Origin of the sequence: Arthrobacter sp., assembly GCF_031179985.1 — a bacterium.
Lineage (GTDB): Bacteria > Actinomycetota > Actinomycetes > Actinomycetales > Micrococcaceae > Arthrobacter.
In genome coordinates this window covers 1-43,070 of sequence record NZ_JAPSHJ010000032.1, presented here as the reverse complement: position 1 = coordinate 43,070, position 43,070 = coordinate 1, and the positions used below count along the sequence as shown (strand labels likewise).

42 protein-coding genes are annotated in these 43,070 nt (G+C 61.7%); 15 read left to right on the top strand and 27 right to left on the bottom strand.

Annotation, left to right across the window (positions count from 1 at the left end; translation table 11 throughout):
* Positions 1–79 precede the first annotated feature (79 nt).
* Positions 80–349, bottom strand: a complete 270-nt coding sequence (locus RIN13_RS14305; protein WP_309108008.1) for a hypothetical protein — start codon at positions 347–349, stop codon at positions 80–82.
* A gap of 307 nt (positions 350–656) precedes the next feature.
* Here RIN13_RS14305 and RIN13_RS14300 point away from each other — a divergent pair, with 307 nt between their 5' ends.
* Together RIN13_RS14300 and RIN13_RS14295 are read left to right on the top strand one after the other, a co-directional pair.
* Entirely contained in the window at positions 657–836 is a 180-nt protein-coding gene (locus tag RIN13_RS14300; protein WP_309108007.1) for a hypothetical protein, read from the top strand.
* Between the two features lie 53 nt (positions 837–889).
* Positions 890–2,062 (top strand): pyridoxal phosphate-dependent aminotransferase, encoded by a 1,173-nt coding sequence (locus tag RIN13_RS14295; protein WP_309108006.1) that lies wholly within the window; start codon positions 890–892, stop codon positions 2,060–2,062.
* Positions 2,063–2,071: 9 nt separating this feature from the next.
* Here RIN13_RS14295 and RIN13_RS14290 read toward each other — a convergent pair whose 3' ends face one another.
* The 5 genes from RIN13_RS14290 to RIN13_RS14270 form a co-directional block, all read right to left on the bottom strand.
* On the bottom strand, positions 2,072–2,815 hold the full coding sequence (locus RIN13_RS14290) for a cupin domain-containing protein (RefSeq protein WP_309108005.1): 744 nt from the start codon (positions 2,813–2,815) through the stop codon (positions 2,072–2,074).
* Positions 2,812–3,747, bottom strand: coding sequence for a PmoA family protein (locus RIN13_RS14285; RefSeq protein WP_309108004.1), 936 nt, complete (start codon positions 3,745–3,747; stop codon positions 2,812–2,814). The genes RIN13_RS14290 and RIN13_RS14285 overlap by 4 nt, the downstream gene beginning before the upstream one ends.
* A complete protein-coding gene (locus tag RIN13_RS14280; RefSeq protein WP_309108003.1) occupies positions 3,744–4,889 on the bottom strand; it encodes a Gfo/Idh/MocA family oxidoreductase in 1,146 nt (381 codons plus the stop codon). Before RIN13_RS14280 ends, RIN13_RS14285 begins: the two co-directional genes overlap by 4 nt.
* Before the next feature lie 176 nt (positions 4,890–5,065).
* On the bottom strand, positions 5,066–6,151 hold the full coding sequence (locus RIN13_RS14275) for a LacI family DNA-binding transcriptional regulator (protein ID WP_309108002.1): 1,086 nt from the start codon (positions 6,149–6,151) through the stop codon (positions 5,066–5,068).
* A gap of 159 nt (positions 6,152–6,310) precedes the next feature.
* On the bottom strand, positions 6,311–9,871 hold the full coding sequence (locus RIN13_RS14270) for a discoidin domain-containing protein (RefSeq protein ID WP_309108001.1): 3,561 nt from the start codon (positions 9,869–9,871) through the stop codon (positions 6,311–6,313).
* Positions 9,872–10,113: 242 nt separating this feature from the next.
* Between RIN13_RS14270 and RIN13_RS14265 the strand changes: the two genes are divergently transcribed.
* From RIN13_RS14265 to RIN13_RS14255, 3 genes are all read left to right on the top strand, one after another.
* Positions 10,114–10,905 (top strand): zinc permease, encoded by a 792-nt coding sequence (locus tag RIN13_RS14265; RefSeq protein ID WP_309108000.1) that lies wholly within the window; start codon positions 10,114–10,116, stop codon positions 10,903–10,905.
* Positions 10,906–11,055: 150 nt separating this feature from the next.
* On the top strand, positions 11,056–11,802 hold the full coding sequence (locus tag RIN13_RS14260) for a GAF and ANTAR domain-containing protein (RefSeq protein ID WP_309107999.1): 747 nt from the start codon (positions 11,056–11,058) through the stop codon (positions 11,800–11,802).
* Positions 11,803–11,931: 129 nt separating this feature from the next.
* Positions 11,932–12,366: a hypothetical protein gene (locus tag RIN13_RS14255; protein ID WP_309107998.1), complete on the top strand. Its 435-nt coding sequence runs from the start codon at positions 11,932–11,934 to the stop codon at positions 12,364–12,366.
* A gap of 16 nt (positions 12,367–12,382) precedes the next feature.
* Here RIN13_RS14255 and RIN13_RS14250 read toward each other — a convergent pair whose 3' ends face one another.
* The 4 genes from RIN13_RS14250 to RIN13_RS14235 all read right to left on the bottom strand — a co-directional run bounded on the left by RIN13_RS14250 (position 12,383) and on the right by RIN13_RS14235 (position 14,663).
* The gene (locus RIN13_RS14250) at positions 12,383–12,694 is read right to left on the bottom strand and encodes a hypothetical protein (RefSeq protein ID WP_309107997.1); all 312 of its coding nucleotides are present in this window, start codon (positions 12,692–12,694) and stop codon (positions 12,383–12,385) included.
* Between the two features lie 11 nt (positions 12,695–12,705).
* Positions 12,706–13,425, bottom strand: a complete 720-nt coding sequence (locus RIN13_RS14245) for a GAF and ANTAR domain-containing protein (protein WP_309107996.1) — start codon at positions 13,423–13,425, stop codon at positions 12,706–12,708.
* Positions 13,426–13,746: 321 nt separating this feature from the next.
* The gene (locus RIN13_RS14240; protein WP_309107995.1) at positions 13,747–13,941 is read right to left on the bottom strand and encodes a hypothetical protein; all 195 of its coding nucleotides are present in this window, start codon (positions 13,939–13,941) and stop codon (positions 13,747–13,749) included.
* Complete coding sequence (locus RIN13_RS14235; protein WP_309107994.1) at positions 13,938–14,663, bottom strand: phosphatase PAP2 family protein; 726 nt, start codon at positions 14,661–14,663, stop codon at positions 13,938–13,940. Before RIN13_RS14235 ends, RIN13_RS14240 begins: the two co-directional genes overlap by 4 nt.
* 186 nt (positions 14,664–14,849) lie before the next feature.
* Between RIN13_RS14235 and RIN13_RS14230 the strand changes: the two genes are divergently transcribed.
* Positions 14,850–17,003 (top strand): transglycosylase domain-containing protein, encoded by a 2,154-nt coding sequence (locus RIN13_RS14230; protein WP_309107993.1) that lies wholly within the window; start codon positions 14,850–14,852, stop codon positions 17,001–17,003.
* Positions 17,004–17,049: 46 nt separating this feature from the next.
* On the opposite strand, the gene RIN13_RS14225 is transcribed toward RIN13_RS14230, so the two are convergent.
* The 8 genes from RIN13_RS14225 to RIN13_RS14190 form a co-directional block, all read right to left on the bottom strand.
* Positions 17,050–17,448, bottom strand: coding sequence for a hypothetical protein (locus RIN13_RS14225; protein ID WP_309107992.1), 399 nt, complete (start codon positions 17,446–17,448; stop codon positions 17,050–17,052).
* A 199-nt stretch (positions 17,449–17,647) separates the two neighbouring features.
* Positions 17,648–18,793, bottom strand: a complete 1,146-nt coding sequence (locus RIN13_RS14220; RefSeq protein WP_309107991.1) for a Gfo/Idh/MocA family oxidoreductase — start codon at positions 18,791–18,793, stop codon at positions 17,648–17,650.
* On the bottom strand, positions 18,790–19,581 hold the full coding sequence (locus tag RIN13_RS14215) for a ThuA domain-containing protein (protein WP_309107990.1): 792 nt from the start codon (positions 19,579–19,581) through the stop codon (positions 18,790–18,792). The genes RIN13_RS14220 and RIN13_RS14215 overlap by 4 nt, the downstream gene beginning before the upstream one ends.
* A 42-nt stretch (positions 19,582–19,623) precedes the next feature.
* Complete coding sequence (locus RIN13_RS14210) at positions 19,624–20,469, bottom strand: carbohydrate ABC transporter permease (protein WP_309107989.1); 846 nt, start codon at positions 20,467–20,469, stop codon at positions 19,624–19,626.
* Entirely contained in the window at positions 20,462–21,442 is a 981-nt protein-coding gene (locus RIN13_RS14205; RefSeq protein WP_309107988.1) for a sugar ABC transporter permease, read from the bottom strand. Before RIN13_RS14205 ends, RIN13_RS14210 begins: the two co-directional genes overlap by 8 nt.
* 9 nt (positions 21,443–21,451) lie before the next feature.
* Positions 21,452–22,687 carry an ABC transporter substrate-binding protein gene (locus tag RIN13_RS14200; protein WP_309107987.1) on the bottom strand — a complete coding sequence of 412 codons (1,236 nt, stop codon included), beginning with the start codon at positions 22,685–22,687 and terminating at the stop codon, positions 21,452–21,454.
* Positions 22,688–22,809: 122 nt separating this feature from the next.
* Positions 22,810–23,838, bottom strand: a complete 1,029-nt coding sequence (locus tag RIN13_RS14195; RefSeq protein WP_309107986.1) for a LacI family DNA-binding transcriptional regulator — start codon at positions 23,836–23,838, stop codon at positions 22,810–22,812.
* A 115-nt stretch (positions 23,839–23,953) separates the two neighbouring features.
* Positions 23,954–25,609, bottom strand: a complete 1,656-nt coding sequence (locus RIN13_RS14190; protein WP_309107985.1) for a glycoside hydrolase family 13 protein — start codon at positions 25,607–25,609, stop codon at positions 23,954–23,956.
* Positions 25,610–25,799: 190 nt separating this feature from the next.
* Here RIN13_RS14190 and RIN13_RS14185 point away from each other — a divergent pair, with 190 nt between their 5' ends.
* The 5 genes from RIN13_RS14185 to RIN13_RS14165 all read left to right on the top strand — a co-directional run bounded on the left by RIN13_RS14185 (position 25,800) and on the right by RIN13_RS14165 (position 31,286).
* Positions 25,800–27,749: a S8 family serine peptidase gene (locus RIN13_RS14185; protein WP_309107984.1), complete on the top strand. Its 1,950-nt coding sequence runs from the start codon at positions 25,800–25,802 to the stop codon at positions 27,747–27,749.
* Positions 27,750–27,870: 121 nt separating this feature from the next.
* Positions 27,871–29,292 (top strand): histidine kinase, encoded by a 1,422-nt coding sequence (locus RIN13_RS14180; protein ID WP_309107983.1) that lies wholly within the window; start codon positions 27,871–27,873, stop codon positions 29,290–29,292.
* A complete protein-coding gene (locus tag RIN13_RS14175; RefSeq protein WP_309107982.1) occupies positions 29,285–29,965 on the top strand; it encodes a response regulator transcription factor in 681 nt (226 codons plus the stop codon). The genes RIN13_RS14180 and RIN13_RS14175 overlap by 8 nt, the downstream gene beginning before the upstream one ends.
* A gap of 92 nt (positions 29,966–30,057) precedes the next feature.
* Complete coding sequence (locus RIN13_RS14170; RefSeq protein ID WP_309107981.1) at positions 30,058–30,276, top strand: hypothetical protein; 219 nt, start codon at positions 30,058–30,060, stop codon at positions 30,274–30,276.
* A gap of 212 nt (positions 30,277–30,488) precedes the next feature.
* The gene (locus tag RIN13_RS14165; RefSeq protein ID WP_309107980.1) at positions 30,489–31,286 is read left to right on the top strand and encodes a response regulator transcription factor; all 798 of its coding nucleotides are present in this window, start codon (positions 30,489–30,491) and stop codon (positions 31,284–31,286) included.
* A gap of 8 nt (positions 31,287–31,294) precedes the next feature.
* Here the strand turns inward: RIN13_RS14165 and RIN13_RS14160 are convergent, their stop codons facing one another.
* Complete coding sequence (locus tag RIN13_RS14160; RefSeq protein WP_309107979.1) at positions 31,295–32,401, bottom strand: trypsin-like peptidase domain-containing protein; 1,107 nt, start codon at positions 32,399–32,401, stop codon at positions 31,295–31,297.
* Between the two features lie 150 nt (positions 32,402–32,551).
* On the opposite strand from RIN13_RS14160, the gene RIN13_RS14155 reads away from it, so the two are divergent.
* Complete coding sequence (locus RIN13_RS14155) at positions 32,552–33,778, top strand: serine/threonine-protein kinase (RefSeq protein ID WP_309107978.1); 1,227 nt, start codon at positions 32,552–32,554, stop codon at positions 33,776–33,778.
* The gene (locus tag RIN13_RS14150; protein WP_309107977.1) at positions 33,775–34,326 is read left to right on the top strand and encodes a hypothetical protein; all 552 of its coding nucleotides are present in this window, start codon (positions 33,775–33,777) and stop codon (positions 34,324–34,326) included. The genes RIN13_RS14155 and RIN13_RS14150 overlap by 4 nt, the downstream gene beginning before the upstream one ends.
* 21 nt (positions 34,327–34,347) lie before the next feature.
* Here the strand turns inward: RIN13_RS14150 and RIN13_RS14145 are convergent, their stop codons facing one another.
* The 3 genes from RIN13_RS14145 to RIN13_RS14135 all read right to left on the bottom strand — a co-directional run bounded on the left by RIN13_RS14145 (position 34,348) and on the right by RIN13_RS14135 (position 37,261).
* The gene (locus RIN13_RS14145) at positions 34,348–35,091 is read right to left on the bottom strand and encodes a GAF and ANTAR domain-containing protein (protein ID WP_309107976.1); all 744 of its coding nucleotides are present in this window, start codon (positions 35,089–35,091) and stop codon (positions 34,348–34,350) included.
* A gap of 209 nt (positions 35,092–35,300) precedes the next feature.
* Positions 35,301–36,398: a nitronate monooxygenase gene (locus tag RIN13_RS14140; protein WP_309107975.1), complete on the bottom strand. Its 1,098-nt coding sequence runs from the start codon at positions 36,396–36,398 to the stop codon at positions 35,301–35,303.
* Between the two features lie 47 nt (positions 36,399–36,445).
* Positions 36,446–37,261, bottom strand: coding sequence for a carbonic anhydrase family protein (locus RIN13_RS14135; RefSeq protein WP_309107974.1), 816 nt, complete (start codon positions 37,259–37,261; stop codon positions 36,446–36,448).
* A gap of 176 nt (positions 37,262–37,437) precedes the next feature.
* Here RIN13_RS14135 and RIN13_RS14130 point away from each other — a divergent pair, with 176 nt between their 5' ends.
* Positions 37,438–38,310 (top strand): NAD(P)-dependent oxidoreductase, encoded by an 873-nt coding sequence (locus RIN13_RS14130; protein WP_309107973.1) that lies wholly within the window; start codon positions 37,438–37,440, stop codon positions 38,308–38,310.
* 49 nt (positions 38,311–38,359) lie between these two features.
* Here RIN13_RS14130 and RIN13_RS14125 read toward each other — a convergent pair whose 3' ends face one another.
* Positions 38,360–39,028, bottom strand: a complete 669-nt coding sequence (locus tag RIN13_RS14125; RefSeq protein WP_309107972.1) for a transcriptional regulator — start codon at positions 39,026–39,028, stop codon at positions 38,360–38,362.
* A gap of 90 nt (positions 39,029–39,118) precedes the next feature.
* Here RIN13_RS14125 and RIN13_RS14120 point away from each other — a divergent pair, with 90 nt between their 5' ends.
* Positions 39,119–39,562 (top strand): hypothetical protein, encoded by a 444-nt coding sequence (locus RIN13_RS14120; protein WP_309107971.1) that lies wholly within the window; start codon positions 39,119–39,121, stop codon positions 39,560–39,562.
* Here RIN13_RS14120 and RIN13_RS14115 read toward each other — a convergent pair.
* The 4 genes from RIN13_RS14115 to mmsA all read right to left on the bottom strand — a co-directional run bounded on the left by RIN13_RS14115 (position 39,525) and on the right by mmsA (position 42,892).
* Positions 39,525–39,719 carry a hypothetical protein gene (locus tag RIN13_RS14115; RefSeq protein ID WP_309107970.1) on the bottom strand — a complete coding sequence of 65 codons (195 nt, stop codon included), beginning with the start codon at positions 39,717–39,719 and terminating at the stop codon, positions 39,525–39,527. The genes RIN13_RS14120 and RIN13_RS14115 overlap by 38 nt on opposite strands.
* A gap of 78 nt (positions 39,720–39,797) precedes the next feature.
* Complete coding sequence (locus tag RIN13_RS14110) at positions 39,798–40,007, bottom strand: hypothetical protein (RefSeq protein ID WP_309107969.1); 210 nt, start codon at positions 40,005–40,007, stop codon at positions 39,798–39,800.
* Between the two features lie 39 nt (positions 40,008–40,046).
* Positions 40,047–41,357 carry a multiple monosaccharide ABC transporter permease gene (mmsB, locus tag RIN13_RS14105; protein WP_309107968.1) on the bottom strand — a complete coding sequence of 437 codons (1,311 nt, stop codon included), beginning with the start codon at positions 41,355–41,357 and terminating at the stop codon, positions 40,047–40,049.
* 5 nt (positions 41,358–41,362) lie between these two features.
* On the bottom strand, positions 41,363–42,892 hold the full coding sequence (mmsA, locus tag RIN13_RS14100) for a multiple monosaccharide ABC transporter ATP-binding protein (protein ID WP_309107967.1): 1,530 nt from the start codon (positions 42,890–42,892) through the stop codon (positions 41,363–41,365).
* Positions 42,893–43,070 lie beyond the last annotated feature (178 nt).

Below are 43,070 nucleotides of genomic sequence, written 5' to 3'. Positions count from 1 at the left end.
GGCTGGTCGCCGCCGCCCGGCCGGAACCCGGACATCCGGCCCGGGCCGTGCTGAATCCTCCGCTCATGCGGCCGGTGTCTTAGGCGCCAGTACCTTCAGGGCCGTGCTCCCGACCCCGTCGGGACCCGTTATTGCTGCTCCGCTGCCATCGGCGAACAAGGTCAGCTGCTGCCAGCCCTCCAACAATGGGCGTGATGGCGACTGCCGAATAAACGAAGATCAGCCAGGCAAGGGTGGCCAGGGGTGGTTTGGGTGCACTGAGGAACGACAAGTTCCCCAGTACTGCTGCCGCCCAGAAAAGCAGGACACCGCCCAGAACGGCAGCGCCCGGAATGAATTCCTTCCGCATGTCAGCCCCTTGGTCTCATGCCAGGCCGTGGCCAAGGAAGGGCATGGAGCGGACAGAGGCGGTGGATTTTGCGGCGGTGAATCCGGCAGCGGCGGTTGAATTCGCTGGCGGCCGATCCGGCGCGGTGCAGTGTGCAGGTCATGGCAATCCTCAGAGGAAACGGAGGCCACTGCTCAACCGAGACCATAGTAGGCAGACAGCGGTCAACGGCCCTCAACTGCCGCGCCTGACACGCCGGAAGTGCTGCGGAAGCCCTCGACCGGGCCGAAAGCACAGCCGTAATATTGAAGCCACGAGGTGCATGAAAATGTCTGTGGCAATGGCCGTGGTGCTCATCCTCCTCGGCCTGGTTTCCTTGGCGGCCATGATCGGCACGGTCGTCCTGGTGATCCGCGACGGCCGGGGGCACACTCCCGTGGAGCCTTCCGTGCGTCCATGGATGGCGGGGAACCTTCCCAGCCGGCCGTATTCCACCGTCCGCTTGTAGCCCTGCTGGCCGCAACTGCGGCCGGGCAGCTGTTTTCGAAACGAGGCAATCCGATGAGATCCCGGCCCCGCCGGCTGCACCATGTAGCCGGATTCAGTATCGACACAGTAGCCGCGGCGGCAGGGGACGACCCCGCCATCCTCAGGCTGGAAAATCTTGACACTGACCTCCTGCCGCCCTTGGCTGCAATAGAGGCAACCCGTGCGGCAGTCGGAATGGATTCCGCGAACTCATACCTTCCTTTTACCGGGCAGCTTGCTGCCAAACAGGCGGTAGCCGCGCAAATAGCCGAGCGGACGGGCATCGCTTATGACCCGTCGTCCGAAGTGATCCTGACATCCAGCGACGGTGATTGCCTGCTTAATGCACTCCTGGCAGTGACGGATCCAGAGGACGAAATCCTGATGACGGACCCGACCTACGCCGGCATGCTGAATCGCGTATATCTGGCCGGAGGAGTGCCCGTGCTCGTGCCGATGAGGGTGTCCGACAACGCATGGCGGCTGGATCTTGAGGCGTTGGAAGCCGCCGTCTCGCCACGGACACGAGCTGTTTTCCTCCAAAATCCATCCTTCCCTTCGGGCTACCGGCTCAACGAAGAGGAGTGGAGGGCCCTTACTCACTTATGTGTTGATCAGGACCTTTGGCTGATCTACTGGTCATTCATGGAAGGGGTTATCTATGATGGGCAGCCGATCCTGAGCCCGGTAACGTACCCCGGAATGCGGGAGCGGACAGTAATTATTGGCGCAGCCTCCATCGAGCAGCGGATGATCGGTTGGCGCATCGGCTGGATCGTGGCGCCGGCTGAAGTCATGTCGGATCTCGCCGTCGTCCACATCTATAACGGCATCACGCCGGGCGGCATAGCCCAAGCCGGCCTGATCGCCGCATTGAACGACGGCGACGGCGGTCTTGCGCAGTGCGTCGAGGAGTGGCAGCGGCGCCGCGATGCCCTCACTGCTGCCCTCGACGGTTTTGCCATGATCCCGGCAGCCGGCGGCTGGTCCCAGATCCTGGATACCGTGGAACACGGCGTCGACCCTGGCGATCTTTCCCGCGTCCTTTTACGCCACGGCGTGGCTGCCACGGCCATGACAGGCTGGGGCGGAGAAGTTGCAAACCGTCACCTCCGGCTCGTGTTCAGCAACGAGCCCGTGGAACGGCTGCAACTGCTCGGTGACCGCTTCAGGGCGGCAATGCGCGAAGCCGGTGGTGACGTTTAGGCTACGCAATCAGGCAGGTATCCCCGGGGCCCAGGTCTGCAGCCTTCCGCACATTCCGAACAGCCGCTCTGCGCTCCGGGGGTTGGCCCGCGCCACCGATGCCTTGGCAAGGTGTGAGCCCTCACCTTGCTCCAGGTCAGTAAGCCAGGTGTCTGTTTCTTGGGCCTCAGCCAGGACCTTATCGGCCCACAGCTTCCGCCACTCCGGAACCCGCCTCCGCACCACGTTCACTGCCGCCTTGTGGAATTCCTCCAACGCCGCATAGCCACGGTGTTCGACGTCGGCCCTTAGCTCCGCATAGCCGGCCAAAGCGGCGTCCCGCCGGGCCAGGGCAGCTGCGGCAACCACCTCTTCGCCGGCGTCCGGCGACGGCAAGGTGGCCAGCCGCCGGTACCGTTCGGGGTCTGCGAGGACCTCCGGCCCGAAGGTGAGGACGGCGTCTCCGGCTTCGGGGAGCCCTGCGTTTTGCATCACCACCAGAAGGTCAAGGTCTCCGCCGTTGATGAGCCGGTGAACAGTTCCGGGGCTGAACCACAACAGGTTTCCGGCGGTCAGATCGTGGGCTGCATAACCGTGGCTGCTGAGGGTCTCCACCTGTCCTGTCCCGCCGATGACCAGGTAGGCCTCGGTGGATGCGGTGTGCAGATGCGGCGAACCGCCGCAGACCCCATCTTCAGCAGCCCAATCGTAAACGGCGAGCCGCGTCACTGCGGTCCCACCAGGGAAAAACGGCAGTTCCTGCACAATGCTCATCGCGTGCTGCCCACTTTCAGGTTTTCGAGTGCCTGCCGTCCGGCTTCCGCGAGGTCGGCAAGCCTTTCTTCGGTGGACTCACCGTTGGCCGCGACGAAGGAGTAGCGGCTGGTCAGGGTGGCTCCGCTGCTAAAGAGGACCTCTTCGCTGAAGAACGGTGCCGGCCCCATGCAGGCAAAGGGCTCGCTGCGCGTGAACCATTCGGGTGGATGCTGCGCGTTGCGGTGATCGTCCACCATCATCACAGTGGAGTGGTTGCCCGTGCCGTCATGCTGCCCTACGAAGGCGAGCCATTCTCCACGGCCGCCGCGCAGTTCTTCTCCGGAGCGCCCGTCCGGCCCCAGAATCCGGCCGCCGGTGAAATCCCGCGGTCCCCGCCAGAAGAGACCCCCGTAACCCGCATTCTCGCGTCCCTCCGTGGTGGGTGAACCGATCCTGATGTCATGGCCGGACACGTTCTGCATGGACGTTTCGAAGGCGATGGCCCAGGAACCGTCATCCGGGGACTTCGAGATTTCCAACGTGCGAAGCTCATCAACCACGTGTTCCCGGGACTGGCTCCACCATGCGAGCGAATGGCTGAAACGGAAGCGATCCTCAACCATGCCTGCATCAATAAGGTCCTGGTGTTCCATGGAACCGTTGTTTGGCAACCACCGATAATCCTTGCCCCGGCGATAACTGGGGCCGCCCCAGAAGTTGTCTTCGCCCAGGTGCGGCAGCGACCAAGCGAGGCCCTTGTGCCAGGTGTGGTCGTGAGGGCGGAAAACACTCAGTGCGTCTCCGGCAAGCGTCCGCAGTGTTTGGAAACCTGGCCGCGGTGATTCGCGCTGCGCGTCGTCCGGAATGTAGGTATAGCCGGCAATTTCGACGCCGCCGACGCGCACCGATATTGCCCTGCCGCTGTCCTCCCATTCAATCCCGGCGCTCATACGTTTGCGCTCTCTTTTTCGGGAACTTCCCCGGACAATTCGGCGGGCTGCTGCTTCCACGGTTCCCTGTGGCCGTCCATCCGGGTGAAAAACGCGTGCCCTTTATTAATTTCACCTTTGCGGATTGTTTTTTCTGTGATGCTGGAGGCATAGATCGCGGCGGCCAGTTCCATGGTGGGGTACGCTCCGGCCAGCGAGACTGGCGGTACTTCTCCACCTTTAAGCTGGTCCAGAATCACGCTGTACTGCGCGCTGTGACCGCTGGGGATGTTGGTTTCAGCAGCCGCCCACAATTCTGCGAGTTCCTCCGATCCGGGTGCCGGCGTCAGCGTCCAGTGATCGTTGTCGTAGCCGTAGAGATGCTCCAGCTCCAGGGTGGCGTGCTCAAAGTCCAGCCGAAGCTGGGAGGTTTCGCGCGGGGAAATTACCGAGTTCATGATGGTGGCGATTGCTCCCGACTGGAACCGGACCACACCGGCTGACACATCCTCGGTGTCCGTTTTCCTTGCAAGCTTGGAGGCGAAGGCTGTGACTTCCTGCCAGGGGCCGAAAAGGTGCACCAACAGATCGAACTGGTGGATTCCGTGCCCCATGGTGGGGCCGCCGCCTTCCACATCCCAGAGTCCCCGCCAAGGCACATCAAAGTACGCCTGGTTCCTGAACCACAATGTGTTGCACGTTCCCACGAGCGGCCGGCCCAGCCGGCCTGCGCCGTGCAGGGCCAGAACGCGCTGGGCACCGGAGCCGAACCGGTGCTGGAAGACGCAGCTGACAGATCCGCGGGATGCAGCCTCCGCCTTTATCAGGGTGCTCATTTGTTCCAGCGAAAGAGCAGGAGGTTTTTCGATGACCACATGCAGGTCCATGGCGAGGGCCTCCAGGGCAAGGCCCATGTGGCTTGCCGGGGGAGTGCAGATGACTACGAGGTCCAGCTCTCCATTGGCAGCAGCTGTGCGGAGATCGGGCGCCGTCCTCTGCATGCCCCATTTAGCGGCGAATTCCCTGCACCGGCCAGGATCAAGATCAACTGCCACGGCTAGCTCAACGTTCTCCTGCGTGGAAAGGGCGTCGGCATGCGCGTGGGCAATGCCTCCCGTCCCTATGATTCCTATGCGCAGCGGGCCAGCGTGCGGATTCCACATAATTTGCTCCTTGGGTTTGTCCTTTGGCGGCCCTGCTGGTTCCGTACCCCTGCACCGAAAGTGATCGATAACAAACGATTATGTTATCGATCACTTTAGCTGTCAATGGAACGGGGCAAGTTACGGCAGTGCCAGGAAATGACCCCTCAACTCAGGGCTTCGCAGGCAGCCCCAACCTAGTGGTCGAAGGCTGCCAGTCGTGTGGGGTTGGGAGCTGCCGTGGACTCGCGGATCACCAGTTCGATCAGGCCTGGCCTGGTGTCATCAGGCGACGACTGGACCGGAGTCTTGCTGGCCGTGTTCCCTTGGATGATGCCCACGAGCTCGCTCATTGCCTGCCGGCCCTGGGCTTCAAGGTCCATGCTCACCGTGGTGAGTGAGGGAACCAGATAGCGGGATTCGGGAAGGTCGTCCCAGCCACAGACGCTGATGTCTCCAGGCACCTTGAGGCCACGTTCATGAAGGGCCCTCATCAGGCCGCTTGCCATCTGGTCGTTGGCTGCGAACACGGCCGTCACCCCGGCGTCCATCGGGAGTTTTAGTCCGGCCTGGTAGCCCGAGGCGGCGGACCAGTCGCCTTGGGATTCACCAACAGAGGTCAGGCCCAGCCGGGCAATCGCCTCCCGGTAGACGGCCCGCCTGTTCCTGGCGGAAGGCCATTGCTCCGGTCCCGCCACATGAAAAAACCGGCGGTGACCCAGTGTTGCGAGATGTTCCACGATCTGCGCTGCCGCGGAGCCGTCGGCAAGGGTACCGCGGGCCCGCATCTTGTCGTCATATTCTCCGGCCACCACAATGGGAACGCCGGAGTGCGCGGCATCGAGGTGCTGCTGCATGCCGCCCAATGGGACAAATGACAGGACTCCCGCCGGTTGCTCGCTCCCGAGAAGTCCCAGGAGGCGGCTTGAGCGGGTGTCTCCCATGCCTTCAAGCGCGATCACATCCACCAGGTAGCCAGCCTCATGGGCAGCCGCCGAAGCCCCATTGAGCATCCTCACCGGGACAAATTGAGTGGCTTCCGGAACGATGATGACTATCCGGTAGACCTGCCTGGTCCTCAGGGAACGCGCAGCCATGTTCGGGCTGTAATTCAGCTCCACGATGGCCTGCTGGACTTTGGAAACCGTGGCGGGTCTGAGTCCTCCGCTGCCCCGTAAATGCCTGGACACCGTCTGATGTGAAACGCCGGCCAGCCGCGCCACCTCATAGATCGTGGCAGGTTTGGCCGCAGCCTCGCCACCCGCGGTCTTGTCAGTTTCCACAGCAATGCCTCCGCAGCAGGACGTCTGAGTTTGTCTGATTTTCGGTTGGTGTCAGGATAGCCCGGGACCAGGGACGCGAGTGGCCAACCATGCCCAATACGACGGGAACCCCGCCTGAACCGGACGGTCCTGACGGGGCTCCCGCTATTGCTGCCGGCCCTACTTTTCAGTGGCGAAGTAGCTGACGCATTCTCCTTCACCCTTGAAACCAGGTTCCACGTTGGTGGCCCAGCCTCCGTTCAGGCATTCCTGCTTGCCAGTAACGAAGGCCACCCGGTACTCCTTGAACGCGCCGTTCGGTGCTTTTACCGTGACTATAGCAAGGGGATTCTGCACTGTAGCCTGAGCGACTGAGACGTTTGCGTTCGTGTCCAGGGCATAGCCCGCGACGGTGGGAACCTCCGTCGACGCCGTCAGCACCTTGTATTCAGTGGTTCCGGAGTCGAAGCCGACGACGGATCTTTGATCCACGAGCAGGCGGCCAAGTTCCGCAGCTCCCGCATCAGCCAGCCGTGTTCCCGAAATCGCAACCTCGGCAACCTTGGTGTAAGAACCGGGAGTGGCCAGCGAGACGCGGATGCCGCGGGTGGTCACGGGGTTGAAGGTCACCTTCACGGGGGACGTCGTGGTGAGGCCGGTAATCACACCTGCCGAGGTTTCCTGCCAGCCTCCCTGTCTGTCCTGGAACTGGACGCTCAGGCTTTGGGCTGCGTGTTCGGCAAGGGTCACAGTGACCGAATCCACCGTGTAGTTGCGGGTGAAGGCGTAGCTCAGGCTGTCAGCATTCCGGCCGCCGCCCACCCAGTTGGACCACCGCGTGGTGGTGTTGCCGTCGCACGTGTTTTTCGGTGCATAGGAGGCTTCCGAGTAACTGGCGGTCGCCGTCGTCGAGGTGTCCTCCTTGCAGATATGGGTGCTGGCTACGCGGTCCACCACCAGGACGGTAAGGACCGCGTCCAGAGGCTTGGAACCGGCGACGCCGGTTGCCGCCTTACCGGCGACGGTGACCGTCCCGGTGGATTCCAGCACGGCTGCAGACAAAGTGCTCCAGTCCCACGTCACTGCAAGGTTGTTCCTGGCTGTCCCGGTGCCGATCTGGCCCGGAACATGCGTGGGAGCAGCAGCCCGGACCTCTGTGACGGCCGATCCAACGCCCACCGTCAGCGAGACAGGATCGGTGGCCACGTACTTGCCGACGGTGACTACGAGCTCGGCGTCGTTGAAGGTTTTGCCGTAGCGGTCGACGCCTGATCCATGCAGTGTCACGGTCCCGCGCTTGTTCCAGACTGCCGGGTCCACTGCTTCCCACTGGACCGCGATGGGGCTTCCCGGTCCCTTCTCGTACAGCGGAACGACTGTGCCGGGCAAAGCGGGGGCAACACCAAGGGGAGTGCTGAGGTCAACCCTCCGGGTTCCCTGCAGCACCAGGTCCTCGAGGTCCTCGAATCCCCACGCCTGGTGGACATTGCTGGTGGCGGTGGCCGTCGATCCGCTGGATGAGGCCAGGGCCACTGAAGAGCCGGCAGCGGTCTGGCTGCCGGAAACCTGGAGCGCGATGGCGGCAGCAGCGTTCACCAGCGTCCATTGCTTCCCGTTTTCGGTGCTCACGATCCACTGGGCCTTGGGCTGGGCCTTGGCCTCCTCCAGGCTCAGGCTGGCGAGACGGGCAGACCCCGACTGGCTTCCGTTCAGGATCCCGCCATCCCCAGTCAGCACCTTGCCATCCTTGTTGGTGACAACAAACCGCCGGTCGTGGGCGTATTCGTCGTCGGCCTTCACGGCGTTGAACGTCCACAGCTGTGGCGCGATTTCCGTGGCATTCGCGCCAAGGTCCTGGATGGAAACAGTGGAGTCCGCTTTAGCCGTGAGGTACTTTCCGCTGGCTTCGCCGCCAACCTGGTAGGTGTGGCCGTCTTTCACGGCGGGGGCGTCTTCAGCCACACCGCTGACGCCATCCACCAGGAAGGTTACTACTGACGCAGCCGGAATCTCCAGCGTTGCCTTCTTTCCTGCACGGTCCACAGGTACCGCTGCACCCTTGATCAGGGCGTTGCGTTCGATGTCCTCAATGGGCGACTTCGTGGTGATCACGGGGGTGACTGTGGCGCCGTCGCCAATGCTGCCGAACTTGGAGAGGTCGATAGTAACCGTCTCGGGGGCCGCGTTGTCATTGAAGTGCACCAGCGTGGCACCGCTGCCGTCTGCCCGCAATGCGCTCGCGGTCTCCGGGTTGTCGTTGGCGATGAGGAAATCGCCAGGACGGACGTAGTGCGTGAAGTTTCGCGTGGTGTTGTATTTCTGGTTTGTCAGGACACGGCACTTGGCGTCCTGAGCGGAGTCGCCGTCGTTGAGCCGGCGGTTGGAAGAGCCCACACGGCCTTCATAGTTGCAGTCGAAGTCGACGTAAATGGAGCCCCAGCCACCATTTCCGTGTTCCTGCTTGTAGGTGTCCTCCACCGGCTGCCAGAAGACCCAGGCCTCCGGCTCAAGCTCGCGGAGATCGTTGACCATGCGGCCCGCGATGCCAAGGCCGTTATTAATGTTGGAGCGGTCCCAGCCTCCTGTGGTGTCCCCGAGGGCAGGGTTGCCGCCCCAGGAACCGCCTACTTCACTCATCCACAGGGGTTTCTGGGTGGATTTCGCGAGGTCCCGGACGCGGCGCCGGTCGTTGGTGCCGTAGGTGTGGACGTTGAGCTGGGCGACGGCGTCCTTTGCCTGCTGGCTGTAGGCGTTCCAATTGTTCATGAACTTCGTGGGATCTGTCTCGTCCATCGCGGAAATGACGGCATCAGTGGTGGTGCCGTCCTTGCCGAGCTCGCCCGCCAGCAGCTTGGTGACGCGGTCCTGCGCGGGCGGGTAGATCAGGGCGCCTTCCTGCTTCTGGGTGTAGGAAGTGGGTGGCTTGCCGGTGACGCTGTCGATGGTCGTTGACCAGTAGCCGGAGTTCGGCTCGTTGAAGGGGTCAATGGTGTCAACCTTGATGCCGCTTCCCTTCTCCAGAAGTTCGACGGACTTCTTCATGTAGGCGGCAAACTTCTGCTCAGCCTGGGGCAACAGGTTCTCGCCCTTGTTGGTGCTGACCTGGCCTGAGACGTACCCGCTTTTGGTCATGAACCAGGGTGGCGAGTTGCTGAAGGCTTCCCAATGAGTGATCTTCTGGTCGGCTGCGAGGCGTTCCACCCACCACCGCTGGGTTTTGTCGGCGTCGGGGTTGTAGGAGGCGGGGTCATCCGGGTTCCACTGGTTCAGGAATGCGAGCTTGTTTGCCTGCGTCGCGTCCACTGAACCGTCAGGCCGGTACAGATTCGAAAGTACGGGCTTCTCGGCGGTAGCTTCCGTTACCGGGTTCCACCAGCCCTCCACGGCGCTGCCGTCGTTGAGGTAATTGGCTACGTCGGATGCGCTTCCTCCGCCCACGTTGTAGCGGGCAATGTTGAGGTTCAAGCCGTTCTCGCCAAAGACCTTCTGGTACAGCTCTTCACGGATCTCCTCCGGGTAACCGCCTGTGGCGTTGGCGAACCAGACGAGGCTGGTCCCCCAACCCTGGAAGGCCTTGCCCTTGCTGGCAGGGTTGGGAGTGATGGTGACAGGAGTACCTACCGTTTCGGCGGCAGTTGCAGGAGCCTCACTGCCGGAGAAAGCCACCAGTCCCGACGCTGCTGTTGCAGCCATGACGGCCATTGCCGCCGAGCGCCGGAACCGGCCTTCGGAAATCGTCATTGTTCAGCCCTTCGTCGTTGGAGAGTTCTTGATCGGGCTGCCGTCATCCGTCAACGACGTCCAGCCGATCCGCTACCCGCCGACGCTATTACCGCCACAGGCGACCCACAAGGAATGCGAACACGAACGAACAAACTCGATCATCAACATGCAAGGGGAGCCGAAGCAAATCGTCCGCAGTATTGTCCTGCCTGTTGTCCGGGCCTATTGTTCCCGGACCGCGCCGGATCCATACTGACAAAATGTTGATGGCGGTCCTCTTTGGCGCAGTGGCCTCCAGCGCCTTGCTGGTCGGGGCCTTCATCGGCGTGAGGTTCGAGTTGCCCAAGCGGCTCCTCGCTATCCTCCTCTCCTTTGCCTCGGGCGCGCTCATCACCGCCCTGACATTTGAACTCTTCGAAGACGCCTACGAACGGGGTGGAATAGAGCGGGCCGCCATTGGGCTTTTTGCCGGCGCTGCGGTATTTACAGGCCTCAGTGCCCTGCTGGACCGATGGGCCCAGCCGGGAGCCGGAGGCGCTCCCGCAGATGAGTTCCAGGGGAGTGCCAAACTTGATACGGACGCCGCGGCTTCCGACCGCCCACCCACGGCTTCGTCCACCCGCGGCGCTGCCGGAATGGCCCTCCTTGCCGCGGTGACGCTGGACGGGGTTCCGGAGAACGTCGCCCTTGGTATCTCGCTCGGGGAAGGGACCGGCGGGCTGGCCTTGCTGGCGGCCATCTTTGTTTCAAACCTGCCGGAGGCCCTTGTGGGGGCGTCGTCCATGAAGGCGCAGGGAAGAGCTTCAGGCCTGGTCATCGGGCTGTGGACAGCCTGTGCTGTGCTATTGGTGCTGGCAGTCGTCCTTGGCGCAGGGCCGCTTTCGGGAAGCGACCCCGGAACAATTTCACTGCCTTTGGCGTTCGCCGCCGGTGCCGTCATAGCTTCGCTCGCCGACACACTCATGCCAGAGGCCTATGAGCACGGCGGCCCTGCGGTGGCCTTGAGCACAGCCGCAGGCTTTGTGCTTTCCTTCGTTCTGTCCCTGGCGTGATGACCAGGATGCGTGCCTGGGACCCGCACAGTCCCGCCCGGAAGGACTATTCTGGAGAGTACCGTTCAGCAGCGTCCGGGCCATGCCTGCCTGTGCCTCGCTGGAGTTTCCCGCCTACGTGTTGAGGCAAGGTGGAGAGGGGGCCTTCCCATGGCCGGTGACGCCAAGAAGGAAACGGCGGCGGAGATTGGACTCCATCTGCAGGACCTGGTGTTGGACAGCTCAGACGTGGGGGAGTTTCTTAACGAGCTCGCGGCCTACTCCGCGGGCAGCCTGTCCAAGCCAGGCCTGAGTGTCTACTGTGGCATCACCGTAATCCGGCGGAAACGGGCACTGACAATTGCCAGCAGCAATGATTGCGCACGGGCCATGGACGAGCTGCAGAACACTTTCGGTGAGGGGCCGTGCCTGACTGCGATGAAGGAAATGGCCACCATTCATGTGCCGGATCTCCGTGATGAATCACGCTGGCCGGACTATGTCCATGCCGTAGGAGGTCAGGGCATCCTGTCCATTCTGGGTGTGCCGCTTCCTCTCGAAGGGGAAACGAGGGCGGCGCTTAATCTGTACTCGCCGGAGGCCCATGGATTCTCCGGGGAGGACATTGCTGAGGCCGAAGATTTTGCGGAACGGATCTCGAAGAACCTGCGGCTGGCACTGCGGATAGCGCAGCTGACCGAAGCGCGCAATGACCTCGCGGCCGCAATGCAGTCCCGGACCACTATTGACCTCGCTGTCGGAGCGATCATGGCGCAGAACAGGTGCAGCCAGGATGCCGCCCAACAGATGCTGAACAGGGCCTCGAACAGCCGGAATATCAAGCTTCGGGACGTGGCCGCGGGGATCATTGCATCCATCAGTGAGGGCTCGGCTGTGCACACCCACTTTGACGAGTAGGGGGTGCGAGGGGCGTCTTGTGGACGGAGCCGGGTGCTTGTCGGATTGGCTGGCGGACGTTAGCCTGATCTCGGGAGCATCGCTCAAGCAGCGTGGGCATAGGCCTCCCATACAGCAGGAGTTCTGTCAGTGTCGACCATCTCCAACCGCTTCGTTCCAGGCGGCGCCCACCATCCCTACAGCCAGCGGCTGTGGTGCACCCAATGTCATACCGATCGTTTCCTGATCGTCGAGTCAATCGAAGCACCCGAAGGAGGGGAACGGGACCACGTCAGGGTTTCCTACACGTGCGGGGAGTGTGAATTCTTCTACGAGCATGCTGCTGGTGTGCCGCAGGTGGCGGCGATCCTCAACCGTCCCGGGCCCCCAAGGTCGCTGGGGGTATTGCAGTTTGGCGGGGAATACATCCACTGCGGTGAACCTATGCACGTGGCCGGTTCCGAGCTCCGCAACGCCTATGCCGCCATGAAAACGGAGCGGGAGCCTGAAGCGCTCCTGGACGTTTACCTTCGGACCCGCGTCCTCAGATGCAATTGCGGCTTCCAGATGGAGATCCCTGACTGAACCCCTCCTGCCTGCTTCAGGTGTTCCTCTTGGAGTTCTTTGTGCCGGTGCCGCCGGCGTCGTGGCTGTCCTCGAGCTCCTCAGCGTAAGGGGCACGTGGCAGCGGTGGAACTGCTTCGATCAGTTCGTTGGCGGCGCAGGCCAGCAGGTCCCGCTGCAGCATGGGCAGGGAGAATAGTCCCTGCAGGTACGCGTCGACCTCGTATTCACCCACAGCTCCACCGATGCTGAAATACGCCAGCCATAGGTCCGCTGGGGTGATGTCAGCGGATTTAAGTGCCTTCCTGAGCAGCCGGCACTGTTCTTCTTCGTGGGCTTCGAACCCCATCGGTGACTCCTCTACCCGCGGCGTCCCGGTATAGCCGCAATGATCCGACTGCACTCTTCCAAGAGCGTTGTCCGGTCTGTACGGACGCGGCTCAGGAGTTCTTGCATTGCGTCGTCGCTGCTTAGTCCATGCCGCTCCATCAATATCCCGGTCGCCCTCGCTACGGTGTCCCTGCTGTAAAGCGCAGTTTCGAGCGAATTGCTGATGCGGCGCGGCGTTTCAGAACTCTGGACGTTCGCCAGGAGGGTGGCGGCAGGGCCTGCGAAGAGTTGAAGGAGCCGGCTTGTTTCCCCGTCATAGATCCCGGGCTGGGCGGCGTAGATTTTTAGCGCGCCGAGTGATTCTTTGCCCGCTGTCAGTGGGGTGCTCAACACTGAACGGATGGGGAGATCCTTCATTGCGGCGCACCATTCCGGCCACCGGGTTTCCGTCTGCACGTCCTCGACGAGAATTGTTGCTTCCGAAGCCCATGCGGTCAGGCATGGTCCCTGCCCCAGCTCGTATTGTGCGGTATCCGCCCGTTCCACAATCTTGTCGGTGGCCGCGCTGCTGGTGCGTCTGCCCTGCGTATCGAGGAGGGAGATACCTGCCCCCAGCGTCCCCGGAATGGCCTGCTTTGCGGCTGCTGCGAGCAACTGTACAGCGCGGTCAACTTTCTCCTCGGTAAGGAGGAGTCCCTTCACCCGGGCGATGACAGAAGAGAGTTCGTCGAGGGGAAGCTGTTTGGACATGATTGCCTCTTGGTCGGGTTCGGGGGCGTGGGCTCAGACCCCTTTCGGGGGTTCCCCAGCCCACAAGCCGGCTTCTTCCAGCATAGCCTCATGCCCGCTTGAGCGCCGGAAACCGCTACCGCCATAAGTCTGACTCAAGGTTGAATCAAGAACGCATTTTTTGGGCTTTTGCAGCCTGAATACGCTGTACTTTGTTCTCTAAGCCTCCGCTTTCCCCCGAAGACCGGAGTGCCTGGAAGCCCCCGCGCTTGAGTCACAGGCTCGCGCAGGGGCTTCCGTCATGTCGGCCGCGTTGAGGATGGTTCGTGTCAGGGCGGATGCTTAGAGCGGGCCTCTTGACCTGAAACCGTAGGGGTTCTCTGCGGGACCCCCGGATGCACTGTCGTGACCCTCCTGCCAGGCATTCCTCACAGAGGTGACCAGAGCTGCCAGCAGCCCGTAGTAGGGATGATCGGGGCCCAGGAAAATCATTTCTTCATCGGCTTTTTCCAGAACCATCTGGATGTCCTTACTCATCTGCCACCTCCTCCTTTTGGAGTATTAGCCATTCTGACCATGAGGGAGGACCTGCGCAATGGCGGTTCGATCAGCCTGTTCCAGACGGGCAGCCAGAACAGTACGGCGGCCGTACTGATGAGTACGGCACCCAAAACATCACTGGGGTAATGCACGCCCAGATACAGGCGGGAGTATGCAACCACTATGACGAGAACTGCGCCGGCGACGGCAGCGACTGTTCGTTGATGCCGGGTCTGCGCCAGCACGAGAATGGCACCCCACACGAGCGCCGCTGCGAACGCCGTGTGCCCGCTGGGGAAGCTGTCGTGGCCGGCTTCTGCGATCAGGGCTTGCGTGGCGTCCGCCGGTGGTCTTAGCCGGAGGACTGCGATTTTCCCCAATTCGGAAGACAGCCACCCAACGGCAACCAGCGATCCGAACGCGATCGCTGTGAGCGGCTTCTTCAGAATCATCAGGAGCAGGCAGGCGAGCGCGAGAATAATGATGTTCCCCAGCGGGGAAAAGATGGCATCAGCGGTGAGGAACAGTCCTGTGAGCACGGGGTTTCGCCCGGGAACGAGCAGTTGATCCATTGCCAGGTCCGGCCCCGGGGATCCGTAGGTTTTCCCCAGATATCCCAGCCCCAGCGTCAGCGCAAACAGTCCGAAGGACGCTGCCAGTAACAGCCAGCTTTGGCCTGGCATGCGGAGGCAAGGCAGGGGGCGGCGTGGTTCCTTCATGTCTACTTTCTGGCATGGATCTGCAGGAAAAGGAGGGGGTTCAAGTCTTCCACCGGAAGTATTCCACGTGTAGGTGGGAGGACGCTGAGCGGATGGCGGGGGCCGTTCACCGCGGCGGGCCTCTGGAACGCCGAGTCGGCCGGGCGTATTGTGGAAACACGTTGCACCACGTTGAGTTGGAGAGCCATGGAGCTGAAAGATAGCCCAAAGCTGACTCTTGGTGGGGCCCTCGCAAGGGTCCTCGGATTTTTGGTGGTGAGTGTGCTGTGTGGCGTGATTGCGGCCGGTTTTGTGGTGCCCGCAGTGGCCGTCACAGGGACGACTGTGAGCAATTCCGTTGCCTTTTTCAACAACCTCCCGGGCGAACTGGACGTAGACGCTCCATCGCAATCCACCAAGGTTCTCACTGCTGACGGTAAACCCATTGCCACGTTCTATGCCGAGAACCGCGTGCGCGTACCGCTGGACCAAATCTCGCCCCATATGAAGAATGCCGTTATTGCCATCGAGGACAGCCGTTTTCACGAGCACGCAGGCGTTGATCCTCAAGGCATTGTGCGGGCACTGAGTTCGAACCTCAGCAGCGGGGGGCGGCAGGGTGCGTCCACGATTACCCAGCAATATGTCACCAACGTCCTCAACGAATCCCGCCTCTCCGAAGGCAACACCGAAGAAATCGTGCTCAGCGGCCAAAAAACAATCGGTGACAAGCTGCGTGAGATGAAGCTGGCCCTTGAACTTGAGAAGAAGTTCACCAAGGACCAGATACTCGAGGGCTACCTGAACATTGTTTTCTTCAATGCCAATGCCTACGGGATAGAAGCCGCATCCCGGTATTTCTTCAGCACGTCGGCCAAAGAGCTAAATTTGCAACAGTCCGCGTTGCTCGCGGGGCTGGTCAACAGTCCCAGCTTCTACGACCCCTCAGTGAATCCTGAAAACGCGCTGCAGCGGCGTAACCAGGTGCTCGGAAACATGCTCGAAGAGCGGATGATTCAGCAGGCAGAGCATGACGCGGCCGTGGCCTCCGGCGTCGAACTTAAGATCACGCCGTCAAAGCAAGGCTGCGCTGGGGCCGAAATGGCCGTGTATTTCTGCGACTATGTCTCGCACCTGATCCTCAACGACCCTGCGTACGGCGCTGATATTTCCGAGCGTGAGCGGCACCTCTACCGCGGCGGACTGACCATCATCACCACATTGGACAGCAGATTGCAGGGGCCAGCCCAGGCCCAGGTGGACGCGACGGCAGGGCCCAACCCTGATAAGTGGGGCGCTGCCCTGGTAACGGTCCAGCCAGGTACCGGAAGAATCCTGTCCATGGCCCAGAACACTGTTTTCCTTCCTCAGGAAGGCAAGTTTGATACTCAGCTGAACTTCAACGTCGATGCCAAGGACGCCAACGGAGGTGACCTCAACGGGGCCGGCGGCTTCCAGCCCGGATCTACTATGAAGCCGTTCACGTTTGCCCAATGGCTCAATGAGGGCAAATCCATGACGGCCGAAGTGGATGCCTCGCGGCGGACCTATCCGCTTAATTTTCCGTGGCGGTCCAGTTGCGGGAAGGTGCTAGGCGGCTACAGCACGGCCGAAAAGAATGCTGGCCTGGGAACCGCGGACGACCTGCAGAATGCCGATGAAGGGTACTACCGGAAAATGCCCATCAACTATGGGCTGTACAACTCCATCAACACAGCGACGTTCGCGTCGGCCACCCAGCTGGACTTCTGCGGAATCCAAAAGATGGTGGACGCAGTAGGGATCCACAGCGGCCTGGATGGTGCTCCAGTCAACATGCACCAACTCGGCAACCTCCTCGGAGCAATCGGGGTTGCCCCGCTCCATTTGGCCAATGCCTTTGCGACCTTCGCGAATGACGGCAAATACTGCACTCCGATCGCCATCCTTGACGTCACCGATCCCAGCGGGCGAAAATTCCCGGCTCAATCAACCAGCTGCCGGGACGCTATCAAACCCGAAGTTGCCCGCGGTGTGAATGCAGTCCTGCAGGACGTGTTGAAAGTGGGATCAGGGGTACACATCAACCCCAAGATCCACGACAAACTTCCCACGGCCGCCAAGACCGGAACGTCCAACAACAACGGCGCCAGTTGGGTGGCTGGCTACACTTCCGGACTTTCCACCGCATCATTCTTTGGGGACACCCTGGAAGGTCAGAGCCGGCCGGGCCACAATCTGACCATCAACGGCAAGTTCTATCAGCGGGTTGACGGCTATATGATCGCCGGCCCGCAATGGGTGAACTACATGCTGCAGGTTGCTGGACTTTACCCGGCGGCACCATTTCCCGGCCCACCCGCGTCAATGATGAAGCCCTGAGAGCTACGCTGAGGCCCTGACTCCCCACCCATTGACAGGACTGCAGCTAGCCGGCCGCCCGTGCCGGGACCAACCGCGTCTCCGTCTGATCCCGGAACCAACGGGCCAGTTTCTTGCCTTTGCCCTTCCACCAGTTGTCTTCGTCCTTGCTGGCGTGGAGACGGAAGACCAGGGCCACCATGATGAACGTCCCGAACGCCACGTCCATCCACGCCCAGAAGGCCGCGTCCATCAGAACGCCCACAGCGGTGACCAGAATCGATGGCAAGGCCAGTGTGCGGAAACCAGTGTTGGCCACGTACCTGCCGTGGGATCTGGGCACCGAGAGCATGCCGACCAAGTCAAAGCACAGGCAAACCACCACCATGGTCTGTCCGAGGACCAACAGGATCATGCCGGGCAGAGTGGCTCCAAAGGAAGCCAGGGCCAGCAGCCCGGAATTCATGACGTGACCCTGTATTTGAGGTCTGCGATCGGATCCATGTTGGCGCTCCTTGATGACGTCTTTGACCGTTGACATGACCCCGGCTGCTGGGTTTCCGGCGTTATGGACCCAGAATGGCCGGACAACATCAAAAATTTCGTCAGTTTCGCAAAAAATCACCTCAAGTTCCGCGGCTGGCCGCAGCCGTGACCGTCCTTGCCTAGGGCAGCCGGCTTGGCTCCGCCACCAGTGCAGCCCGGACGGTCGGCCACGACCGCAGAATCTCCAGGACCTCAGGATTGCGCTCGGCGGCGAGGCACTGGGCGTAGGACTCCTCCAGGAGGGCATCCACCATAACCCTCTTCCCGCTGGAAGCACTCAGCACGGCCGACTCCACCATGGCCAGGCTCATGATGTTCTGGTGAACCTGCCCCATGGGCGTGGCACCAGTCCGGAGCGCCGACACGAAATCAACCAGCGCGCCAGCGATCTCCTGGCCCGGATCCTCGCTTTCGAGCTCGCCGACAGGTTCACGATAAGCAGCGGCAGACTCCACGAGGGGCTCATTGTCCCCATCCCAGATCACCGATCCATGCTCACCGCTGATCCGCCACGCTGCATTCCAGGACGTCTCAAGGCCAGGGCTGCACCAGCTGCCAGTGAAGACAAATCGTTCGCCGCCGGACATCTCGAAGATGGCCGTGGCCGCGGCATCACCCCGGTACCAGCTCCAGGATGGGTTGTACTCCTCGCAGAAAACGGACACCGGATCCGCGTCCAGCAGGAACCTGGCCATGTCGAATTGGTGGATGGCCATGTCCAGCAGGAGTGGATGCTCCATGGCGTCACGGAATCCGCCGAAACGGGGGGCTTTGAAGAAGTCCGCCGACACAATACCGACGTTCCCGATCGAGGAGGCGAGGCGCTTGGCGGCAAAAAGCTGGGGGTTGTACCGGCGGGACTGGCTCACCATAAAGAGCTGCCCGGAAAGCTCGGCAGCGGCCGCGAGGGACATCCCCTGGGCCAGCGTGGAAGCCACCGGTTTCTCACCCAGGACCGGCAGCCCTGCTGCCAGCGCCTCGGTGGTTACCGGGTGGTGTGCGGCCGGAACGGTGACGTTGATGACAGCCTGGGCGCCGACGTCGGCCGCTAACCGGGCGGTGCCCGTTCCCACGGGAACAGGGCGGCCTACCGCCGCGGCACCGGCACTGGCAGCCGCGAGATCGAGGTCAACGATTCCCGCGAGTTCGACAAGAGGGGACACCTCCACGGCGTTCAGCCACGCGCGGCCCATACCGCCGGCGCCGACGACGACGACGCGCAGGGGAGTCCCGTCGTCGGGAATGGTGGCAAAGGAGTTGCTCACGCCCTGGCTCCCTGGTAGCTCTTGCCGTTGAAGAAATCGTTGGTTTCGTAGCGGAGCAGCTCCGGGTAAACGCGCTCGGGACGGTCAGTGAGTGCCCACTCGACCGCATTTGAGATCACGCGGCGGACGTCCTTGTGGTGGTACACCGGGTAGTCCTGGTCGCCCGGGCTGAAGAAGAAGATCTTGCCATGGCCACGGCGGAAGGTGCAGCCGGAGCGGAACACTTCCCCTCCGCTGAAGGAGCTGATGAACACAAGTTCCTCCGGAGCGGGGATGTCGAAGAACTCGCCATACATCTCCTGCTCGTCTATCACGATGGGGTGCGGAACACCCTTGGCGATGGGGTGGGTGGGATCCACAGTCCACACGAGTTCGCGGTCCTGCTCGGAGCGCCAGCGCAGGGTGCAGGAGGTGCCCATGAGCTTTGTGAAGATCTTGGACCAGTGGCCCGAATGCAGAACGATCAGGCCCATCCCGGAGAGCACGTGGCGGTGCACGCGCTCCACAACTTCGTCACTGACGTCGGCATGGGACATATGGCCCCACCAGGTCAGGACGTCAGTGTTCGCCAGAACCTCTTCTGTAAGGCCGTGTTCGGGGTCATCCAGCGTGGCTGTGCGGACGGTTACCCTGGTGCCGAGGTTCTCCTCGATGCCTTCCTTGACGGCTCCGTGCATGCCCTTTGGGTACAGGCGGGCCACGAGTTCGTCGTGCTTCTCGTGCTGGTTTTCACTCCACACGGTGACACGGATTTGTGCTGTTTCAGCGGCGTTTGCGCTGGTGGTCATGGTCTCTCCTGAATTTTGGTTCGGATTGGGGTTGGATTGAAACTACTTAACAGCTCCGCTGGAGGTGCCCGCCGCGATGTATTTCTGCGCCGCCACGAGCAGGATGATCGCAGGGATGGAGGCCAGGACGGCCGTGGCCATCACCGAACTCCAGTCGTTCACGTAGGCGCCGATGTACTGGAAGATGCCCAGTGTTACCGGCCGGACTGCCTCTGTGGTGGTGAGCGTCAGGGCGAAGAGGAAATCGCTCCATGCGAACAAGAAGGTGAAGAGGCCTGCGGTAATCAGTGAATTGCGGCTCAGCGGAATGACAATCGAGAAGAATGCCCGCAGATGCCCGGCACCGTCGACCTTTGCCGCTTCGATCACTGATGAAGGCAAGCCGTTCATGAACGCCCGAATGATCAGGATGGCGAACGGTATTCCATGGGCCGAATCCGCCAGGATCAGTCCGGGGATCGAGTTCAACAAACCCAAATCGTTGTAGGCCGTGTACAGCGCATTCGCTACGACGATCCCTGGGATCATCTGGCTGATCAGGATGGCGAACAGCACCACCCCGGCGCCTTTGACCTTGAAGTAGGCCAGGGCGTAGGCGGCGGGTGCGGCGATGGCCAGGCTCAACAGCACACTGCCGAGCGAGATGACCAGGCTCGTCACAAGGTTTGGCCCCTGCTCCCGGATGGCCGTGAGATAGCCCGTGAAATCCGGGTTGAGGGGCAGCCAGGTTGTGTCCACCGTGGCTCCGTTCGGCTGCAAGGACGCGTTGATCATCCAGTACACCGGAAAGAGCATGATGGCCAGGAACAGGATGGCCAGGGCTGTGTTCCCCCAGTTCCGGGGCTCAGCCTTCTTGTGAATCGGCCGGGTCATGGTTTCCTTACTCATCGACTGCCCTCCTGCTCGCCCGGAGGTACAGGACTGCAAACACCAGCGAAATGATCACCAGGACGTTCCCCAGCGCTGCACCTTCGCCGAACTTGAACTCCTGGAAGGACAGGGCATAGGACTGAGTGGCAATGGTTTGCGTGGAGTTGGCAGGACCGCCGTTCGTCAGACCCAGGATGATGTCCAGCACCTTGAGCGTGTAGACGACCCCGAGCACCAGGACCACGCTGACTACCGGCTTGAGCATGGGCCAGGTGATGTAGCGGAAGGCCTTCCAGCCCGTGGCTCCGTCGAGGGAGCCCGCTTCATAGAGTTCGTCCGGAATTTCCTGCAGCCCGCCGTAGAGGATGGTCAGGTTGAACGGAATCCCGATCCAGATGTTTACCCCGACGACGGCAATCAGCGCCAGCGATGTGCTGGTCAGCCAGGGAACACCTGTCTCGATGATGTTCAGATCCCCGAGGAAGCGGTTCAGCGCGCCGCTGTCCTTGTCCAGGATCCACCGCCAAACGGCGCTGGACACAATCAGCGGCAGCAGCCACGGGAGCAGGAGCAGTGAGCGGAGGATCCCGTTGAGTGGAAATTTGCGCTGAAAGAAGATGGCAAGGGCAAGGCCGATCACGAACTGCCCCAGGATGGATCCGATGGTGAACAATGCCGTGTTCAAAAGCGATGTTGAGAACAACGACGACGACAGTACGGTGACGTAGTTCTGCACGCCCACCCAGGGGGCTTCTCCCGTGAAGAAGGTGGCTGTGGTGTAGTCCTGGAAGCTCATGATCACGTTCTTGACCACGGGGTAGCCAAAGAACAGGGCCATATAGACAACGGCCGGTACCAGGAAGAGCCACTGGAAAAGGCGTTCTTTTCGATGGCGGTTGCGCCGGCGCGGAACCAAGGGTGCCTGATCCACCGCCGGCCCATGCTGCCTGGATTGCGCCTTCGAAGGTGACAAGTCAGCTGCTAGTGACATGACTCCCTCTTACTGGCCCTGGGCTTGCTTCAGTGCGTCCCCCGGAGAGGCGCTCCCGGTCAGCGCGGCCTGGATCGCGGTGTAGATCTTGGTCGCCTGCGCCGGCCATCCGTCACCGAGCTGCCCGGTACGCGCCCGTGCTGTCTTGACGAGTTCCGTGAACGTTGCGAGCTTGGGGTTTTCTTTTGCGAAGGTCTCCGCCAGCGAGGTCTTGGACGGAATGGTGTTCCGTGCCTTGGCCATGGACATCTGGTTTTTGTCGCTGTTCAGGCAGGAAACGATCTCTGCGGCCTTAGCCTGGCGTGCCTTGTTGCCTGTCTGCGGAACGGTCCAGACTTCTCCGCCCAGCGGGGCCACCGCCGTCTGGCCGGCCTCGCGGACGGGGATCTTCACGACGCCGTACTGCAGCGAGGGCTGCTTGCTCAGCGCGGGGATCTGCCAGGGCCCATTGACCATCATCGCCGCTTTGCCTGCCAGGAACTGATCGTTGACGTCGGCCTGGGTCCAGTTGAGGGCCGAGGAGGAGACTGAGCCATCTTTCACCAGATCCGTCCACAGCTGCAATGCCTGGGTGGTTTCCGGCGTGTTGATGTTTTTCTCGTCCCCGCCGTTGGACCACATCAGGGGAAGGAACTGCCACGTGCCTTCATAGGTGGGGTTGGCGTTGAAGGCCAGGCCGTATTGGTCTCCCTCTGTCAGCTTTGCTGCTGCCGCTTCCAGTTCATCCCACGTTGCAGGCGGGGTGACGCCTGCCTTGGCCAGGATGTCCTTGTTGTAGAAAAGGGCAATGGTGTTGACGGTGGGGGCGAGGCCGTAGACCTTGTCTTTGTAAGTTCCCGCACTCAGCACACCGGGAGCGAAATCTTCGGTGCTTACCTTGAAGTCCGACAACGGCGCCAGTGCACCGGTTGCAGCGATCTGTTGAAGATCGGGGTTGTCCAGCATCAGGACATCCGGCAGCGTTTTCGATGATGACTGCTGGAGGACCTTCGAGATCAGGGATTTGCCGGGCACTGTCTCGCGCTTAAGCGTGACTCCGGCCTCTGCCGCACAGCTGTTCAGGGCATCGCCGATGAACGATTTGTCCGGCTCATTGTTGTAGTAGTCCATCACGGAGATTTCCGTGACATTTTCAGAACCGGCGGAGCCCGAAGAGGCCCCACATCCTGCGAGCAGGAGTGGAAGACCCACCAGTGCTGTGACGGCGGTGGCGAGCGGCCTGTTTCGGGTGAATGCTGACTTCATTGTCTGTCCTTCTGATAGTGGTTCTCTTGGAATTCCCTGAGGAATCTGTCATTCGATTCTGTAGTCGATGCGTATCGATCACGCGTAAAACGCAACGGCAGTGGAGAGGCTGGTTGATTGGTCTAGCTTGCTTTGGCTTTGGCGGGGCGGATGACGCTGGATCTGTGCGTGATCGTGGGCGGCACCAGCTCCAGGGATTCGTGGGGTCCCTCTGAACCGGATTCGAGCAGACTGCAGATAATCTGCACTGCCCGGCGGGAGACTTCACGGGGGCGGAGGTCGATAGTTGACAAGGGTACGGGTTGGAGTTCCGCCAGTGCCGGTGATGCGCTGCCGATGACGGAAACGTTGGTTCCCGGCGTCAGCCCTCGGGCGGAGAGAGCCCGGAGCAGAATCTCCTGCACGATTCCCTCCGGTGCGATGAAAGCTGGCTGGCCCGTGGTCCGGCCCAGCACCTCATCCACCGACCTGGAAATGGTGCCGACATCGGTTCCGCCAACCACGTGGATTAGCTTCACCCCCAGCTCTTTCGCTGCCTGGTTGGTGCCCCGCACGAAGCGGTCGACGTAGTTGACCTGACGTTCCACAACCTCAGGCTGCCAGGCGATGACTCCAATTGTGGAATGTCCGGCAGCGGCGAGATCGTGGACTGCCATTTGCCCGGCCAGTTCAAAGTCGGCGTCGATGCAAACGAGGCCGGAGGGATCTCGTGGAATTCCAATGAGTACCACCGGAACCTTCAAAGCGCGGGCAACAGGAAGCCGTTCGTCTTCTCCGGCCACCTGCATCAGGATCAGCCCGTCACAGATTTGCTGCCCGACGACGCGGCGGAGCCCGTCTGCACCCTCGTCTTCCGTCACCAGGAGGATGTCGTGGTCGTGCTGCCTCGCGGTTGACGCGATGCATGAGACAAATTCCATGAGGGAGGCCATATGTAATTCGGGTATGAAGGGAATGACCAGGCCGATCACGCGGGTCCGGCGGCTCGCAAGTGCGCGGGCTCCGGCGTTTGGGTGGTAGGTGAGCTGTTCAATTGCAGCCTCCACCTTTTTTCTTGTCTCATCCGATATGGGGCGCTTACCGCTCAGGACGTAAGAAACAGTACTTTGGGCTACTCCCGCGGCGAGGGCAACATCCTTGCTGGTTGGCATGGGTTCCGCCCCCTCCCGTATCAGTAGTTCCGGCGAAATCGAACATCGATACGCTTCGTCGATACGCATCGAGAAAGAGTATGGCACGCATCACTTGAGCAGCGCAATGGTTAATTCAGGAATCAGCGATGACCCAGGCAGCCGTATCCACCGGGAGCGTGCCTTTGACCAGCGGCCCGCTGGTGATGACGACTTCGCCCTCGGGCAGCGCGACGGGTTCAGGGCCGAAATTGCTGATGCTGTGCCACCCTCCAGGGCGCACGAAATGCAGGACGTCAGGGCGGTGCCCCTGAACCCAGCTGAGCGTCTCAGCGGACCGCAGCTTTCGGCGCAGCCGGAGCGCGCGGCGGTAGAACTGCAGGGTGGAACCCGGATCAGCGTCCTGCGAGGCTACCGACAATGGGCCAAACCACGCTGGCTGGGGCAGGTGCGGTTGCGTAGTGCTGAATCCGAAAAAGGGGGCGTCGGCGGTCCACGGGAGCGGAACCCGGCAGCCATCCCGGCCCTTTTCACGCTGGCCGGTCCGTGCCCAGATGGGATCCTGCAGGACGCTTTCGGGAAGATCCGCAACCTCGAAAAGACCCAGTTCCTCGCCTTGGTAAAGGTAGGAGGATCCTGGCAGGGCCAGCATCAGGAGTGTTGCGGCGCGGGCCCGTGCCAATCCCACGTTTCTGTCCTCGGCAGGCGATGATCCGCCAGAGAGCAGCCACGCCTGGAAGTCCACTCCGGGAGGAAGCCCATAGCGGGAGGCATGGCGGACGACATCGTGACTGGAAAGCACCCAGGTGGAGGAGGCGCCCGACAGTCCGGCTTCGGCAAGGTTGGTGGCGATGATTGTCCCGAAGGTCTCTGGCTCCCAGTTGGCCTCGAGGAGGTCGAAGTTGAAGGCCTGGCCCAGGCCGGTGGGCCTTGCATAGAGCGCACGCCGCGGGGCAGTGGGAGCCCAGGCTTCCGCGACTGCTGCGCGTGGCGGATCGTACTCGTTCAGCACCTTGCGCCACTCTGCGAAGATGCGGTGGACGTCGTCCCGGTCAAACAACGGGTCGGTGCCGTCGTCGGGCGTGATACGCGGGTCCGGGGTGGGCCTGCTCCTGAGCGGTTCGGACAGATCCTTGGCCATGCCGTGGGCCACATCGACACGGAACCCGTCCACTCCCCGGTCCGACCAGAAGCGGAGCGTTCCCAGGAAGTCCTCCCGGACCTCCGGATTGTCCCAGTTGAAGTCCGGCTGCTCCGGGCTGAACAGATGAAGATACCACTGGCCATCCGCCACCTGGGTCCAGGCGCTGCCGCCGAAATGAGAGAGCCAGTCCGACGGCGGCTGGGAACCGTCGGGGCCGGTTCCGTCCCGGAAAATGTAGCGTTCGCGGGCCGCTGAACCCGGTGGTGCAGCGAGCGCTTCCCGGAACCAGACGTGCCGGTTGGAGGAGTGGTTGGGAACAATATCCACGATCAGGCGGATCCCCGCGTGGTGAAGGGCGGCAAGCAGCCCGTCGAAGTCTTCAAGTGTCCCCAACCTCGGGTCGACGTCCCGATAGTCGTCAACGTCATAACCGCCATCGGCCAAAGCGGAGGGATAAAAGGGGCTCAGCCAGACCGCCTCGATGCCTAATGACTGCAGGTACGAGGCCTTCGCGGTGATCCCAGGAAGGTCGCCCAGCCCGTCCGCGTTGGAGTCAGCAAAACTGCGGGGGTAGATCTGGTAGACGGCCGCCTGGCGCCACCAATCGGCATCGGGACTCAGACCGGTCTGGTGGAACTCGGCGTTCATGTGAACCATCCTATGGGGCCGGCCCACCCCTTGAGGCTCTGACGCGGGTGGTTTTCCGCAGGTTTTCGCCTGTGTTTTCCCACCTTTGGGCACGGCTCGCCAATCCCCTTGCAAGGATCCTGCAAGGCTTCTGCAAGGATCCGGAAAGAGACAAAAGCGAAGCCTACTCTGGAATAGCCCCCAGAGCGCTATGAGCACTTCCCTCCTCCCATATTCATCAGGCCAAGCTGGCTCCCTTTTTGAGAAGGACCCCAAAATTCCCGCTCTCCGATTCCCCCGCAAAGCAGTAGCCGGCACTCTCACTGCCGTTCTTCTTACCTCCTTGGCAGCACTAACGACGGCGGGTCCTGCTTCGGCAGCGATGTCCTTGGCTCCCGCGACTTCGCCCGCTCCGCAAAATTCTCCGGTCGCGGGAGACAGCGGACGCTATCTGGTCCAGTTCGGTCCCGGAGCTGATGTTGCCGTGGAGTCGGCGGCGCTCCGGTCCCAAGGTGTCGGCGTCGGCCGAACTTTCTCCGCCGCCACGCGCGGCGCGGTCGTCACTGCCACAGCGGGCCAGGCCGCGGCATTGAAGCGGTCAGCACGGGTCACAGCGGTGGAAATCGATGCCCCTGTCAGCATCAAAGAGACGCAACAGCCAGCCCCCTGGGGATTGGACAGGACGGATCAGCGCGCTCTGCCACTTTCGGGGAGCTACACCTACTCGACTGCAGGAGCCGGAGTCAACGCCTACGTTGTGGACTCTGGTGTCCTCGCCTCGCACGTCGACTTTGGCGGCCGCGTAGCCACTGGCTGGAGTGCGGTTTCGGACGGGCTGGGCTCCGGTGACTGCAACGGGCATGGCACTCATGTCGCCGGGACCATTGCCGGAAAGAACTACGGAATTGCGAAGGCCGCCACCGTTGTTCCGGTCCGGGTGCTCAATTGCGCAGGCTCCGGCTACAACTCTGACGTCATCGCAGGGCTGGACTGGGTTGCCGCCCATCATGCTTCCGGTACGCCGGCAGTGGTCAATATGAGCCTCGGCGGCTCGGCCAGCTCTATGCTGGACTCGGCCGTGCAGGGAGTCATCAACGACGGCGTGACCGCCGTGGTTGCGGCTGGAAATTCCAGCGTGGACGCCTGCAACAGTTCCCCCGCACGGGCGCCCCAGGCCCTGACGGTTGCCGCCACTGATTCTTCTGACCGTCAAGCTTCCTTCTCCAACTACGGGTCGTGCGTTGACCTTTACGCTCCAGGCGTGGGCATTACATCCGCCGGATCCAGCTCGACGACGGCTTCTGTCACCATGAACGGAACTTCCATGGCAACCCCTCACGTTGCCGGGGTCGCGGCCGTTCTGCTCTCCCGCACTCCCGCCTCGACTCCCGCCGATATCGCCGCCAAGGTCCTTTCTGCCGCTACGCCAGGTGCAGTGGCTGCGGCTGGTGCAGGGACTCCTAATCGGCTCCTGTTTTCAGACCCGGCCCCCGCGCCTGCTCCTGCCCCCGCGCCTGCTCCGGCACCTACCGTAACTGCCTTTGGACCAGCGAAGAATGCCATGGCAGTCCAGACGGGAAGCAACGCCGCCGCCACCTTCAGCACAGACGTCCAAGGTGTCAGCGGCGGCACCTTCGTCCTGAAGACGGCCACGGGCGCCACGGTTCCGGCAGCCGTCAGCTACAGCGCGGCCACCCGCACGGCAACCCTCGATCCCTCAGCCAATCTCGCCGCGGACCAGAAGTACACAGCCACCCTTGTTGGTGGAACAGCTGGGATCAGGGATAGGGCAGGCACCCCGCTGGCCACAACGTCGTGGACCTTTACCACCGGACCCGCCCCAGTCATCACTTCCAGGACGCCGGCCGCAGGGGCCACGTTCGTCCGGAGGGCCAACAACATCACCGTGACCTTCAGCGAAGCCATCCAGGGAGCTGGGACCAGCACCATAACAGTGAAAAACACAGCCACAGGGGCGCTCGTCCCGGCCAGCGTTTCCCGTTACGGAACCACCAACCAGTGGATCCTCAATCCTTCGGCCTCCCTGGCTGCCAAAACGAAGTACACCGTCACTGTCACTGGCGGCGCAGCTGCCATTCGGGACCTGGCAGGGAATCCTCTGTCCACTGTCAGCTGGACCTTTACCACGGGAGCATTCTGAGGGGAGCCCCTCAGACCACTTGCGCTGCTGACTTGGCCCGACGAATGAATCTGCTGGCCCAAAGGCTGAGCTTTGAGGGAAACCGCGGATTGGGGACTTCAGGGTGGATAGTGTGGCAGGCATGCAACCACTCCTGAAAGTCCTGCGGCAATGGGGCGCCCCCGCTGCGGCCGCCATCTTCCTCATACTCTGGTGCGTGGGTGAGTCAGGACGAGGGATGTCCCTGTCGACGATGCTTACGTGGGTGGGGATCGTCCCGTTGGGTGCCTTCAGTGCAGCAATCGCTGTGTCAGCAGTGAAGCCATATCTGTCGCTGGGCCTTATCGGCGCCGTCCTCCTTGGCCAGCTGCTGTACTTCGTGCCTTTGCTCTATTCCGAGACCTGGCCGCTTTACCTGGGCGCCTTCATCTCATTGACCTTCATTCTCTGGACCGCTCCAAAGAGGACGCGGCTTGTAGCGGCTGCGGCGAATGTGGCGTTCGTGGTCATGATGACGTATCTCATGATCTCGTGGAGGTACGGAAGTGGGGTCGGTTGGTTCGAGCTGCTCTATCTTGGCGACCGGGTTAATTTCCAGGTTCACGGCGGGAATCTGTTCTCGATCCTTTTCCTGATCGCTGCTGCCTTCGGCTCTGTGGGTCTCCTTCTGGCTCTTTACGAGGAGCGGGGCAGCCTGTTCCGGGCCCGCAACCTGGCCCAATCCACGCTCAAGGAAACAGAAGTCGACCTGATCGTTGAGCAGGAACGCACCCGCATAGCGCGGGATCTTCACGATGTCCTGGCCCACTCTTTGGCGGTGATTGCTGCCCAGGCGGATGGCACCAGGTACCTGAGTAAGGACCAACCGAAGGCCGTGCTCAATGCCCTGGAGAACATCGCCGTTTCCGCACGGAGCGCGCTGGTGGACGCCCAACGCGTCATCGAGGGAGTGCACGACGACGGGATGGTCACCCCCCAGCCCCGCCTCACCGATGTTGGACCGCTGGTGGACAGAATGAAGCAGGGAAGCCTCGCCGTCGAGCAGAGCCAGTCGGGTGAGCCGGTTGAATTGACGGCCGGCCAGCAGGTGGCAGTCTTCCGAATCGTCCAGGAATGCCTGACCAACGCCCTCAAGCATGGCGGCAGGGGCACAGCCGTCAGATTGCACTTTGATTGGAGCGGGCCCGGCTTGGCAGTCAATGTGGCGTCCGCGCTGCCCACCGACAATGCACGCACGGCCGCTGACGGAGCTCAGGAGCGGGTAGGGCGCGGCCTGTCTGGCATGCGGGAAAGGGCCCACCTGGCTGGCGGCTGGATCACTGTGGGGCCGGACGGTGAGCAGTTCCGTGTCACAGTCCTCATCCCCTATGGCAAGCGGCCTGATGCCTCTCCACAGCAGCAGGACTTGGAAACAAGGGCTGCCCTGGCAGCAAGGGTTGCCCCTAATGCTGTCGGAGGCTCAATAGCTGCGGGGCAGCAGGAACACATGGACGAAACGGTGGGCGGACTGGCTGGCTCGCCGCCGTCGGCCCCTTCACCGCAGGAAGGCGCCCCTAGTGCCTGATGCCGGCAGCCGCATCCGGGTTGCTCTGGTGGACGATCAGCCGCTCTTCCGCTCCGGTATCCGGATGCTGATCGAAAGCCAGCAGGACATGGAGATGGCAGGCGAGGCCAGCGACGGGGAGGAAGCTGTCGCCCTGGCCGCTGAAACGCCCACTGATGTGATGCTGATGGACCTGCGCATGCCTGTCCTTGACGGTGTGGCTGCAACCCGGCGAATCATGGAACAGGCTGGAGCGGCGGGTGAAACCAGGCCGAGGATCATCGCCCTGACCACGTTCAACAGGGATCAGGCTGTGGTGGAGGCCGTACATGCAGGGGCGAGCGGCTACCTGTTGAAGAGTGCAGAGCCGGAGTTCCTCCTTGCGGCGATCCGGACCGTGTACTCGGGATATTCGGTGATTGCCCCAGGCTCAATCCATGATCTCTTTCAGCATGCGGCCCGGACGTTTCCTGGAGCCGGTCCGGATCTCTCCGTTCTGGAGGTGCTCTCTGCCCGGGAAAGGGACGTTTTCCTGCTTGCGTCAAAAGGTCTCGGAAACGCTGAGATCGCCGCGAGCCTCTTTATTTCGGAGGCCACGGTCAAGACCCATTTGCGGAGCGTGTTGGACAAGCTGGAGCTGCGGACCCGGCTTCAGCTGGTGGCATTCGCGCATGAACGCCACCTGCTGGGCTGATGGACTACCCCAACACCCCCAGGGGGCATATTCTGAAGGCGGCCGGGACGCCGTTTTACCGGTTCCCCCACTGCCCGGCCTGAGAGGTCACCATGTCTGAAAAACTGCACCTCACGCCTGACGATGCCTTCCCCGAGGACCTCTCCGTGGTGAAGGACAAGGACCTGCAGATCCTGGACAGCCAGATCCAGCGCCAGCTTGACTACGAATATGTCGCCGAGGGTGGGCCTAATCCGGAGACCGAGTTCCGGCACTATGACCTTGATGAAGAATTCGACGAACGGGACAATCGCGACATTAAGGGCGAGTAGCCGCCGCGCCGGGCCGGCGTGCGTCCTTTTGTTACTCTGGCGTAAACTAAACTGACTTTACAAATCGCGGTTCTTAGGGAGCGGGGCGGGTTCTTGCTGTGCGTCTCCGCAGTTGCCATTATGAGTGACTTCGGGATCCTTGATGGTTGAAAGCGGCTGTTGCGGGACAGGTTTTTTGTAGTATTGGGGCATCAAAAAGCGTGGGGGCGTGAATGGAAGAGCGGGGCATTGCCGTGGTCGTTGAGGACGATGACGACATCAGGGATTCGCTCAGGGAAGTTTTGCAGCAATCGGGCTTCGCGGTGTACCCGACGTCGACCGGGGCGGAGGGCGTTGAAGCTGTCCGGCAGCACAATCCCACCGTCGTGACCGTGGATCTGGGGCTCCCCGACTTTGACGGCATCGAAGCGTCGCGGCGGATCCGGGCGTTCAGCGATGCCTATCTGATCATCATCATGGGCCGCCTGGATGAAGCGGACGCCCTTCTGAGTTTCGAAGCAGGCGCCGACGACTACCTCACTACTCCTTTCCGGCCCAGGGAACTGAGGGCACGGATCGCGGCCATGCTCCGCCGTCCGCGACGGTTCCATCCACCCCAACCCGGCGCGTTAGCGCCGGCCGCACAGTTGCCGGCTGCTTTGACGCCGGCCGCTTCCGAGCCCTGGCCGGCAGAACCCCTCCCTGCGGGCTGTTTTGCGCACAATGGCCTGATTGTGGACGAGGGCAGGCGGACGGCGAAGATTGATGGCCGGGCCGTGAACCTGACCCGTACACAGTTCGACCTCCTGCTGGCCATCCTGGAAGGCGGACGCCTTGTCCAGACGAGGGCGGATTTGGTGCGGCGCGTCCGGAACGAAACAGCCGGCGCAACGTTTGTCTCAGTTGCCGATGAACATGCCATTGAAGTGCACATGGGAAATCTGCGCAAACAGTTGGCCGACGACTTCCGTGCCCCCCGGTGGGTGGAAACGGTCCGGGGAATCGGCTACCGGCTGGGGCGCGCTCGTTAAGCTGCCCCTTAGTCTGTGGGACGCTCGCTGAGCTGGACTTTGGCTTCCTGGCCCTGGTTATCACGGTTAAAGGAAACGGTGACTGTCTGGCCGGGATCGAGGCCGCGAAGGGCCGCGAGCAGGTCTTCGGGAGCAGAGAGTTCTTTCCCCTCCAGGGTGAGGAGTACATCGCCGGGTTCGATTCCCGCATCATCAGCCGGGCCGCCGTCGGCTATGGACATGACCAGGACGCCGGTGCTGTCCTGGATGCCCAGCCTCTCGGCAATCTGGGGCGTCAGCTGGCCCGGAGTGAGGCCAATAAAGGCGTGCTCGGCGCGCCCGGTTTCCTTCAGCTGCTCGGCAACTTCCACGGCTGTTGATGCAGGAATCGCAAAGCCGAGGGCAACAGCACCTGCCTGCGGCGGGATATAGGCCTCACTGATCCCTATCACTTGCCCTCGTGAATTAACCACTGCACCGCCGGAGTTGCCAGGGCTGATGGGTGCGTCGGTCTGGATGAGGTCCACCAGGGACTGGCTGCTGGCTGCCGATCCGGGGATGGAGCGGTGAAGCCCCGAAATAATCCCAGCAGTGACAGTACTTTCAAATCCCAACGGAGAGCCAATCACTACCGCCGTTTCACCCACGCGAGGCAGCTCTTTCTGGAATTCCGGGACGGGCAGTCCCGTGCGGTCAGTCTGGACCAGGGCGAGATCGGAAATGGGGTCAGCCGCCCTGACGGTGCCCCGTACTCTCTGGCCATCAGCGAAACCTACCTCAACCTCCGGGCTTCCCCGCACCACGTGTTCGTTGGTCAGAATGAGTCCGTCTCCGTCGTAGACCACGCCGCTGCCCACGCCCTCGCCGGCAAAGATCGTGACCACGGACGGTGCCAGCTCTTCGACAATCCGGGTGATGTCCAACTGTTGGCCGCCTTGCTGATTGCCTTGTTGGTTGCCTCCCGGAGATGGAGCCGGCGATGGCGTTTGGGCAGTGACGGCGGGGGAAGAGGGGCCTGGCTCGGGACTGCCCTCCATCCCCGTGCAGGAGCAGAGCGACGCGATGGTCAAAGCGGCGAGTCCGGCAAGGCAGGAGCGGTGAACCATCGATTTTGCCACTCGCGGGAAGGGGCTCATTGGACAGCCTTTCCAGTTCTTTCTCTCCGGAATTCAACCGTATCTCTCAGGGGGGTGGGTGGGAACAGCAGTGATCTGCAACAATTAATCAGTATGCTTATGAATTGGGGAGATGAGGGCTGGCTGCTGCATTGAACGAAAGCTGTGAACATGACTGAAGTGGTGAAAAGCGGCCTGACCGGGATGCTCTTAGCCCAGCGGTACAGGATATTTGAAGTGGTGGGACGAGGCGCCGCTGCTGTCGTCTACAAGGCCCGGGACGAAGCCCTTGGCCGGGAAGTGGCCGTGAAACTCTTCCACCGGGAGAGTGCCGATACCGAGATGCTTGCCCGGCAGCAGGCCGAAATCAGGATGTTGGCATCCTTCAACCATCCCTGCCTGGTAACCCTCTTTGACGCCGCAACTGACAATGCAGATCCCTTGGGCGCGCGGGTATTTGTGGTGATGGAATTCGTCGGTGGCCGTGATTTGCGGGCTTTGCTGCAAGCCGGACCCCTTTCGCTGCCGGACACTGCCAGGATTGGGGCCGACATCGCGTCCGCCCTTGACTACGTCCATGACCAAGGCGTGGTCCACCGGGACGTGAAGCCCGGCAACGTTCTGTTGACCGCAGTGGATGGAACCGTTGCTTCCCGCGGGGTGAGCGCCAAGCTGACCGATTTCGGAATTGCCCGGGTGCTGGAGGGGGACCGAATTACTGGAACGGGGCGGACCGTGGGAACCGCTGCGTACCTGAGCCCGGAGCAGGCACGCGGAGAATTATTGACAGGGAAAAGCGATGTGTATTCCCTGGGCCTGGTGCTTCTCGAATGCCTGAACGGACACATCGAGTTCCCCGGCAGCCCGATTGAATCTGCTGTGGTCAGGCTTCAGCGGGATCCGGTGATCCCCGCCGGCCTGAGTTCGGAGTGGCGGGAACTGCTAGGGGCCATGACCTGCATGGAATCGGCCGGCCGGCCTTCCGCCGGGGAGGTCAGCTCGGCCTTGAGTTCACTCGCAGACACTTCTCTCACTGACGCTTTGCTCTCGAGCGCTGAAGCGGTCCCCGCTGTTGGTGAGGCTGTTACGGCGTCTTTCGCTCTGACGGAGCCTGGCCCCGCCACCAAAGTCCCCGTTGCTACGGAAGTGCCTGTGACCTCCAAGGAGTCTCAAGTCCCCTTCCATCAGTCAGCTGTCCCAAGGAAGGGTGGGAGGCTCAGCAGCAGGAGGTTCCGGATGGCGCTGGTCTTTTCCGCTGTGCTGATGGGAGGCGCCGGGGTAGCCGCCGTGGGTGGGGGAGAGCAGCCAACCTCCCCCATTACGCCAGTCCCTGCGCCGGCACTGTCCGGCACCCTGGAGCGCGAGATGGCTGATCTGGAAAGGAGCCTCACTCCATGATTCGCTGGAATAAGCTGCCATCGGCCCTGATGGTCGCCACTTTGTTGGTTCTCGCCCCCGCATGTTCCGCGCAGACTCCGGAACTGTCAGTCGACGCCGCCCGGGATCTGCAGTCACGCCTCCCGGAAGTCAGGCGGGCTGCAGCAGGAAACGACTATGCCCGCGCTCTCGGGCTCTTGGAGCAGTTTAAGAAGGACCTGGATGCGGCTGCGGGTGACGGCAAAATGACGTTTGCACGGTACCAAGGCATCAGCAGCGCGTTGGAGGACGTCCGGAACGAGCTGCAGACACTTGCAGCGGCCGCAGCAAACACGGCGGGAACAACTGATGTGGCTTCCCCTGCTCCCGGGTCGACGGCAACGGCAGTTCCCGATATCGCAACAGCCCCTCTCCCGCCAGCGCCCGCCCCGGTGACCGAGGAAGCCGGCACGCCCGAAAAGGACGACGGCGACAATGCTTCCGCTGACAAAAACGATGCCGGAAAAGCTGATGCCGGGAAACCTGGCGCGGGAAAACCGGATCCCGGCGGCAAAAACAAAGACCCCTAGGGACCGCTCCACACGTCGTGCCTACGCTTCGAAATGGGTCCTGACGTGGCCGTGCCCCAGCGAATCCACGATGCTGGTGGCCACACCGTGGAGTTTTACGTTGCGGGCGCTGGAGGCTGCCTTGAGGAGTTCGAAGGCCTCGGCCTGGCTGCAGCGGTTCTGGGCCATGATGATCCCGACCGCGACGTCGATGGCTGTCCGGGATTCGAGCGTGGCCTTGAGGTTTGCTGCCGCTTCACTGTGGTGCGCAAAGCGTACTGCGAGCCTGAGGGCCATGGACGTCTGGCTGACAAAGTCCTCCGCGAGCTTCAACACTTTTCCCTCGAACCGTCCAGGCCGGTGCGAGTAGAGGTTGAGCGCTGCCCTGGTGTCTCCTTCCAACCGGAAAGGAACCGCGAGGATGGAACGGACACCCTGCTCCAGGACCGTCTGGAAATAATGAGGCCAACGCTGGTCCGTCTCCAGGTCCTGAACATGTATTGTCAGCTGCTCCCGGGAGGCGGTCATGCACGGACCGTCTCCATACGAGTACTGGATCTCGTCCATGGCCTGGGCCTGCTCACTGCTGCTGGCAACAGTTGCGGCTTTGCGGTGGCGGAGAAGGGTAATGCCGCACAGAACCTCGTCGCCTTCTACCGACAGGCTGCGGGCGGATACGCGTGCAAGCTCGTGAAGAAAATCCCCTACATCTGAGCTGGTGAGTACCAGTTCCTGAAGGTGTTCTGTGATTGATGTTGTAGATTCTGCGGTCGACTCGCTGGCCACGTTTGTTTGATGCCGTTTCGCTCAGGTCAAAACGACCCGGCACTGCAGACACTGCCCCCAAAAGTGAGGACAAGGTATCGGCGGCAGGAGCCGGATCGAAGAACTCCCCAACGGCCTTCTGCTAAACCGTACCGGAAAATTATATACACCAGACAGCAGGACTCTGACTCGCCGTTCTGTCAGTGCTTCTCAGGCTCCTCAGCTGCGAGTCAGCTGCGTCCGTCCAGAATCCGGGACGTGGAGTCGACGATCCTTTGCATCAGGTGAGCGGCGTCGCCGTCGCTATCAAGCGCTGCCGCGATAAGCGGTGCGGACTGACCTGCCCACAGTGACATCAGCTCCGGGATGTCCAGCTGCGCTGCTTTGGCGCGGAACTGTCCGGTCAGCCAGTTCTGTACGGGGAAGGGTGCATGAAGCCGGGGATCGGTAAGTTCCCGGGCAATCCGGTTAGGGATACCGCGGCCCAACCTGCCGCTGTAGGCCCGCGTGAGCACGGTCTGCCGCGTCCCGGGACTCCGAAGCGCAGCCCGGTATCCGTTGCTGGCAGCGGATTGCTTGGTGGCCAGGAAAGCCGAACCGATCTGTACGGCGTCAGCTCCCAGGGTGAGGGCAGCAGCAACTCCGCGGCCGTCGGCAACTCCTCCGGCAGCAACGACGGGAACTGCCACAGCGTCTGCCACCTGCGGCACCAGGGAGAAAGTGCCGATCAGCGAATTCTCGGGCTTATCCAGGAAGGACACCTTGTGGCCGCCGGCTTCCATGCCCGAGGCCACAATCGCGTCCACGCCGCCCTTTTCCAGGGCCAGGGCCTCCTCGACGGTGGTGGCGGTTCCCATCACGATGATGCCGCGGGCGTGTGCAGCATCGATGACTTCTTTGGACGGAACGCCGAATACGAAGCTGAGGGCGGCGGGTTCTGCCTCCAGTGCTGCCTGGATTTGTCCGTCAACATCGGGCAGGTAGCCTGCAGGCCTGGCAGGCGGCTCCACCCCCACAGCCTCGAAATAGGGACGGAGGACCTCAACGAAGGCCGCAAACTCTGCCTCGTCGGGCTGCGGAGGTTCTTCGCCCGGAATGGGAAGCCACAGGTTCAGCGCGTAAGGCTTGGTTGTTGCTTCGTTAAGGGCATGGGCCGTTGCCCTGATCCGGTCCGGGTCATAGCCGTACAGGCCAAACGACCCCAGCCCGCCTCCTTCACTGACCGCGGCTGTGAGGCCGATCGAGGAAACGCCCCCGAACGGCCCCAGCACGATGGGCAAGTCAATGTTCAGCAGACGCGAGAAGGGTGTACTGGTCCAGGCTGTCATGTGCAACAGTCAATCATGTCAGGCTGGCACGTCTTGCCCCGGAGCGCCTACTGGTTCACCAGGGTGACCGTGCGGCTGTTCAATTCCTGCGTAGGACGGTTGTTTGCCGAGTGGACGGCACGCAGTTTGGTGATCTGGTCGGCGCCGAGTTCGATCGGCTGATCCAACACCAGCCAGAGCACATTCTCCGTGCACGGGGGAGTGGTGAGGCTCCCTTCGTAGGCAAAGTGTTCCAGAGAAGCGGGAAGCAAGGACGCGAGGTTCACGCTCCCGATCGAACGCGCCGAGGTGGACCCAGCGGCAGCATCGACGAATGGTGCCCACGCCGGATTCGCCTTTCCCGCTTTCGCCAGAAGCCCGACGACGGCAAGAACGCCGTCATCAGACTGGTGGACAAAGTGGAACTCGACGTCGTAGCGGGATCCCCCGATGGTGTGTTCAGACGGATCATGGAAGTGCATTTGCTTGAAGGCGTAATTCTTACCGCTAACAGTGAGGCTTTGGGCTGACCCTGCGTGCAACTCGACAGTATGGCCGTTGTCATGGACTTCGCATTCGGAAGCGGAGTAGGCCAGGCTCATGGGCGCCGAAGACTTGGGTGTGGCCGCCGGTATATCAATGGGCGACTGTGCTTTGCCCGTGGCGCAGGTCTGGAAGGCCTGGCTGAGATTCCCCCAATCCCCGGGACCCTCCGCGCCTTCATAGGCCCAGTGGGCCACGTTGGCCGTTGTGACAGTTGGCGTGCTGGAGGGAAGGGCCTCACTGCCTGTCGTGGGCTTGGCGCAGCCGGCAGTGAGGGCAAGCAGCCCCCACGCCGATCCAATGAGCAGGGACTTTCGGGTGATTTCTGGTGTGGAACGCATTCCCATCCTTTACAAAAAACAGCGGTGTTGCTGTTGGGGTGTTCAGAGAAATACCACGAGAAAAAGTCCGGGCGATGTCCTGGGGCTCTGTGTGAAGTGCCCCGGTGAGCTGTTCCCAGTGAATTTTCTCACCGTGTGAAAGCGGCGAAAACGTGTTCGGGCCCTAGTGTAGGGGCATGAGAATTGCAGTTACCGGTGGAAGCGGAAAGCTTGGCAGAAGTGTGGTCCGTCGGCTGAATGAGGATGGTCACGACGTCACCAATCTGGACCGTTTGGGCCCGAAATCACGGGGTTTTACCCAGATTGACCTGACGAATTACGGGCACGTCCTGGACGCGCTCCTGGGGCTGGACGACAGGCACGGCGGCGTGGATGCGGTGGTTCATCTGGCTGCAATTCCAGCCCCCGGACTGGCCCCCGATGCAGCCACTTTTGAAAACAACATGCTGTCCACATACAACGTTTTCCAAGCAACTCGGCGGGCGGGTATCAGGAAACTGGTATATGCCTCCAGCGAGACCTTGTTGGGCTTACCCTTCGACGAAGATCCGCCCTACATTCCGGTGGACGAGGAGTATCCGGCGCGGCCCGAAAGCACCTACTCCCTCGTCAAGCACCTCGAAGAGCAGATGGCCATACAGCTGACCCGTTGGGATCCTGAACTGAGTATCGTGGCCCTGAGATTTTCCAACGTCATGGACCCTGGAGACTACGAGGCCTTCCCGGCCTTCGACGCCGACGCGTCCTTACGCAAGTGGAACCTCTGGGGCTACATCGACGGACGGGATGGTGCCCAGGCCGTGGCCAGGGCACTGGAATACCAGCCCCCTGGTTTTGAGGCTTTCATCATTGCCAACGCCGACACGGTGATGCAGCGGTCCAGCGCAAGCCTGGCTGCTGAAGTGTTCCCGGCGGTCACCGTGACCAAGGAACTGGGGGAACACGAGACCATGCTCTCCATAGACAAGGCGAAACGTCTGCTGGGCTTCGCGCCCGAGCATAGCTGGCGCACCTATCACTCGCTTCGTACTACTCCGACGGAGGACTGAAGCGCGACCGGATCAGTGAGGCCCGACGTCGGCTGGTGCCTTTGGGGTGTTAGTCCTGCGGCACCAGACGGACGCAGCACCGCTCCGCCTGCGGCTCCAGGACGGCCTTGTAGCAGCCTGGCTCCGCTGTCCCGGCCACTGCAGCCAGGAGATCGAGATTGAGGCCGCAGATGGTGGACGTGTGAGCCCTGGACAGGCGGTGAAAGGGGCAATTGAGCAGTTGAAGGCTGCCGTCCTCCCCGGCGTTGGGTTTGTAGCCGTAAAGCTCCAGCGCACCCTCAAGGGTGGCCGCCTCCTGGCCGATCTCCTCTCCGGCGCGGGCGGCAACGCTCTGCAGGGCTTCAGCTACCGGTATGCCGGTTTCGACGGCGGCTTCCACTCCAGCTGCGAGCAGTTCGCCGGCCAGGTCATAGCGCCGTGGAGGAAGGCTTATAGCCACTTCCCGAACCGCGGGGGAGTAGAGCTTGTGAGGCCGTCCGGATCCCGGCCCGGTCCTGCCGGTCAGCCGCCGGAAGGAGACTTCCAGGAGGTCTTCGGCCGCCAGCCGGTCCAAGTGGAAGGCCGCTGTACTCCGCACCATCCCCAACGATCCGGCAACTTCATCGCGGCCCACAGGGCCATCAGCATGAAGGACGTACTCAAACACGGCCCGGCGGGAGGGGTCACCTAAGGCACTGAGAGCCTTGCCCATACTCAGACCGGTCTCCGCTGCAGTCATAATGAAATCCTACTCTAAAATCAACGACCATTGACATAACAAGGCCTCAATTCTAAAGTCAAGTATCAGCACTTTTAGAAGGAGGAAGTCATGCTTGACCATCAGCCGCAGCCCGTTGCACAGGAGGCTCGGCATCACGGGACACAGCAGGCTTTTCTGCTGCTTCGAACCGTCTTTACCATTGCGCCGATTGCGTTCGGAATCGACAAATTCACCAACTTCCTTGTGGATTGGACCAGCTACCTGGCTCCCCTTGCCACACAGATCATGCCGGTAAGTCCCCAGACCTTTATGTACGGGGTGGGAGCGGTGGAAATCCTCGCAGGCCTGCTGGTGGCTTGGCGTCCCAAGATCGGCTCATTGGTGGTGGCCGCTTGGTTGGCAGGGATCATAGTGAACCTGCTGCTGGTGCCGGGGTTCTTTGATGTGGCCCTAAGAGACTTTGGTTTGCTGGTAGGCGCCCTGGCCTTGAACCGGCTTGCATCAGGCAGGACCGTCACAGGGGGCGAAGCTCGTAACCGTCCGTCCTGGTGACAAGCTGGCGGCCGTGGTTGCCATCAAATCGCAGCCACAGGATGGACGAATCCGGGGTCACATCCTCGACTTCGGCAATGCGGACCACCTGTCCGTTCCTGCGCAGTTCAACAACGCGGCCAACCAGTTGACTCCAGTCTTCACCAGGTTCAGACATGCCCTTCTTCCCCCCTTTTTTACGGCGAATAAACAAGGCGCTTCCCGCGGGATCCCCCTCCCGCGGGAAGCCCTTTGATTAGTGGATGAGTTCCCGGGTCATTCCGAAGGGCACCTGGTCCGAAAGCGTGGCGGTGTAGTGCCCTGGCTTGTTTCGGGTGAGCAGGATGCCGTGGGTCCCTGCAGCCATTGCAACCTCTTGGAGGTCACGCACGGCAGCTTCGAGGCGCTCGTCGAGGAGGTGGCGGCTGGTCACCTGGATATCAATGCGATGGCTGGGGCTAGACATGGAAAAACTCTTTCTTTACGGGGGATCTGACGGGGGATTTCAGGGGTTCCGCGAAGCTGCGGCTTTCTCGGGCCTGTCACCGACTGGCGCACCGGAAACGGGGGTGGTGCTCTCACTGCCTGCTGGCGGCGAGGTCTTGCGCTTGAAGCGGCTACCGATGGTGGATCCGCCGCCGCTGCCGCTTCGGTTCTTGTTGAAGATATCAAAGCCGACGGCCAGCAGGAGAACCAGGCCCTTGATCAGCTGCTGATAGTCGGTGCCGAGGCCAAGGATGGACATACCGTTGTTCAGCACGCCCATGATGAGGCCACCGATCATGGCTCCAGCCACGGTGCCGATGCCGCCCTGCACAGCTGCTCCGCCAATAAAGGCTGCGGCGATGGCATCGAGCTCAAAGCCGGTACCGCCGGCGGGCTGCGCGGAGTTCAGGCGGGCGGTGAACACGAGTCCTGCCAGTGCTGCAAGTACACCCATGTTGACGAACAACCGGAAGGTCACGGCTTTGGTTTTGACACCGGACAGTTCAGCGGCGTGCAGGTTCCCGCCAATGGCGTAGACGTGGCGGCCAAAAACGCTGTTGTTCATCAGAGCCGAGTACAGGATCACCAGAGCAGCCAGGACGATCAGGACGATCGGGGTTCCGCGGTAGCTGGCAAGGAGGAACGTGATGATCAGCATCAGCAGCGCAATGAAGGCGGTTTTGACAGCGAACCAGGCCATGGGCTCGTTTTCGAGGTTGAACTTCCGGCGAACCCGGCGTTCCTTGATGGCCTGGAAGAGGATCGCAGCTGTGCCGCCGACGCCGAGGATCACTGTCAGGAATTCCAGGACGGATGTACCGCCGGAAATATCAGGAAGGAAGCCGCCACCCAGGGCACGGAGCTCATCGGGGAACGGGGTGATCTGCTGGTTCTTCAGTGTGATGAGGGTGAGGCCGCGGAAGATCAGCATCCCGGCCAGGGTGACGATGAAGGCCGGAATTCCTACGTAGGCGATCCAGTAGCCTTGCCAGGCACCGACGAGGGCGCCTACCAGCAGGCACGCGGGAATGGCGATCCACCAGGCCCACCCCCAGTGCACGATCATCACGCCTGAAACAGCTCCGATGAACCCCGCAACGGAGCCGACGGAGAGGTCAATGTGGCCGGCGATGATCACCATCACCATGCCGATGGCCAGGATCAGGATGTAGCTGTTCTGGACCACCAGGTTGCTGACGTTCTGCGGCTGCAGGAGGATGCCATCGGTCAGGACCTGGAACAGGATGACGATGAGTATCAGGGCGACGAAAATGCCGACCTGGCGCAGGCGGCTTGTCAGGAAGCTCAGGGATTCTCTGAGGGCGGACATGTTCGCTATTCCTTCTCTTTGGTCATGTAGTGCATGAGCTTCTCTTGGGTGGCTTCGGCAATTGGCACCTCGCCCGTGACGTGTCCTGCGGACAACGTATAGATGCGGTCGCAGATACCCAGAAGCTCGGGCAGTTCGGACGAAATCACGATGACTGCCTTTCCTTCGGCTGCAAGGCGCGCAATGATCGTGTAGATCTCGAATTTGGCACCGACATCGATTCCGCGGGTGGGTTCGTCAAGAATCAGTACGTCGGGGTCCGAGAACATCCACTTGCTGAGCACCACCTTTTGCTGGTTTCCGCCGGAGAGCTTGCCGGTAATGGCCGCGACGGTGGGTGCCTTGATGTTCATGCTGGTGCGGTAGCGGTTGGCGACGATCGTCTCTTCGTTCCCGTCCACCCACCCGCCTTTGACGAGCTTGCGGAGCGCAGCCAGGGAGATGTTGCGCTTGATGTCCTCAATGAGGTTCAGGCCATACTGCTTGCGGTCCTCGGTGGCGTAGGCGATGCCGTGGCTGATCGCCTCGGACACGGTGGACGTGTTGATTTCCTTGCCGTACTTGTACACCTTGCCTGAAATGGCGCGGCCGTAAGTGCGTCCGAACACGCTCATCGCGAGTTCGGTGCGGCCCGCACCCATCAGGCCTGCCATGCCCACCACTTCACCCTTGCGGACGTTCAGGCTGGCGTTATGCACCACGATCCGGGAATGGTCCTGCGGGTGCTGGACAGACCAATCTTCGATCCGCAGGACTTCCTCGCCGATCTGCGGATCGCGGTCAGGGTAGAGGCTCTCCAGGTCGCGGCCAACCATCCCGCGGATAATCCGCTCCTGGGTGATCTGCCCTTCGTCGAGCCGGAGCGTCTCGATGGTCTTGCCGTCGCGGATGATGGTGACGGCGTCAGCCACCTTGCGGATCTCGTTGAGCTTATGGCTGATGATGATGCTGGTGACGCCCTGGCCTTTGAGATGCAGGATGAGGTCCAGCAGATGGCCGGAGTCCTCGTCGTTCAGCGCAGCCGTAGGTTCATCAAGGATGAGAAGCTTTACTTCCTTTGACAGCGCCTTGGCGATCTCGACGAGCTGCTGCTTGCCGACGCTGATGTGCTGCACCGGAGTAATAGGGTTCTCGCTCAGTCCCACCCGGGCCAGCAGCTTTGCGGCCTCGAGGTTGGTCTTGCGCCAGTCGACCCAACCGCGGGTGGCCTGCTCGTTCCCCAAATAGATGTTCTCTGCGATGGAGAGGTAGGGGCTGAGGGCCAGTTCCTGGTGGATGATGACGATGCCGCGCTTCTCGCTGTCAGAGATGTTGGAGAAACTGCACGGTTCGTTTTCGAAGAGGATGTCGCCCTCGAAAGAGTTGTGCGGGTAGACGCCCGACAACACTTTCATAAGGGTGGACTTGCCGGCCCCGTTTTCACCGCAAATGGCATGGACTTCGCCGCGGTTCACGTCCAGGGTGACGTCCTGAAGGGCCTTCACTCCCGGGAAGGTCTTGGTGATTCCTCGCATTTGAAGAATGGGTGTATTCATCGTCAATTCCCACTGAATGATCGAAACTTGTGCTGTCCTGCGGCTGCAGGGCGGCGGGGTAAAGGTTTGTGGCCGGACCTCGGGGGTCCGGCCACAAGCCCCTGGACAGTGCTACTTGACGTCGGCCTCGGTGTAGTACCCGGTGTCGATGAGTTCCTTCTTGTAGTTATCCTTCGTG

What these genes read in the sequence shown, in the direction of transcription:
- RIN13_RS14305 (WP_309108008.1), bottom strand. Translation starts at nt 349, where the DNA reads ATGCGGAAGGAATTCATTCCGGGCGCTGCCGTTCTGGGCGGTGTCCTG.
- RIN13_RS14300 (WP_309108007.1), top strand. Translation starts at nt 657, where the DNA reads ATGTCTGTGGCAATGGCCGTGGTGCTCATCCTCCTCGGCCTGGTTTCC.
- RIN13_RS14295 (WP_309108006.1), top strand. Translation starts at nt 890, where the DNA reads ATGAGATCCCGGCCCCGCCGGCTGCACCATGTAGCCGGATTCAGTATC.
- RIN13_RS14290 (WP_309108005.1), bottom strand. Translation starts at nt 2,815, where the DNA reads ATGAGCATTGTGCAGGAACTGCCGTTTTTCCCTGGTGGGACCGCAGTG.
- RIN13_RS14285 (WP_309108004.1), bottom strand. Translation starts at nt 3,747, where the DNA reads ATGAGCGCCGGGATTGAATGGGAGGACAGCGGCAGGGCAATATCGGTG.
- RIN13_RS14280 (WP_309108003.1), bottom strand. Translation starts at nt 4,889, where the DNA reads ATGTGGAATCCGCACGCTGGCCCGCTGCGCATAGGAATCATAGGGACG.
- RIN13_RS14270 (WP_309108001.1), bottom strand. Translation starts at nt 9,871, where the DNA reads ATGACGATTTCCGAAGGCCGGTTCCGGCGCTCGGCGGCAATGGCCGTC.
- RIN13_RS14265 (WP_309108000.1), top strand. Translation starts at nt 10,114, where the DNA reads ATGTTGATGGCGGTCCTCTTTGGCGCAGTGGCCTCCAGCGCCTTGCTG.
- RIN13_RS14260 (WP_309107999.1), top strand. Translation starts at nt 11,056, where the DNA reads ATGGCCGGTGACGCCAAGAAGGAAACGGCGGCGGAGATTGGACTCCAT.
- RIN13_RS14250 (WP_309107997.1), bottom strand. Translation starts at nt 12,694, where the DNA reads ATGGGGTTCGAAGCCCACGAAGAAGAACAGTGCCGGCTGCTCAGGAAG.
- RIN13_RS14245 (WP_309107996.1), bottom strand. Translation starts at nt 13,425, where the DNA reads ATGTCCAAACAGCTTCCCCTCGACGAACTCTCTTCTGTCATCGCCCGG.
- RIN13_RS14240 (WP_309107995.1), bottom strand. Translation starts at nt 13,941, where the DNA reads ATGAGTAAGGACATCCAGATGGTTCTGGAAAAAGCCGATGAAGAAATG.
- RIN13_RS14235 (WP_309107994.1), bottom strand. Translation starts at nt 14,663, where the DNA reads ATGAAGGAACCACGCCGCCCCCTGCCTTGCCTCCGCATGCCAGGCCAA.
- RIN13_RS14230 (WP_309107993.1), top strand. Translation starts at nt 14,850, where the DNA reads ATGGAGCTGAAAGATAGCCCAAAGCTGACTCTTGGTGGGGCCCTCGCA.
- RIN13_RS14225 (WP_309107992.1), bottom strand. Translation starts at nt 17,448, where the DNA reads ATGAATTCCGGGCTGCTGGCCCTGGCTTCCTTTGGAGCCACTCTGCCC.
- RIN13_RS14215 (WP_309107990.1), bottom strand. Translation starts at nt 19,581, where the DNA reads ATGACCACCAGCGCAAACGCCGCTGAAACAGCACAAATCCGTGTCACC.
- RIN13_RS14210 (WP_309107989.1), bottom strand. Translation starts at nt 20,469, where the DNA reads ATGAGTAAGGAAACCATGACCCGGCCGATTCACAAGAAGGCTGAGCCC.
- RIN13_RS14205 (WP_309107988.1), bottom strand. Translation starts at nt 21,442, where the DNA reads ATGTCACTAGCAGCTGACTTGTCACCTTCGAAGGCGCAATCCAGGCAG.
- RIN13_RS14200 (WP_309107987.1), bottom strand. Translation starts at nt 22,687, where the DNA reads ATGAAGTCAGCATTCACCCGAAACAGGCCGCTCGCCACCGCCGTCACA.
- RIN13_RS14195 (WP_309107986.1), bottom strand. Translation starts at nt 23,838, where the DNA reads ATGCCAACCAGCAAGGATGTTGCCCTCGCCGCGGGAGTAGCCCAAAGT.
- RIN13_RS14190 (WP_309107985.1), bottom strand. Translation starts at nt 25,609, where the DNA reads ATGAACGCCGAGTTCCACCAGACCGGTCTGAGTCCCGATGCCGATTGG.
- RIN13_RS14185 (WP_309107984.1), top strand. Translation starts at nt 25,800, where the DNA reads ATGAGCACTTCCCTCCTCCCATATTCATCAGGCCAAGCTGGCTCCCTT.
- RIN13_RS14180 (WP_309107983.1), top strand. Translation starts at nt 27,871, where the DNA reads ATGCAACCACTCCTGAAAGTCCTGCGGCAATGGGGCGCCCCCGCTGCG.
- RIN13_RS14170 (WP_309107981.1), top strand. Translation starts at nt 30,058, where the DNA reads ATGTCTGAAAAACTGCACCTCACGCCTGACGATGCCTTCCCCGAGGAC.
- RIN13_RS14165 (WP_309107980.1), top strand. Translation starts at nt 30,489, where the DNA reads ATGGAAGAGCGGGGCATTGCCGTGGTCGTTGAGGACGATGACGACATC.
- RIN13_RS14160 (WP_309107979.1), bottom strand. Translation starts at nt 32,401, where the DNA reads ATGAGCCCCTTCCCGCGAGTGGCAAAATCGATGGTTCACCGCTCCTGC.
- RIN13_RS14155 (WP_309107978.1), top strand. Translation starts at nt 32,552, where the DNA reads ATGACTGAAGTGGTGAAAAGCGGCCTGACCGGGATGCTCTTAGCCCAG.
- RIN13_RS14150 (WP_309107977.1), top strand. Translation starts at nt 33,775, where the DNA reads ATGATTCGCTGGAATAAGCTGCCATCGGCCCTGATGGTCGCCACTTTG.
- RIN13_RS14140 (WP_309107975.1), bottom strand. Translation starts at nt 36,398, where the DNA reads ATGACAGCCTGGACCAGTACACCCTTCTCGCGTCTGCTGAACATTGAC.
- RIN13_RS14135 (WP_309107974.1), bottom strand. Translation starts at nt 37,261, where the DNA reads ATGCGTTCCACACCAGAAATCACCCGAAAGTCCCTGCTCATTGGATCG.
- RIN13_RS14130 (WP_309107973.1), top strand. Translation starts at nt 37,438, where the DNA reads ATGAGAATTGCAGTTACCGGTGGAAGCGGAAAGCTTGGCAGAAGTGTG.
- RIN13_RS14125 (WP_309107972.1), bottom strand. Translation starts at nt 39,028, where the DNA reads ATGACTGCAGCGGAGACCGGTCTGAGTATGGGCAAGGCTCTCAGTGCC.
- RIN13_RS14120 (WP_309107971.1), top strand. Translation starts at nt 39,119, where the DNA reads ATGCTTGACCATCAGCCGCAGCCCGTTGCACAGGAGGCTCGGCATCAC.
- RIN13_RS14115 (WP_309107970.1), bottom strand. Translation starts at nt 39,719, where the DNA reads ATGTCTGAACCTGGTGAAGACTGGAGTCAACTGGTTGGCCGCGTTGTT.
- RIN13_RS14110 (WP_309107969.1), bottom strand. Translation starts at nt 40,007, where the DNA reads ATGTCTAGCCCCAGCCATCGCATTGATATCCAGGTGACCAGCCGCCAC.
- mmsB (WP_309107968.1), bottom strand. Translation starts at nt 41,357, where the DNA reads ATGTCCGCCCTCAGAGAATCCCTGAGCTTCCTGACAAGCCGCCTGCGC.
- mmsA (WP_309107967.1), bottom strand. Translation starts at nt 42,892, where the DNA reads ATGAATACACCCATTCTTCAAATGCGAGGAATCACCAAGACCTTCCCG.